This is a genomic window from Erysipelatoclostridium sp. MSK.7.34, from assembly GCF_019041935.1.
Taxonomy (GTDB): Bacteria; Bacillota_I; Bacilli_A; order Erysipelotrichales; family Coprobacillaceae; genus Thomasclavelia; species Thomasclavelia ramosa.
In genome coordinates this window covers 115,343-173,013 of the sequence record NZ_JAHPYJ010000002.1, presented here as the reverse complement: position 1 = coordinate 173,013, position 57,671 = coordinate 115,343, and the positions used below count along the sequence as shown (strand labels likewise).

Annotated in this window: 48 protein-coding genes (1 of these 48 cut by a window edge); 41 read left to right on the top strand and 7 right to left on the bottom strand. The window is 30.4% G+C overall.

The genetic code is table 11. The features are described 5' to 3' along the window. The first annotated feature begins 432 nt into the window (after positions 1-432). The 4 genes from pepD (at position 433) to KTF99_RS02280 (ending at position 5,648) form a co-directional block, all read left to right on the top strand. Positions 433-1,872: a beta-Ala-His dipeptidase gene (gene pepD / locus KTF99_RS02295; RefSeq protein WP_009008735.1), complete on the top strand. Its 1,440-nt coding sequence runs from the start codon at positions 433-435 to the stop codon at positions 1,870-1,872. 108 nt (positions 1,873-1,980) lie between these two features. Next, complete coding sequence (locus tag KTF99_RS02290) at positions 1,981-3,351, top strand: MATE family efflux transporter (RefSeq protein WP_003538700.1); 1,371 nt, start codon at positions 1,981-1,983, stop codon at positions 3,349-3,351. 1,319 nt (positions 3,352-4,670) lie between these two features. Further along, positions 4,671-4,958: a hypothetical protein gene (locus KTF99_RS02285; RefSeq protein ID WP_008792158.1), complete on the top strand. Its 288-nt coding sequence runs from the start codon at positions 4,671-4,673 to the stop codon at positions 4,956-4,958. A 537-nt stretch (positions 4,959-5,495) separates the two neighbouring features. Further along, on the top strand, positions 5,496-5,648 hold the full coding sequence (locus tag KTF99_RS02280) for a hypothetical protein (protein ID WP_003538698.1): 153 nt from the start codon (positions 5,496-5,498) through the stop codon (positions 5,646-5,648). Between the two features lie 224 nt (positions 5,649-5,872). Here KTF99_RS02280 and KTF99_RS02275 read toward each other — a convergent pair whose 3' ends face one another. The 3 genes from KTF99_RS02275 to KTF99_RS02265 all read right to left on the bottom strand — a co-directional run bounded on the left by KTF99_RS02275 (position 5,873) and on the right by KTF99_RS02265 (position 8,827). Continuing rightward, entirely contained in the window at positions 5,873-6,493 is a 621-nt protein-coding gene (locus KTF99_RS02275; protein ID WP_009008737.1) for a hypothetical protein, read from the bottom strand. Then, a complete protein-coding gene (locus tag KTF99_RS02270) occupies positions 6,481-6,993 on the bottom strand; it encodes an NAD(P)H-dependent oxidoreductase (protein ID WP_008792155.1) in 513 nt (170 codons plus the stop codon). The genes KTF99_RS02275 and KTF99_RS02270 overlap by 13 nt, the downstream gene beginning before the upstream one ends. Before the next feature lie 838 nt (positions 6,994-7,831). Further along, on the bottom strand, positions 7,832-8,827 hold the full coding sequence (locus KTF99_RS02265; protein ID WP_029481695.1) for an NADH:flavin oxidoreductase: 996 nt from the start codon (positions 8,825-8,827) through the stop codon (positions 7,832-7,834). A gap of 237 nt (positions 8,828-9,064) precedes the next feature. On the opposite strand from KTF99_RS02265, the gene KTF99_RS17500 reads away from it, so the two are divergent. From KTF99_RS17500 to KTF99_RS02235, 6 genes are all read left to right on the top strand, one after another. Further along, complete coding sequence (locus tag KTF99_RS17500) at positions 9,065-9,178, top strand: winged helix-turn-helix transcriptional regulator (RefSeq protein ID WP_224209066.1); 114 nt, start codon at positions 9,065-9,067, stop codon at positions 9,176-9,178. Between the two features lie 526 nt (positions 9,179-9,704). Beyond that, positions 9,705-10,238, top strand: coding sequence for a GNAT family N-acetyltransferase (locus tag KTF99_RS02255; RefSeq protein ID WP_003538694.1), 534 nt, complete (start codon positions 9,705-9,707; stop codon positions 10,236-10,238). 141 nt (positions 10,239-10,379) lie between these two features. Further along, a complete protein-coding gene (locus KTF99_RS02250; protein WP_003538693.1) occupies positions 10,380-10,991 on the top strand; it encodes a TetR/AcrR family transcriptional regulator in 612 nt (203 codons plus the stop codon). Next, entirely contained in the window at positions 10,988-11,881 is an 894-nt protein-coding gene (locus KTF99_RS02245) for an ABC transporter ATP-binding protein (RefSeq protein WP_003538691.1), read from the top strand. Before KTF99_RS02250 ends, KTF99_RS02245 begins: the two co-directional genes overlap by 4 nt. Further along, positions 11,871-12,671 carry an ABC transporter permease subunit gene (locus KTF99_RS02240; protein ID WP_009008741.1) on the top strand — a complete coding sequence of 267 codons (801 nt, stop codon included), beginning with the start codon at positions 11,871-11,873 and terminating at the stop codon, positions 12,669-12,671. The genes KTF99_RS02245 and KTF99_RS02240 overlap by 11 nt, the downstream gene beginning before the upstream one ends. 101 nt (positions 12,672-12,772) lie before the next feature. Beyond that, positions 12,773-13,582, top strand: a complete 810-nt coding sequence (locus tag KTF99_RS02235; RefSeq protein WP_003538688.1) for a MurR/RpiR family transcriptional regulator — start codon at positions 12,773-12,775, stop codon at positions 13,580-13,582. A gap of 53 nt (positions 13,583-13,635) precedes the next feature. Here the strand turns inward: KTF99_RS02235 and KTF99_RS02230 are convergent, their stop codons facing one another. Beyond that, positions 13,636-15,087 (bottom strand): alpha/beta hydrolase, encoded by a 1,452-nt coding sequence (locus KTF99_RS02230; protein WP_029481691.1) that lies wholly within the window; start codon positions 15,085-15,087, stop codon positions 13,636-13,638. A 211-nt stretch (positions 15,088-15,298) separates the two neighbouring features. Between KTF99_RS02230 and KTF99_RS02225 the strand changes: the two genes are divergently transcribed. The 18 genes from KTF99_RS02225 to KTF99_RS02140 all read left to right on the top strand — a co-directional run bounded on the left by KTF99_RS02225 (position 15,299) and on the right by KTF99_RS02140 (position 35,006). After that, positions 15,299-17,137 (top strand): putative bifunctional diguanylate cyclase/phosphodiesterase, encoded by a 1,839-nt coding sequence (locus KTF99_RS02225; protein WP_009299556.1) that lies wholly within the window; start codon positions 15,299-15,301, stop codon positions 17,135-17,137. A 190-nt stretch (positions 17,138-17,327) separates the two neighbouring features. After that, the gene (locus KTF99_RS02220) at positions 17,328-18,662 is read left to right on the top strand and encodes an FtsX-like permease family protein (RefSeq protein ID WP_003538681.1); all 1,335 of its coding nucleotides are present in this window, start codon (positions 17,328-17,330) and stop codon (positions 18,660-18,662) included. Next, positions 18,634-20,016 (top strand): ABC transporter ATP-binding protein, encoded by a 1,383-nt coding sequence (locus KTF99_RS02215; protein WP_009299557.1) that lies wholly within the window; start codon positions 18,634-18,636, stop codon positions 20,014-20,016. The genes KTF99_RS02220 and KTF99_RS02215 overlap by 29 nt, the downstream gene beginning before the upstream one ends. A 175-nt stretch (positions 20,017-20,191) precedes the next feature. Continuing rightward, entirely contained in the window at positions 20,192-20,572 is a 381-nt protein-coding gene (locus KTF99_RS02210; protein WP_009008744.1) for a hypothetical protein, read from the top strand. A 131-nt stretch (positions 20,573-20,703) separates the two neighbouring features. Beyond that, positions 20,704-22,122, top strand: coding sequence for an amidophosphoribosyltransferase (locus tag KTF99_RS02205; RefSeq protein WP_003538675.1), 1,419 nt, complete (start codon positions 20,704-20,706; stop codon positions 22,120-22,122). A gap of 25 nt (positions 22,123-22,147) precedes the next feature. Next, a complete protein-coding gene (locus tag KTF99_RS02200) occupies positions 22,148-22,930 on the top strand; it encodes an AraC family transcriptional regulator (protein WP_029481688.1) in 783 nt (260 codons plus the stop codon). 77 nt (positions 22,931-23,007) lie between these two features. Beyond that, on the top strand, positions 23,008-24,651 hold the full coding sequence (locus KTF99_RS02195) for a glycoside hydrolase family 13 protein (RefSeq protein WP_009008745.1): 1,644 nt from the start codon (positions 23,008-23,010) through the stop codon (positions 24,649-24,651). 67 nt (positions 24,652-24,718) lie between these two features. Beyond that, positions 24,719-25,087 (top strand): fluoride efflux transporter CrcB, encoded by a 369-nt coding sequence (gene crcB, locus KTF99_RS02190; RefSeq protein WP_003538669.1) that lies wholly within the window; start codon positions 24,719-24,721, stop codon positions 25,085-25,087. Between the two features lie 27 nt (positions 25,088-25,114). Next, the gene (locus tag KTF99_RS02185; protein ID WP_003538667.1) at positions 25,115-25,969 is read left to right on the top strand and encodes a MurR/RpiR family transcriptional regulator; all 855 of its coding nucleotides are present in this window, start codon (positions 25,115-25,117) and stop codon (positions 25,967-25,969) included. 149 nt (positions 25,970-26,118) lie between these two features. Then, positions 26,119-26,901 carry a MurR/RpiR family transcriptional regulator gene (locus KTF99_RS02180; RefSeq protein ID WP_003538664.1) on the top strand — a complete coding sequence of 261 codons (783 nt, stop codon included), beginning with the start codon at positions 26,119-26,121 and terminating at the stop codon, positions 26,899-26,901. Between the two features lie 331 nt (positions 26,902-27,232). Next, positions 27,233-28,306: a tryptophan--tRNA ligase gene (trpS, locus tag KTF99_RS02175; protein ID WP_003538662.1), complete on the top strand. Its 1,074-nt coding sequence runs from the start codon at positions 27,233-27,235 to the stop codon at positions 28,304-28,306. Positions 28,307-28,379: 73 nt separating this feature from the next. Next, positions 28,380-29,465 (top strand): ethanolamine utilization protein EutH, encoded by a 1,086-nt coding sequence (eutH, locus tag KTF99_RS02170; RefSeq protein WP_029481687.1) that lies wholly within the window; start codon positions 28,380-28,382, stop codon positions 29,463-29,465. Further along, positions 29,449-30,075, top strand: a complete 627-nt coding sequence (locus KTF99_RS02165) for an HD domain-containing protein (RefSeq protein WP_029481686.1) — start codon at positions 29,449-29,451, stop codon at positions 30,073-30,075. Before eutH ends, KTF99_RS02165 begins: the two co-directional genes overlap by 17 nt. Beyond that, a complete protein-coding gene (locus KTF99_RS02160; protein WP_226825658.1) occupies positions 30,076-30,783 on the top strand; it encodes an HD-GYP domain-containing protein in 708 nt (235 codons plus the stop codon). It begins immediately after the preceding gene. Positions 30,784-30,883: 100 nt separating this feature from the next. Continuing rightward, positions 30,884-31,519, top strand: a complete 636-nt coding sequence (locus KTF99_RS02155) for a YczE/YyaS/YitT family protein (RefSeq protein ID WP_029481685.1) — start codon at positions 30,884-30,886, stop codon at positions 31,517-31,519. 98 nt (positions 31,520-31,617) lie between these two features. Next, positions 31,618-33,159, top strand: a complete 1,542-nt coding sequence (locus tag KTF99_RS02150) for a plasmid pRiA4b ORF-3 family protein (RefSeq protein WP_029481684.1) — start codon at positions 31,618-31,620, stop codon at positions 33,157-33,159. 103 nt (positions 33,160-33,262) lie between these two features. Beyond that, complete coding sequence (locus KTF99_RS02145) at positions 33,263-34,459, top strand: FprA family A-type flavoprotein (protein WP_029481683.1); 1,197 nt, start codon at positions 33,263-33,265, stop codon at positions 34,457-34,459. Between the two features lie 88 nt (positions 34,460-34,547). Next, positions 34,548-35,006 (top strand): hypothetical protein, encoded by a 459-nt coding sequence (locus KTF99_RS02140; protein WP_009008750.1) that lies wholly within the window; start codon positions 34,548-34,550, stop codon positions 35,004-35,006. A 66-nt stretch (positions 35,007-35,072) separates the two neighbouring features. Here the strand turns inward: KTF99_RS02140 and KTF99_RS02135 are convergent, their stop codons facing one another. Then, the gene (locus KTF99_RS02135) at positions 35,073-38,756 is read right to left on the bottom strand and encodes an EAL domain-containing protein (RefSeq protein WP_008792139.1); all 3,684 of its coding nucleotides are present in this window, start codon (positions 38,754-38,756) and stop codon (positions 35,073-35,075) included. A gap of 170 nt (positions 38,757-38,926) precedes the next feature. Here KTF99_RS02135 and KTF99_RS02130 point away from each other — a divergent pair, with 170 nt between their 5' ends. From KTF99_RS02130 to KTF99_RS02110, 5 genes are all read left to right on the top strand, one after another. Next, positions 38,927-39,817 carry a MurR/RpiR family transcriptional regulator gene (locus KTF99_RS02130; RefSeq protein WP_009008752.1) on the top strand — a complete coding sequence of 297 codons (891 nt, stop codon included), beginning with the start codon at positions 38,927-38,929 and terminating at the stop codon, positions 39,815-39,817. 122 nt (positions 39,818-39,939) lie between these two features. Continuing rightward, on the top strand, positions 39,940-41,373 hold the full coding sequence (locus KTF99_RS02125) for a family 1 glycosylhydrolase (protein WP_009299564.1): 1,434 nt from the start codon (positions 39,940-39,942) through the stop codon (positions 41,371-41,373). After that, positions 41,360-41,890 carry an RDD family protein gene (locus tag KTF99_RS02120; protein WP_008792136.1) on the top strand — a complete coding sequence of 177 codons (531 nt, stop codon included), beginning with the start codon at positions 41,360-41,362 and terminating at the stop codon, positions 41,888-41,890. Before KTF99_RS02125 ends, KTF99_RS02120 begins: the two co-directional genes overlap by 14 nt. Positions 41,891-41,899: 9 nt before the next feature. Further along, entirely contained in the window at positions 41,900-43,195 is a 1,296-nt protein-coding gene (locus KTF99_RS02115) for a PTS sugar transporter subunit IIC (protein WP_009008754.1), read from the top strand. Between the two features lie 14 nt (positions 43,196-43,209). Then, positions 43,210-44,124, top strand: a complete 915-nt coding sequence (locus tag KTF99_RS02110; protein WP_009008755.1) for an AEC family transporter — start codon at positions 43,210-43,212, stop codon at positions 44,122-44,124. Positions 44,125-44,128: 4 nt separating this feature from the next. Here the strand turns inward: KTF99_RS02110 and KTF99_RS02105 are convergent, their stop codons facing one another. Beyond that, positions 44,129-45,115 carry an AraC family transcriptional regulator gene (locus KTF99_RS02105; RefSeq protein ID WP_217215423.1) on the bottom strand — a complete coding sequence of 329 codons (987 nt, stop codon included), beginning with the start codon at positions 45,113-45,115 and terminating at the stop codon, positions 44,129-44,131. A 172-nt stretch (positions 45,116-45,287) separates the two neighbouring features. On the opposite strand from KTF99_RS02105, the gene KTF99_RS02100 reads away from it, so the two are divergent. After that, positions 45,288-46,586: a PTS sugar transporter subunit IIC gene (locus tag KTF99_RS02100; RefSeq protein WP_224209069.1), complete on the top strand. Its 1,299-nt coding sequence runs from the start codon at positions 45,288-45,290 to the stop codon at positions 46,584-46,586. Positions 46,587-46,611: 25 nt separating this feature from the next. Beyond that, on the top strand, positions 46,612-48,879 hold the full coding sequence (locus tag KTF99_RS02095; protein ID WP_009299569.1) for a family 78 glycoside hydrolase catalytic domain: 2,268 nt from the start codon (positions 46,612-46,614) through the stop codon (positions 48,877-48,879). Between the two features lie 109 nt (positions 48,880-48,988). Here the strand turns inward: KTF99_RS02095 and KTF99_RS02090 are convergent, their stop codons facing one another. After that, on the bottom strand, positions 48,989-49,969 hold the full coding sequence (locus KTF99_RS02090; protein WP_217215421.1) for an AraC family transcriptional regulator: 981 nt from the start codon (positions 49,967-49,969) through the stop codon (positions 48,989-48,991). A gap of 144 nt (positions 49,970-50,113) precedes the next feature. On the opposite strand from KTF99_RS02090, the gene KTF99_RS02085 reads away from it, so the two are divergent. The 6 genes from KTF99_RS02085 to KTF99_RS02060 all read left to right on the top strand — a co-directional run. Beyond that, positions 50,114-51,082, top strand: a complete 969-nt coding sequence (locus KTF99_RS02085) for an AraC family transcriptional regulator (protein WP_008792129.1) — start codon at positions 50,114-50,116, stop codon at positions 51,080-51,082. Positions 51,083-51,198: 116 nt separating this feature from the next. Continuing rightward, positions 51,199-52,569 carry a PTS transporter subunit EIIC gene (locus KTF99_RS02080; RefSeq protein ID WP_008792128.1) on the top strand — a complete coding sequence of 457 codons (1,371 nt, stop codon included), beginning with the start codon at positions 51,199-51,201 and terminating at the stop codon, positions 52,567-52,569. Between the two features lie 48 nt (positions 52,570-52,617). Further along, the gene (locus tag KTF99_RS02075) at positions 52,618-53,100 is read left to right on the top strand and encodes a PTS sugar transporter subunit IIA (protein ID WP_008792127.1); all 483 of its coding nucleotides are present in this window, start codon (positions 52,618-52,620) and stop codon (positions 53,098-53,100) included. Positions 53,101-53,110: 10 nt separating this feature from the next. Continuing rightward, positions 53,111-55,684 carry a hypothetical protein gene (locus tag KTF99_RS02070; RefSeq protein ID WP_118232375.1) on the top strand — a complete coding sequence of 858 codons (2,574 nt, stop codon included), beginning with the start codon at positions 53,111-53,113 and terminating at the stop codon, positions 55,682-55,684. Positions 55,685-55,851: 167 nt separating this feature from the next. Continuing rightward, on the top strand, positions 55,852-57,258 hold the full coding sequence (gene rhaB, locus KTF99_RS02065; RefSeq protein ID WP_008792125.1) for a rhamnulokinase: 1,407 nt from the start codon (positions 55,852-55,854) through the stop codon (positions 57,256-57,258). Between the two features lie 2 nt (positions 57,259-57,260). Beyond that, positions 57,261-57,671, top strand: the beginning of a protein-coding gene (locus tag KTF99_RS02060) for an L-rhamnose isomerase (RefSeq protein WP_029481679.1). 843 nt of this gene lie beyond the right edge of the window; only the first 411 of its 1,254 coding nucleotides appear in the window; its start codon is at positions 57,261-57,263; its stop codon lies beyond the right edge, outside the window.

Genomic DNA, 57,671 nt, shown 5'->3' with positions numbered 1-57,671 from the left:
CAAGAAATATAATTAAATAAATGTAAGAGAGGCAGGTTATTAAAAATGGTTTGCTAATAGCAATGTTTTTTAACAAACTGAATTTTTTTAGTATTAGCAAGACAATATATAATCCATAGCTAGATATTGACCATAAAACTGTTCTAAAGATCAAATCAAAAAGAATTGTTTCTATTTTGAAAAAAGGATAGCACCAAATATAACCTAGACACATTATAATCAAATAAATACTGCTTAGTATTAATGCCTGTCTTTTCATTGGCTAGTCCTCCTAAAAGCTATACATGATTGTGATATTTAATGACAGGTTAATCTAAATTAAAATAATTATTAAAGTCCTTTAATAATATTATTATACATCATTTAATTTGATTTGTTAATTAGTTAAACATTTTGTTATAATAAAAATAGTGAAAATGGAGGTTAGGTATAATGGCTGTTTTAGACACAGAGATTTTAGTTAATTATTATTTTGAGGAAATTTGTAAAATTCCCCATGGCTCTTATAATGAAGAAAAGATTGCTGACTTTGTTGAAGCATTCGCGAAAGAAAAAGGTTTTAGATATCATCGGGATCACTTAAATAATATTGTTATTTACAAAGAAGCTAGTCAAGGATATGAAAATCATGAAACACTGATGTTGGAAGCACATATGGATATGGTCAATGAAAAGAATAAAGATAGTAATCATGATTTTGAACATGATCCATTAGATTTGTATCTTGAAGATGGCTATGTTAGTGCTAATGGGACGACATTAGGAGCAGATGATGGCTATGGAGTTGCTTATATGTTGGCAATCTTAAGTGATCCTAATGTTAAAAATCCACCTTTAGAGTGTGTTTTTACAGTTGCCGAAGAAGTTGGTCTTGATGGAGCGTTAGGTTTTGATGCAAGTTTATTAAAGGCGACAAGAATGATTGGGCTAGATAGTGAAAATGAAGGAGAAATTTGCACAACTTCATCAGGAGGCTGTGATGTAATGATTACTAAGGAATTATATTTTACTAGTAATGAAAATCCAACTTATACATTATTAATAAAAGGATTGTCAGGAGGACATTCTGGAGGTGAGATTCATCGCGGTAAAGGAAATGCCAATAAATTGGCTGCTCGAGTTATGTATGGTATGATCAAGGCAAATTTAGATATCCAGCTAGTGGATCTAAATGGTGGATTAAAAAATAATGCGATTCCCCGTGAATGTGCAATTGTTTTTGCTAGTACAAGTGATTTTAAGTTACTTCAGGAAGTGGCAGATGAGTATCAAGATTATTTTAGTGAAGAATTTGAAATTAGTGATCCTGGTGTTAAAGTTGAGTTATCATTAAATAATGATATTGCACAGCAAACGTTGAGTATAAAAGAATCAAAAGATATTATAAAATTAATGATGGCAGCTAAGAGTGGTTTTGTCGAACGTTCATTAGTGATTGAAGATTTGACAACGGTTTCATTAAATATGGGTGTAGTATCAATTAAAGATAAACAATTAAAAATAGATTATTTACTACGTTCACCAATGAAAAGCGCTGTGATGAACATGGTTGATGAATTAGATATTATTGCAGATGCCTTTGGTGGCACAATTACTCCAGCAAATTATTATCCTGGTTGGAATTACGACCAACATTCAAAATTACGTGATTTATTTAAAGCATTTTATTTTAAACGTACTGGAGCAGAAGTAAAAGAAGTAGCTACTCATGGTGGACTAGAAACGGGAATCTTTAAAGGGAAGATGCCAGCGCTAGATATTATTACGATGGGTCCTAATATGGCAGACATCCACACTCCAGATGAACGTATGGAAGTTGCATCATTTGTAAATTGTTACGAAATATTAAAAGATTTTATTGCGACATTATAAACCAAGTGTTAACTTGGTTTTTTCATTCTTTGAAAAGGGATATTGTTGAAAAGTGGCGATAATAGGAATACAATAATATGAGTTATAATATATAAAAGAGGGAAAATTATGTTTAAAATGAAAGTTGATTTAACCAAAGATCCAATTTTAAAATCATTGTTGATCTTTGCGTTTCCATTATTTGTGGCTAATGTTTTTCAACAACTTTACAATACTATGGATACGATGATCGTAGGAAACTTTTTAGGGGATACATCATTGGCGGCAATTGGAGCATGTGGTGCTATTTATGAATTATTAGTTGGTTTTGCTTTAGGGGTAGGAAATGGATTAAGTATTGTTACAGCACGAAGTTTTGGTGCTAAAGATGAGAACTTGTTAAAAAAATCAGTTGCGGGATCAATCGTAATAGGAATCTTGTTAACTATTATTTTAATGCTTTTTTCACAGTTTTGTTTATATCCGCTATTAGAATTATTAAATACACCAGCAAATATAATTAATGAGGCATATGATTATATTTTTATGATTACTATTTTTGTTGGGGTAATGTTTGCTTATAATTTGTGTGCTGGATTATTGCGAGCAATTGGCAATAGTGTAATGCCGCTTGTTTTTTTACTTATTTCTTCAGTCTTGAATGTAGGATTAGATTTATTATTTATTACTCAATTTAATATGGGAATTCAAGGTGCTGCTATTGCAACTGTTATTGCTCAAGGAGTTTCGGCAATTCTTTGTTTTTATTATATTTATAAAAAATGTCCTATTTTGCTTCCTCACAAAGAGCATTTTAAAATTAGCAGGGAACTATATCAAGAATTGGCAGGGCAAGGTTTTTCGATGGGATTAATGATGTCGATTGTTTCTACAGGAACTGTTATTTTGCAAACCGCCATCAACAAATTTGGTTATTTAATTATTGCTGGACATGTTACTGCTCGTAAATTAAATAGTTTTTGTATGATGCCTGCAGCAACATTGGGTCTAGCCCTATCTACTTTTGTTTCACAAAATAAAGGGGCAAATCAAGGATTGCGAATTCGACAAGGGGTCCGTTATGCTAATTTAATTGCAGTAGGGTGGAGTGTTATTGCAACAGTTGTATTATTCTTTATTGCCCCAACTCTAGTTCAATTATTGTCAGGGTCAAGTAGTGCAGTAGTAATTGATAATGGTTCATTATATTTAATGCTAAATGCTCCATTTTATTGTATGTTAGGAATCTTATTGAATCTTAGAAATTCTTTACAGGGATTGGGGCGTAAGATTATTCCTTTAGTTTCAAGCATAATTGAATTTATTGGGAAAATAGTATTTGTTTGGCTGTTTATTCCATTGTTAGGATATTTTGGGGTGATTATTTGTGAACCGGTAATTTGGTGTTGTATGTGTTTACAGTTAGCTTATTCTTTTTATCGGGATCCATACATTAAAGAATATAGAAATATTAAGAAAGAGGCTGTAACGGGTAAATAATTATGTTGTGGTTTTGTCTTGTGCAAAAAGCACTCTATGATGAACGCTTTTTTCAGACTTTTGACAAAGTGATACTCCAAAACGAGTATCGCTTTTTTTATATTGACTAACTTATAGAAAAATAGCGTTTTTGGATTACATACAGTGTTGTTCCCCTATCTTGCTATTATTTTTAGAATGTGATACGCAAAAATCATTAGTCCTTGATGCTGATTCTCCTTAAGCCCTTTTTACTCTTGTATATCTCAAATTGTGATGTTTTTTGCAATTCTATGGATTTAATTTGTATTTCCTATATCCTAACTTATTTGTAGCGCTGTATTCTAAAATCTTTATGTTGGGACATACATATTCATATTTTTTAATGTAGCTTTTTTTGTGATTGATCTTTTATATGGTGCATACATCTTTTGTTTGTTTTCTAATATCGTCTTACAAATTGTCAGTGTGATATATTCTGGATTTAAACATATATTTTTTGTCCTATCTTTATATTCTTCATTTAGTAACGCATACGTTGGAAAAACGATACACTGTTATGCACGTTGCCTGTGACGCAATAGTTTAATCCAACCAATCTGTTTTTATCACAAAATGTTTGATGGGAATATACTATTCATATAGATATGCCGGGAAACCGTAACAGCTGTTTCAAAATAGATCCTGATGTAACATTTATGCATATAAAATACGATTACTATAAGCATACAAATGTATTTAAATCTGAATATAATATCCAATTTGGGATAAGTGATGGAATTATAAGAATTATATATATCAGCGTAACGGTAATGATTTAAAAACATATATACCATCGATGAAAAATATGAAGCAATCTATGGAAAGCTTCCTAAAAGAACACCAGCAGGTGTAAAATTAGAGATATAAATTTTTTCAAAAATAAGGTAATTCTTTTAAAATGCGTCAAAAAACAGTAAATTAATGAGGAAAAGACAGAGTAAAAAGGCTAAAATTTTATCATTTATTTTAATTTACAAAAAAAAGAACTGTAATACTCTAAAATAGCTAAAAAACTACACAATCATTACAGGCGCTTTTTATCATATGTTTTTTTATAAAAAATAACAATTCAATGCAATTAATTTTAGATAATTCCTTTGAATTAAAATGTTGTCATCTTAATTTGATGGTATTGGTAAAATTATTTTCTTTATATATTTCTTAATTCTATTTTGATAATTTTGTTTTGAATATCAAACAAAATCTTATTATATAAATTTACAACTTATTGAATATTAGTATAATTAAAGTATAAAGACATTTTCGTTGCACTGCTATTGCAAGGAGGTATGATGTTTATGAATGATACCATAAAAACAATTAATCACAAGATACAAGAAATGTCTTTTGAAGATTTAAGATTGATTTGCACAAAACATAGTATTGATATTTCAGATGGAAATCTCAATGCAATTTTGTCACTCATAAAAAATAATCCATCAACTATTATGTTTGCTGACTATCATCCAATTATCTATATTCAGATTTTGAATAAATTAGATGATAATATTTTAAATATATTCAAGCCTCTAATAGAGAAGGATTATTTAATGCATGATATCAAAAAGTTGTGTAAAATCAATTAAGGATTTATCATTTTGACGAAGAATGTCTTTAGGTATGATAATAAATGATATATAATTTAATGCATATGACAATTTTAAAAATGTTGCAGTTTGACATTGTTTGAAATCATCAGATTCAGACTAATTTGACTATCATCGATATGGAATACTAAGATAGAACTGAATAGTATAAAATAGTAGTTATCATTCCATATATTATATTAATCTAGCTTACAGATAAAGAAAAAATATTATGATTGTTATATCTGCTGCAAAAGCATCTTTAAAATTTGCTAACATTTTTATAATATAAAATTTCTCTTTAGATAAACAAAACTAAAGAGATTTTTTGTTTTAATATTCTAAAAGCAGTAAATAAATACATATTTTGATAGAATACAGTTGGCGGTAATATAATGTATGCAGCTGATTATTTATTAAAAAAGGATTGTAGCAATATGAGTTTTGTAGGCATACATAATACAAAAAAACAATATAGAGGATTGTATAGGATTAATACTTACTGCAAATATAAGCTATATTGAGTTCTTTTCTTTAATGCATAAAGCTATTAAAAAGAATATTACTGAGTATAATGATGGAATATATAATTTTATTGTTGATTTAATAGATGAAAATAATGATTATTTTGTACAAAAAGTTCAAATAGATGCTAAGGATGATGCTCCGAGATTTTCAAATAAAGATTAGCTAATAGAAAATGGGACTAAAATTCTAAAACAGAAGATATTGAAATTAGTTGGGCTGTTTGGACTTGATGTAAAATATAATCTAGTTGGGCTCTCGATAAACACTCTAAACTTCTATCCAAAAACACAATATATGAATAATTGCTAGTATAAAAGAACATGGAGCGCAGCTTCATCAAAACTAACTACATTTAAAATCATAAGAGCTCCTTTTTGATATAGCTGTTAAACTAAGGTATTGTCATCCTCTATACTCATTGTATCCATTTGTTCTTTTGTGATACCATTTCTGTTTCCATATTCAATCCAATATTTTGTTGATGCTTTAATAAATAATTTTGGGGTGAGCGGCATTGTTATATGGAGTGTTTTATAGTTTTTTGATAGGATTGAATTTGCTAATTTCTTTACTTTTCTTGTTACAAATATTTTGAAAGGGGTTTTTAGGATTGCTTCTCCACTACCAATTTTTAAAACAGATCCAAACTCACAATTTGTTTTCTTACAAAACAGCTCTATCATTTTAACTGCTAAATCATTTTGTGTATATTCTAAAAATCCACAATTTATTATTACTGAAATTACTGGTTTTTTATCTGGTAAGTTGTTTTCAAGACTTTTAAGAAAATTTAAAAGTGTAGCAGGAATCCCGTCAGCATATAATGGAAAAACCAGTAACATATCGGAGAAATCATTCATTTTAGAACATAATTTATCATGATTTTGCTTTGTTATATTGTAATATTCAATGTCTTTATTATATTTTTTTGAAAAAATGTCTGCATAACATTTAGAATTTGATTTAGGTGCTCGCGGACTTCCGTTTAATATCACTATTCGCTCCATTTTATCATCTCCGTTTTCACAGTTTTTTCTAGGTTTTGTTCATTTGTAAATAATATTTTATAGTGTTTAAAATTCATGTTTTTAGCATTTCTTTCAACCAGAGCTTTAAATATCTCTTTTTCTTCAGTGCCTATTTCTCCATAGGCAATAATTGTAGCATTTTTCAATTCTACACTTCTTTGAACATGATGTGTTTCTCCGTTTAGTATTCTAATAAATGCCTTTTGAATCGGAATTGCACGTTCAAGCATTGTCTTCATAGGGGTATCATAACCACCATATAATATTTTACTGATATAAATTAAATTATCACTCTTGGCAATGTACGGATATACTTTTGTTGCATCGTCACGTATAACACATTTCCCCGGTGTCTTAGTCCAACAGCCAAAGCATCCAGTGCAGTTAGCTATATTTAATGATGATAGATCTATAAATTTTGTATTAGAATGATCTGATACGTCAAGATTTAGATATTTATCACTTAATATTAATTTCATTTTTACCTCCTTTTAAAAAATACTATAGCAATTGATAAAAATATATCCCATTATATTATTATGTCCCAAATATACTGAATAATTTTCCAAAATTAAAATAGTAAACTTACATTACAATTTAAACTTTTTCAGTACTTATTATAGCATGGTATTTATTTCTTGTCTTTTTTGATTATTTAGAAATTATATAGTGAAAATAATATCAAAAAATCGTAATTATAGCGATAGTGGTAACATTACTCTTTGAGATAATTATAGAAAAAATAACTACCTTACTCACAAAAGAAAAAGATAGTTATTATATTAATCCCAAAATCCAAGAAATAATTGTTTATCAGCTGTATCGCTATTCATATACACTGTAATCTATATTTTAAATAAGATTAAATATCAAAATATATACTTAAAAATACATTATTTTTATTATCTTATAAATCTTATGGCATGTGATTTCAAACAAGTAATCAATTCCCCGTTATATTCAAAGCCCCATATAAAAGGTATGTATTTTCTCCTTTATAATTTTTCTAATATATTAATGAATAATGTTTTTCTTAGGTACATACAAATTTATCTGTTTTTAATTGTAATAAATTTTATAATTTCAAAATATATTTTAAATTAATAATAAATATGATATGGTAAAGAAGAATTACCATCTTAAAAATGGTTTTAAATATAAGTTTTAGGCAATTTTTCCTAACTTCTTGGAAACTTTTCTTACTTTCTTTTTAAATTTTTTAGAGGTCATTGCCGCATTTCCGGAGATAGTATTCATCTCCGGATTTATTGTATCGTAATTCAACAAATACTTGTATTATAGATACCAGTATTTGCATTATTTTTGTTCCATTGCATTTTTTGCCCAACTATCATCTTTTAGAATAGCTCTACCAACACCAATTAAATCTGCTTTGTTTAATTGCAGTAGTTTTTCAGCATCCATGGCATTAGTTATTCCACCTGTCAAAATAACTGGAATAGAAACTTTTTCCATAATATGCTCTGTCATATCTGAAAAATATCCTGGCTCTTTATTCCATGGAATCATATAGCGATTTATTCCACCAGTTATATCAAGGATATCTACACCATAACTTTCAAGCATTTGAGAGGCTTTAATGGAATCTTTAATTGTTGAGCCGCCAGCCATATAATCACACCCACCTAAGCGTAAAGCAATTGGGAAGTCTTCTCCAACTTCACTTCGAACTGCTTCAATAACTTCCTTATGAATTCTCAATCGACCTTCAAGTGTTGTACCTGTATATTCATCTGTTCTATGATTGGTTATTGGCGAATAGAATTGATTTAAAAGATATGCATGTGCAGAATGAATTTCTACCCCATCAAAACCTGCTAACTTTACGCGTCTGGCTGCATCAGCAAATCTTTTTACTATATATTGAATCTGTTCTTTACTCAATTCTTCTGGTATTTCGATATTGGATTCTTTCATTGTTATTGGTATTGTATTACTTGCACTAACAGTAGGTAATCCTGTTCCTCTTGCCATTGAACCGGCATGATTTATTTGAGCAAACGCCTTGCTTCCATTGTTATGAATTATATTTACCAATTGCTTTAATCCTTTTATATCGCTATCCTTTGCTACTGACATTTGTTTAGGATTGGCCATTCCTTGAATATCAATGTAACTGTGTTCAGTAATGACTAATCCAATATATCCACCTTTTGTTTTCTTATCATAATAATCAAGAATTCTTTGACTTACTTCACCATCATCAGCACTTGATGTTGCCATTGGGGGCATTACTAATCTGTTTTTTAACGTCAATCCGTTGATTGAAATTGATTTATCTAAATTTCTCATCATCATTACTCCTTTTTTCTTTTTATTAAGTGTAATATAGCACTACCTTAACAAAAATAACAGTATGCACTTTTAGGTAAGATACTATCTAAAAGGAGAGTTTAAAATGGAAGAAAAAATAAGTATAGATGTAAACAAATGGAGCAGTTAATTCAAAACCATCTTGAATATACAATGTCAATTATAGGTGGCAAATAGAAGATGAATATTTTATTTTAGCTTTGGAAAACTGAATTAATGCGATATAGTGAATTAAAACGTCCATTAGGGACTATATCACACAAAATGTTAAGTACACAATTAAAAGAACTCGAGGCTGATTATTTCATTATAAGAAAAGAATATCCTTAAATTTCTCCAAAAGTAGAATACTATCTTTCAAAGCGGGGGAGTCTTTAATGCCTGTTTTGCAGGAAATATGATATTGGGGTGATATGTATATAAATGATTTAATAAATAAGTATTTTAAATAGCTAAAAACTGGACTCTTTGTTAGAATACTTTTGAGGTAAATCTATATGATAGCTAGCAGTTCTATTAAGAAAGGAAAGTGATATGAGCTTTGTAGGCATGAAGGGCTGATTGCTTTTTTTCATTTAACTGGTACAGTTTTTATTCTAGTATCACATTTCTTGAAAACCAACATAGAAAGTATCGAAAAGAGAAATAATTATTTATAATAGTTAAAAATAAAGATATTTACATTACATTTATGAATATCCAAAAACAGTTGAAATAAAAAAGAGGTATAACCCCTCTAGAATAAATTTATTCTATTTAGTTACAGCCTATTTTTATATTATTAATAATATAAAAATAAGAATTAAGCAGCTTAAAGTAAAATAGATGGTATTATATAAGTAAAAGGGGTGAAAATATGGAAATAATTAAGTTAACATCTAATTTAACCTATTATCGTCAGCAGGCAGCTACATTATTGATTGAAGCATTTCCATATGCATATAAAGATTGTGCCGAGCTAGAAATAACAAAATGTTTATCAACAAATAGAATAATGCTGGGGGCAGTTGAAAATGATATATTGATGGGGTTGGTTGGGGCTATTCCCCAGTATGGAATCACTGCTTGGGAATTGCATCCTTTGGCGGTTTCTAAAAAGTGGCAAGGTCAAGGTATTGGTACAAAGCTTTGTACAGCATTAGAAAATGAGCTTAAGAATTGTGGCTGCTGTACCATTTATTTAGGCAGTGATGATGAATTTGATAAAACAACATTGGCTAATACTAATTTATTTGATGATCTATATTCAAAGATAAAAAATATTAGGAATCTTGAACGACATCCCTATGAGTTTTATCAAAAGATAGGATATCAAATAGTTGGGGTGATTCCTGATGCCAATGGTTTAGGAAAACCAGATATTTGGTTAGCTAAGAGTTTAGTAAGATAGGATGATGAAAAGATCAAAATATTTCATTTTGGTCTTTATTTTTTGGACTATTAAGATTGCATAAAGATTGATACGAGGGGTTGTTGAAACGAGTCAATTTGCTATAATTTAATTAATCAAGTCAGTCAAAGGGGTGATAAAATGAACCAAAAATTCTTTGAATTAAACGAAGAAAAAAGACTGGCCATTATTAATGCAGGGTTAGAAGTATTTAGTAAAAATGATTATAAACATGCATTAACCGATGATATTGCAGCCAAAGCGGGAATATCAAAGGGACTATTGTTTTATTATTTTCACAATAAACTAGAGTTGTATCAGTACTTAGCACAATATAGCGCTAGACTAGTGATGAAGTTATTTGAAAAAATGAATATTATAGATGGTAAAGATTTTTTTGATGCAATTAAATTAGCAGTGTTAGGCAAAATGGAAATGATGTCTAAATATCCATATATTTATGGCTTTTCACTGCGCTATTACCAAAATCGTAAGGAAATAGTAGGAAATAGTTATGAACAATTATATGCAGAGGTAATAGCATCATATAATTTAATTAAACGTGCTGATATTAGTAAGTTTAAAGCAGGAGTTGATCCTGAAGAAGTTTGGAACATAATTTATTGGATGTCGCAAGGATATATGGATAGATATCAGGATTTAGAAAATGTTAATATGAAAGAGATTCAAGATGAGTATTTTAGATATTTGGATATTATAAAAGAGAATTTCTATCGGGAGGAATTTATATGAGTGTTGTTGAGATTAATGGTTTAACAAAAGATTATGGTAATGATAAAGGAATATTTGATGTCTCTTTTAAAATCGAAAAAGGTGAAGTTTTTGGCTTTTTAGGACCTAATGGTGCTGGAAAAACTACAACAATTAGACATTTGTTAGGGTTTATTATTCCTAAAGAAGGAACCTGTTTAATTGAAGGGATGGATTGTAGTAAGAAAATTGCAGAGATTCAAAAGAAGATTGGTTATATTCCAGGAGAAATTAATTTAATGGAGGAGGTTACTGGAATTCAGTTTATTAAATTTATGGCTGAGTATCGGGGAATGAAGGATTTGGGGCGTGCTGAAGAAATAATTGAACGCTTTGATCTTGATCCTCATGTAAAAATCAAAAAGATGTCAAAAGGGATGAAACAAAAGATAGGTTTGGTAGTAGCTTTTATGCATGATCCAGCTGTTTTTATTTTAGATGAACCAACTAGTGGACTTGATCCTTTAATGCAAAGTGAGTTTATTAATTTAATTATTGAAGAAAAGAAGCGTGGTAAGACTATTTTGATGTCCTCACATATGTTTGAAGAAGTAGAGAAAACATGTGATCGGGTAGGAATTATTCGTCAAGGACGAATGGTGAGTATTGAGGATATTGACACATTAAAGAAATCGAAACAAAAGATATATATAATAACATTTAAAAATCATCAAGATGCTTACAAATTTCAAAAAGAATCTTTTACAATTAGAAATGCTGATGATAATGTTGTTGAGGTTGTAATAAAGCATGAAATTAATGAATTGATCAGTTGTTTAAATAACTACGAATTAATGAATTTTGATATTGCACACCAAAGTTTAGAAGAAATTTTTATGCAATTTTATGGAGGAAATCAACATGTTCAATAAAGCGTTATTTAAATTAGAATGGAAATCTAATTATAAGATACTAGTTATTTTTTGTTTGATTTTGACAATGTATACAACGATCATGTTAGCAATGTATGATCCTAAGCTAGGAACAGCGCTAGAAACATTTGCTAAAAGTATGCCTGAAATAATGGCAATGGTAGGAATGAGTGGTACCCCGACAACACTGATTGATTTTCTCTCTACTTATTTATATGGTTTAATCATGATTGTTTTTCCTTTGATTTTTGGAATTTTACTAGCATTACGTTTAGTTGTTCGAAAAGTTGATAATGGTGTGATGAGTTATTTATTATGTAGTGGCGTTGAACGTAGATCTGTGTGGTTTACACAAATGCTGGTTATCATAACAAACTTATTTGTTTTAATTGCTTTTTGTACAGGTTTAGGGCTTGGATGTAGTGCTTTGATGTTTCCTGGTGATTTGGATATTGGAGCTTATTTGGTTTTAAATTTAGGAGTTTTCATTTTACAGTTAACATTAACAGGAATTTGTTATATGTGTTCTTGTATTTTTAATGAGTACCGCTTAGCATCGTTATTTGGAGCGGGAATCCCGATAGTTTTTATTATGATTCAAATGCTTTCGAATATGCAAGGAAGTATGGAAGGACTTAAATTTGCAACATTATTAACTTTATTTGATCCTCAAAAATTGATTAACGGTAATAATGAAGGTTATTTAATGTTAGGAGGATTACTTGTAGTAATGATTGTTTGTTATGGGGTAGGTGGAATAATTTTTGACCGTAAAAGTATGTCTTTATAAAAATAACCGGTCCCGGTTATTTTTATGTGTCTAGACATTTAAAGAGAATTCCTTTTAATTAAGATATTTAATTGATATAATATAAAAAATGGAGGGAATTTATGAAGAGACACGAGCAGTTGGGATTTAATTTTTTTAGATATTGTAATGAAAATCTTTCTAATACTAATGAATACAATATTGCTAGAATTATCATTGAACATATTGGTGATATTAAAACCGTTTCATTAGAGCAGATTGCTCAAGAAGCAAATATTTCTATTGCATCGGTTAGTCGCTTTGTTCAAAAGATAGGATACAGTTCTTTCCAGGATTTTAAAGATGGTTTAGACTATTTTATTCGTAATTTAAATATGGTAAGAACGGTATCTAATATGCAGCAGTTTATGCGTACATCATTGGATAATTTAGCTGATTCTTTATATGTTGAAGCTATCAGCAATCTTCGTCAGACAAAACTTAATTTGGACATGGAAAAACTTGTTGCTATAACCAAATTATTGCTTAATAGCCGTAGTGTTACATTTATTGGTGATACTCATGAAATGATTGACTTTTATACTGTGCAGTTAGATTTGGTGGCGAATGAAGTTCCTGCATATTTATTTGATTTACAGGAATTTCAAGATATTCATAGTGATTTTTTTAAAGATGGAGATACTTTGGTTTTGTTAAATGTGTCCAATGATTTTTATAGTGAAATTCAAAAACGAGTAGTAGAGAAAGCTAGTCAGAAGAATTTAAAACTTGTTGTTTTTGCTCAAGATGATTTAGCTGAGCAGAAAATATTTGATTATATTTATCAATATGGCATTCCTAAATCAATTAATGATGGCTATTATTCGTTATTTTATTTAAGTCAAATTATTTCTGAATTAATTTATAAAGTACGAGTAATAAAAAAATCGTAAGTTTGATATCTTCTTTGTTAAGAGATATCATGAACTTACGATTTTTATTGTATTTAGTAATGTTTTTTTATAACTACACCAGTTGTCACTGAGATGATGATAAATAATCCAGCAACAGCAAGATTTAAATCGTCACCTGTTTTAGGTGCAGTAGTAGTATTTGTTGATGAAGCAGGTGTTTCTGGTTTAATAACAGGAGTTTCACTAGGCGTTTCTATCTTAACATCTTTAGTCCACAAGTGATCTTTTACAAAGTTAGTGAACGATTCACGCCAAACGTACCAGTCATGAGCACCATTTAAAATTTCTAATTTGTAATTGGTTAGATTTAATGTATTTAGCTTATCTACGAATCCAGTTGTAGTACGATCGCTCGCAGTATTATAACTATCATTCATTAAGGCCATATCGATGCAGCCAGCAGTAATATATAAGTTTGGTTGATCAAGATGTGCAACTTTACTTACATCAACTGGAACATTAGCTCCTGAAAAGCAGCCAAAATATCCAAATTGATCAGGATGGGTCTGGTATAAAGTCGTAGTTGTCATAGATCCCATTGATAATCCACAAAATGCCCGATCGTTTACTTCTTTTGATACATTGTAATGTGTTTCGATATAAGGCAAAATATTATTAAATAGGTTATTAATAATACGATCATAGTCCCAATTGAAGTATGTATTATCCATTGTAACAACAATTGCTTCTTTAGTTAAACTATCAGCAATTAAATTATCCATGATATTTGGAACTGCACCAATAGTCATCCATTCTACCTCGTTACCCCCGCCACCGTGAGAAACATAGATTGTTTTATATGTTTTATTAGCATCATAACCATTCGGTAGATAGATTCCTAAAGGTTGAGTAGTTCCATCTTCAGCTAAATAATTGACAAATGAGTAAGTACCTGTTTTACCATCGGTACGAGGGTTGATATATTCTTGTCCTTTAGTCTCACCATTACCTACATAAAATAGGCTACATCCAGCATCTGAACCATCATTAGCAAGTGCGGGATTAGCAGGATCTTTGACATTAGTTTCACTACTGCCATCTGAATATTCAATATTGAAAGCATAAAAGTATTCATTTGCAGGTAAAGGGATCGTTACCTCAAAGATTTCATCTTCAATTTCAGTCATTGAATAATTTGCGGCATCACCATTAAGATTGTACCCTCCAGCGAACATTCCATCTTGATATTGATAAGCATTATAACATGGGATATTAGCCCCGTCACCAGTATTTGCAAATGACTGTACTTCTTCGGGTTTATAAAATTGGAAACCACCGCTTACGCTAACATTTGTTGCATCACGCGCATCTTTATCTTTGTAAATGAAGGTTGCTGTATAGTCTGCTTCCCATTCTGGATTAGTATTTTTCTCTACCGTCACACCGGGTGTGTATGTTTGTTGTGCTGATAAAGGGGTGGCAACTATTCCTAGCATCATTGTAAGTGCTAATGATGATGTTGCGATTAAGTTTCTTGTTTTCATGATATTCTCCATTCAATCATATTTTGCAACTAGTTGTTTTAAACATATATGTTAATTGTATTATAAAAGTAAAAATTTGATATTTAAATCTTTTCTTGTGTAAATCACTTGATAAAAATGTAAGCGTTTTACAAAAAATGTAAAAATGAGGGCATTTGCTTGTTTTATCCTAATGATTAGCATATCATTAAGGTGATAGGGTGTGATAGAGATGAGACTAAAGAGATTGGGGTTACCCGCTTTTTTATTAACATTAATACTATTATGCTCAATATCAGTTCACACTTTATATAAAATTCGTGATTATGGGACATTGATTAATTATGTTGGGATTGTTCGTGGTGCGAGCCAGCGTTTGGTCAAATTAGAATTAACTGATCAGCCAAATGACGAATTAAAAGATTATATTGATGAGATTCTTACAGAGTTAGATACGGGAGTTGGTAAATATAGTCTAATTAATCTTGATGATGAAGATTACCGGACAGATTTAAATAAATTAAAAAATATTTGGGAAGCAATCCAAATGGATATAGTTCTAGTACGCGAAGGAAATGGTCATGAGAAACTGCTTAGTGATAGTGAAGATTTATTTGAGATAGCAAACGATACTGTCTTTGCAGTTGACTATTATACTACGACACAAAGTAATTATCTATTAATGATGTTGATGATTTTATCAGGAATTTCATTAGTGACATGGTCTATAATAATTATTTTTTATTTACGAAGCATGATAACATTGCAACGCAAAAATAATACTTTGAGTATCGTAGCTTACCGTGATAACTTGACCGGGGTAAATAATCGACTTAAATTTGTTTTAGAGGCAAGAAATATTATTAAGAAAACAAAAGGTCAATTTGCTTTTTTGTATATTGATATAGAGCATTTTAAGTATATTAATGATGTCTTTGGATATCAATTTGGTGATAAAATATTAAAAAAGTATGCAGCTGTATTAGCAAATAGTATTGATAAAAATGAAACTTTTGCTCGAAATAATGCTGATAGTTTTATTATATTGCGTCATTATGAGAGTAAAGAAATGTTAAAACAAAAACAAATAGAAATTGATCAAATTTTGATTGATTATGTAAAGAAAGCAAAGAATGGTTATCAAATCAGGCTTTGTTGTGGTATTTGCTGTTATGAAGATGTTATTGAAAAACTTACTATCGATGAGTACATTGATCGTGCTATTTTTGCTCAAGATACTATAAAAAGAACTTCTGAAGAACACTATGCTTTTTATACTGAAGCAATTAGAAATAAATTGCATATGGATAAAATGATTGAAAATAGGATGCAAACAGCTTTAGACAATCAAGAATTTCTTGTATATTTGCAACCTAAAGTCAATATTAAAACTGGTAAAATCGCATGTGCAGAAGCATTAGTTCGCTGGAAGAGTGAAGATAGATTGATTTATCCCGATCTGTTCATCCCTATTTTTGAAAAAAATATGCATATTAAGGAGATAGATAAATATGTATATCGTGAAGTTTGTAGCTGGATTAGAAAACGAATTGATGAAGAGTTACCATGTTATCCTGTTTCGGTTAATGTATCTAAAGTGCAGTTTTACAATTCTAAATTTGTGAATGAGTATTACCAAATAAAACAAGAATTTGGTATTCCCGATCGAATGATTGAGATAGAATTCACTGAAAGTGTTGCTTTTGAAAGAACAGATTTACTAATTAAAATTATTAATGATTTAAGAAATTATGGTTTTATTTGTTCTATGGATGATTTTGGAAAAGCGTATTCTTCATTAAATTTATTGAAAGATCTACCAATAGATGTTTTAAAGTTGGATAGTGCTTTTTTTGAAGATTCAGATAATCCGGATAAAGTTAAATTAATTATTAAAGATATTATTAAGATGGTCAATAATTTAGGAATTAAAACGGTTGCTGAAGGTGTAGAACAAGTTTCGCAGGTAGAATTTTTGCGTGAAGTAGGATGTGATTTGGTTCAGGGATATGTGTACTATAAACCAATGCCTATAAATGAATATGAAAAATTGATTGATAAAAATAGTTAGCCCATATGAATGATATGTATCATTTGTAGGGGCTGTTTTATTAAAAGATGAATTTAATTACTTTTTTTACATATGATTAATATAAATAATAGTTATTCACTTAAAAATAATTATAATAATATTTGTAATTTAAAAAATGTAAGCGTATACTTAAAGTAGATAAAGAATTTAGTGAAGGGAGGATTTGGAAATGATTACATTTATTAAAAAAATTATTTCCGGGCAGAAAAAACTGTATTTAGGGATATTAGCAGTTTTATCACTGTTATCATCATTCGAATTCATTTCGGTTGTGATGTATTCAACTAGTAATATTGAAGTGGATTTTGCAAATGGCTATATTCTGCAGTTAGTCACGGGAATTGTAATCATGATTGCATTTGCATTGACCTTGTTTGTGAATAATTACATTATTAATAATAAAAACGAGGAGTTTTCATTATTACTGCTTTGTGGTCGAAATATGAAGCAGATAATTCGCTATATTTTAATTCAATTTGGATTGCTATTTCTAATTTCCTATGCGCTTGGATTTTTAATTGGCTGGGGTTGGGTTTATATGTATAGTGCTATTTATGATGCTGTGATTACAGTTGACCTAACGAATATTTTAATTATTTATGGCGCTTTATTCTTAACAAAAATGATCTATGTGGTCGTTATTGATATGGGAAAATTTATGAGGATCAAAACTGATATTGCTGGCTATATGAATCATGTGCCACGAAAAACAACTAATTTTAATCCATTTAAATTAATGTCAAGTGGTTTAGCTTTAAAGGGGGAAAAGCCAAAAACTATTGATATGCTTCCAAAAGGAAAAATATTATCAACAATACTAGGAATATTACTAATATATATAGGTTTTACGCCAATGTTAAGATCAATTGAAAATAATAATTTACCTACTTATTTTGCTTTTTCATTATTAGGTGAGGTCCTCATCATTGATAATACATTTCCTTTATTATTTGACTTATTGCATAATAAAGTCTTACTAAAATCAAAGAACTGGATCATATCACTTAGTAATCTAAAAGATCTTACTGACGTAATGACAGCAATGATCAATATTTCAGCTGTTGTTGTACCAATAATTATTAGTTTCTTATTCTTGCAGTCAGTTTCGATTGACGTGCAAAATGCAATGATGATGAGTTTTTTTGCATTAATGGCGTCAATGTTCCTTTGTTTTATTATTCGCTTTATGATCTATTTGCCAACCCGAGCTTCAGTAATTGCAACAATGCGGGCTTTAGGTTACAACAAAAAAAGTATTTTTAAGATTCATTACCAAGAGATGATGCTGTTTATTATTTTAATTGTGATATTCCCAATTGTTATGTATGGATCCTTATTATATCAAAGTTATTTAGTTAATATGATTACTTACAATACTTTTATCACAATGATTGCAATTTATATTATTTTATATACATTTATGTCAATATATATGATCGTCAGTTATCGTAAATTAATCAAGGAGGTGTACGATGATGTCAGATATCTTAATCACGGCGAATAATATTAGTAAAATATATGATCAGGATATTTTATTAAAACGTGGCGCTAATTTTTATGCATTGCGAAATGTCGATTTCATCTTAGAGGAAGGGGATTTTATTAGTGTTATGGGGCCAAGTGGTTCCGGAAAATCAACATTATTAAATTGTTTATCAACATTAGATGAAGTAAGTAGTGGAGCAGTTAAAATATTTAATCGTTTTGTCGGTGAGATGAATGATGCTGAACTAAGTGACTATCGTAATCGATATTTGGGATTCATTTTTCAAAATCACAATTTAGTTCCATCATTATCTGTTTTTGACAATATTGCTACACCTTTGATTTTAAATGAAGTTTCTCCACAAGAAATTAAGGAACGCGTTAATGAGATTGGTGAACGCTTAAATATTAGCCATACTCTATATAAAAAGCCAAATGAATGTTCTGGTGGAGAACGGCAGCGTGTTGCTATTGCTAGAGCAATAGTAACGAAGCCAAAAATTGTTGTTTGTGATGAACCAACAGGGAATCTGGATTCTAAAAATTCACATGAAGTACTAGAAATCTTAAGAGAACTGAATCAACAAGGAACCTCAATTATCTTAGTAACTCATGATAATATGATTGCCAGTTATGCAAAGAAATTTCTTTATTTACGTGATGGACAAATTATTAATCGGATTGATTGTCAAAATGGCAGTCAAGTTGATTTTTTTAATGAGATTGTTAAGATAACAACACAGGATAGTTTATTAAAATTGTTTAATCCTCAAAATAATCTTAAAAAGGAATCTAAAAAAGAATTTCAAGAGAGGGAAATAAAAAATTCTGTTGGTGAAAAAACAGAAGATAGGAAGAATGAAAATACTACCAGTCAAGTAAAAGTTGAGACGTTTGAGCCCAAAAAATCTACTACTGCACGATTGATTGTTTATGCAATTTTTGATGGATTGGAATATGATGAAGCGTCTGCATTACGTAATCGTGTTTTAAATTTCGATAAGGATGCTGTCAGGTTCAATAATACTAATTATGAGGAGATTGAAATTCCTTACGGTGAAATTAAGAGTACAAAAATCTCAATGTGTTCAAGATCAATAATTTCATGGCCGATGCCAGAATTTAGATTTTATCTTGATCTAGATATAATTACTAAAGATAATAATATATGTCGCTTTGAAGTGTTAAATCAAAGAAATGCATTAAGTTTATTTGATACATTGGAGAATCATCAAATTGTAATGGAGGATCCTTATGGAATTGTAACATTGTATCGTAGTAAGCCGGATGATTTAGTACGTCATCGCTACCTTTTATATAATTTCAAAAAAATTGCTAAAGAATATAATCTTGATAACCCAAGAAATTTATAAAGGCAGTCAGCAGCTAATAAAATAAGATTAAAAAAATATTGAATTGATAGGATAGAAATATATTTGATACTAGGTATACTCTTATACCTAGTTTTTTTATGATTATTATCTAACTAATGGGGTATAATAAGATATAATTTTCATATAATTTAGTATTAGTGAAGGAGGAATTTAGTTGCCAGAACATAAGCTAATTTCTTTGTGCTTAGAAACCTCAGATAGAATAGTCGTGAATGTAACGTTGTTGAAAGAAGCATCTCATTATAAAATGAGGACAGAGTATTTAAAAGAAGATGATAAAATCAAAGAAACTAATGATGAAGTAGCAAGAAATCTTGTTTATCAGCTTTTTGGTAATCTAGAAATAGCTGATTTTGAAGGGTTAAATGATCTAGAAACTAATTCTATTGGTAGTTTAAAAGTCTATTATGGTAGTCATGATTATTTGGAAAGACATTTTGACCAAGAAACTTTAAAGAAGTCAAATGAGTTAAAAGAAGTAATTATTTCTTTATTAGAATTTGTAGATAATAGTATTGATAAGCAAATGTTTTGATATTTTACCTGTTATTATAACAGGTTTTTCTTTATTTCCTGGGCAATATTTTAGCGAAAATAAGATTAAATATAGGAAATTTGTTACAAATAAGATACAATGGGTGTATAAAGTTTGGAGGATAGATATAAATGAGTGGATTTTTTGGTGTTGCATCAAAAGAAAGTTGCGTTTTAGATTTGTTTTTTGGGATTGATTATCATTCCCATTTAGGAACAAGACGAGGAGGAATGGCAGTTCATGGAAATAATGGTTTTCAAAGATCGATTCATAACATTCAAAACTCGCCGTTTCGAACTAAATTTGAAAAAGATATAGAAGAATTTGAAGGAAACTTAGGAATTGGTTGTATTTCTGATAATGAAGCACAACCGTTGTTGGTTAGATCCCACGTAGGATCTTTTGCCATTACAACAGTAGGTAGAATTAATAACTTGGAAGAGTTAAAAGATGATTGTTTTGCTAAAGGGGCAACTCATTTCTTGGAAATGAGTTCGGGTGAAGTCAATCCTACAGAATTAGTAGCGGCATTGATTAGTCAAAAGGATAGTATCGTAGAAGGAATTAAATATGTTCAAGACGTTGTTAAAGGCTCAATGAGTATTATGATATTAACATCTGAAGGAATTTATGCTTCACGTGATAAATTAGGAAGAACACCAGTGATTATTGGGGAAAAACCAGAAGGATATTGTGCGACATTTGAAAGTAGTGCATTTTTAAATTTAGGATATCATCATTATCGTGATCTTGGACCAGGGGAAATTGTTTTCATGACACCAAGTAAAATTGAAGTTAAACAAGGTCCTGGAGATAAAATGAAAATTTGTTCATTCTTATGGGTTTATTATGGATATCCAACATCAACTTATGAAGGAATCAATGTTGAGTGTATGCGTAATCGTTGTGGTAATTTATTAGCAAAACGTGATGATGTACAGCCAGATAGCGTTGCTGGGGTACCGGATTCAGGAATTGCCCATGCAGTAGGTTATTCAAATGTTTCAGGTATTCCCTTTGCTCGTCCATTTATCAAATATACACCGACTTGGCCACGGTCATTTATGCCATCTAGTCAAAGTCAAAGAAATATGATTGCTAAGATGAAATTAATTCCGGTTAAAGAATTAATTAAAAATAAAAGTTTATTATTGATTGATGATTCAATTGTTCGGGGAACACAATTAGGTGAAACAACAGAATTTTTATATGAAAGTGGGGCTAAAGAAGTTCATGTTCGTCCTGCCTGTCCCCCAATCATGTTCGGGTGTAAATATTTAAATTTTTCACGCTCTAGTTCAGAATTAGATTTAGTGACTCGTCGTGTTATCCAAAAACTAGAAGGTGATAATGTTAGTGATGAGATTTTAAAAGAATACGCTGACCCAGATAGTGAAAGATATAAAAATATGTGTGAGGAAATTCGTCGCCGCTCTAAATTTACATCATTGCGTTATCATCGTTTAGATGACATGATCGAATCAATCGGTTTAGATAAATGTAAATTATGTACATATTGTTGGGATGGGAAAGAAGATGAGGATTGCTAAGCAATCCTTTTTGTGAGGCATGATAATGCAGCATTTATATGAAGTTGTTGAAACTAGCTTTAAATATCCTATTAAGATTTGGAATCATCAGTTTAATCGCAGTAAAGTAATGAAACCGCATTGGCATGACGAAATAGAGTTAATTTATTGTAATCAAGGTTCTTTTGAACTATCAGTGAATGGGGAAAAGAAGTTTGTTAATACTAAGCAGTTAGTATTGATTAATAGTAATAGTATTCATAGATTAAGATTTTTAGAGGATCAAACGAAAATAATAACATTACTTTTATCAACTGAGTTATTTGATGAATTTAAACTGGTACAATGTGAATTTGATTTATCTTTAATAAAGGATCAAGAGCAATTAGAACAGCTAATTATTTATTTAGGTGATCATCTTGATCAAGAAACTTTAGTTATACATAATCGAATGATGCAAATATATGAGCTGCTGGAAGAATGTAGTGTTTATAAGTTGGCAATCACAAAAAAGAAACTACCGATAATTAAACAAATCGTCACTTATATTGAACAGCATTATGATGATGAATTGAATTTGACGATTTTAGCTAATCATTTTCATTTTAGTGAGGTTTATTTATCAAGAATGTTTAAGGAAAAGACGGGGATTACATTATTATCTTATATTAATAAAATTCGTTTAAATCATGCTTATAATGATTTGATGAATACTAGTCTCACAATTAATGAAATTGCATTAAATCATGGGTTTAAAAATGTGAAAGCATTTAATAAAATATTTAAAGAATATTATCACGATATTCCTTCAAAATATCGAAAAGGTTAAAATTTTGCCTATTATAGTATAAAAGGGCCAAGATTTTGACTTTTTGTTATGTTTAAATATAAAAGAGGTGAAGGATAATGCAAAAAAGTTGGTGGCAGGAGGCTGCTGTTTATCAGATTTATCCGCGGAGTTTTCAAGATAGTAATAACGATGGGATTGGAGACTTGCAGGGAATTATCAGTCGTTTAGATTATATTAAAAATTTAGGGGTTGATGTTATTTGGTTATGTCCAGTATATCAATCACCAAATTATGATAATGGTTATGATATTAGTGATTATCAGGATATTATGGCTGATTTTGGAACAATGGCTGATTTTGAAGAATTATTGAAACAAGCACATCAAAAAGGTTTAAAAATTATTATGGATCTAGTTGTAAATCATACTTCATTTAAGCATCGCTGGTTTGTTGAAAGCCGTAAATCTAAAGATAATGAGTATCGTGATTATTATATTTGGCGTGAGGGGAAAAATGATCAACCGCCTAATCTTCAGCAATCGGTTTTTGAGGGATCGGCCTGGCAATATGATGAAGATACAGAAATGTATTATTTACATTTATATACAAAGGAACAACCTGATTTGAATTGGGAAAATGAAAAAGTTAGAAATGAAGTATATAAAATGATGGAGTGGTGGCTAGATAAAGGTATCGATGGTTTTAGGATGGATGTTATTAACCAAATATCTAAAGATTTTGAAAAAATGGATAAAGCCATTATTAATGATCCGCATATGTATGAAATTATTTCTAATGGACCACGAGTACATGAATTTCTTCAAGAGATGCATGATCGTGTTTTAGCTAAATATGATACGATGACAGTGGGAGAAACAGCTGATGTCAGTGTAGAAGATGCTCTATTATATGCAGGGTTTGATCGTCGTGAATTGAAGATGATTTTTCAGTTTGAACATATGTCGTTAGATAAAGGACCAAATTTAACTTATCAGCGTCCTAAATTAGCAGATTTAAAAGTAGTTTTTGAACGGTGGCAAACAGGTTTGAATGGTAAAGCATGGAATGCTTTATATTGGGATAATCATGACCGCCCACGTGCAGTTTCTAAATATGGTGATGATTCAACCCCTTTTTATCTTGAAAAATCTGCGAAAATGCTAGCATTATTCATGTTTTGGATGCAAGGAACACCATATATTTATCAAGGTGAAGAGATTGGAATGACAAATGCATATTATCAATCAATGACACAGTATCGCGATGTTGATGCATTAAATAAGTATGAAGTTTTTAAACAGAATTATGATGAAGAAACGATCATTGCTTATTTTGGTAAACGTTCCCGTGATAATGCTCGGATGCCAATACCGTGGGATAACAGTAGGTTTGGAGGTTTTAGTATTGTTCAGCCGTGGCTCGCTCCAAGTCAAAAATATACAAATATTACAGTTGAAAACGCTTTAAAAGACCCTAACTCGGTATATTATTTTTATCGTGATCTACTGCGATTAAGAAAAGAATATGAGGTATTGATCTATGGTGACTATCAGCAGCTTTTAAAAGAACATCTCCAAGTTTATGCTTATCGAAGAACATTAAACGAACAACAGGTTATAGTTATTTGTAATTATAGTAAAGATGAAGTGGAAATAGATTTAGAATTTATTCAAGGAACTTTGCTGATTAGTAATTATGAAGATGATTTAAAACAAATATTAAGAAGCTATGAAGCAAAAGCTTATTTGGCAGGGAAGTAAACTTCCCTTTTTTACTTGCTTAAATTTTTGAATAATCATAAAATAAGATTATATAGAGGAGATAATTATGTTGGAATGTTTAGCAGTTGGAATTGGTGGCTTTATTGGTGCTGTATCAAGATATTTAATGGGATTAATTATAATTAAAGATACTACTTTTCCTTTTATGACTATGATGATCAATATCATTGGGGCATTTGTAATTGGATTAGTTGTAGCGTTAGCAAGTAAGTATAATCTTGAATCACGCTGGATTTTATTTTTGAAAACTGGGGTATGTGGCGGCTTTACAACATTTTCAACTTTTTCACTAGAAAGTATGAATCTGCTTAGTGATGGTAAGTTTTTGATGGCGGGAGGATATATTTTACTGAGTGTTAGCTTATGTTTATTATTTGTTTATTTAGGAAATTTATGTGTCAAAGTGTTATTATAATGATACGAGGATAAGGGGGCTGAGAAAATGAATATATTTAGTCGATTGGATAATTTAACAGATTTAACTACCAATGAACAGACTTTAGTTGATTATATGAAAAATAATCCAGAACGCTTTATTAATATGAGTGCTGATGAAATTAGTGCTGCTTGCTTTATTTCAATACCAACGATTTATCGTCTGTGTAAAAAACTAGAGCTTAATGGTTTAGCACAGCTTAAAGTAATGGTATCAACATCAATAAGAGATTATTTGAAAGAAAAGAAAACAATTGATTATAACTATCCATTTTCACAAAATGAGACGCAGTATCAGATTACAATGAAAATGAAAGAATTATACGAGCAGACTTTGATTGCCTCGAATAATCTAATTGACTTGGATCAATTACGACTGATTGCTTCAGCTCTAAAAAATGCTCAGTTCATCGATATGTACACTTCAGCTGGTAATCTTTACTTTGTTGAAAACTTTAAGTTTCAAATGTCAGAAATCGGTCGTTTTGTTAATGTTCCGGTTGAAGAATATCAACAGCTTTTAGCAGCTGCCTCAAGTGACAAGGAACATATTGCAATTGTTGTTAGCTTTGAAGGACGGGGAATGATTGTTGACAAAATTGTTAAATTGTTGAAAAAGAACAATACTCCAATCATATTAATTTCTTCAACGACGCTAAAGTCATTAGTTAGTCTTTGTGATTATAATCTTTACTTAAGTCCATATGAAAATCATTATAATAAGATTTCTTCATTTTCAACAAGGTTATCATTACTTTATTTGTTAGATTGCATTTATACATGTTATTTTAAATTAGACTATGATAAAAATGTTAAATATAAAACAGAAACATATTTGAAAATGACAAACCATGACGAATGAATGTAACGATTATAACAGGATTGTTTTAAATTAAAAAGAAACATTGAAAAAATATTTTCAATGTTTCTTTTTTAATATCGCCTGACAACAAAGATTGTTATAGTATAAGTGTAGAAAAGTAAATATTTGCTTGAAGGGAGAATTGTGTTATGGGTGATGTATTGTTATCAAGAATTATTAAGTATTTAAATGGCACTTTATTTTATGACGGTTACTATCAATTTTGTACTTTTGTAATTGCAAATTATCATCGAATGATTGAATATACATTTGCACAAGTTTGTAAAGAAAGTGATCTTGATCCACGAACGATCCTAGGATTTTTAAATTATCTTGGTTTTGATAACTATGAGGACTTTCATCGTAAGCTGGTAGCTGATGATATTTTACGTAATGACCAAATTCGAGCAAGATTATTAAGTATGAGCTATCGTGATTTATTCAGATTGATTGAAGTAAATGATTATGATATTTTTATGGATAATATTGTTTCTATATGCCATGATATATATGATGCTGATCGAGTAATTATTGTTGGAGGACTGTTTCCAACTAGTATTGCTGTTGAATTTCAGACTGATTTAATTACATTAGGTAAAAATGTGGTTCAATATCATGCTTATGATCCAAATATTAAATTTGATGAAAATGATTTTGTAGTATTCTTTTCATCTACTGGGCGTTCATTAAGAGATTTCTTAGCGAAAAAATCTTTAGGGCACTTAAGCAAGAGTAAGACATTATTGATTACCCAAAATCAACTACTTGAGAATGAAAACTTAAGTTGTATTAAGTATTTCTTTAGTTTACCGGGTAAGTTTGATGGAATTAGTTTTAATTATCAAATTATGGCAATCTTAGATTTAATTAGAATTATTTATTATCAAGAGTATTTTGTTGAATATACAGAAGAGGCATTGGAATCAAGATAGATTGTAGAAAAAAATAAAAATAATTGAAGATTATTAATAAACTATTGACATCATTTTATATCCGTTTTATGATTTTAAGTATAGTAAATTCGATAATCTAGGAAGAGTAAACAGCTAATCTTTATTTAAGAGACTTGGTGGCTGGTGAGAGCCAAGATAAAGATACTGATGAATGGGCCTGGTTAGAAGCAAAATGAAACTTAACTGGAGTAGTGGCGCCGTGCTTTTCGCGTTAAGAAAAACAGACATGATGGTGTCTTACAAGGTGGCATAATGGTTTTTATCCTTGAGGATAAAAGCCTTTTTTATTTAATCAAAGAAGGAGATTTATATGAAAAATATTATTTTAACAGGCGATCGTCCAACAGGAAGATTACATTTAGGACATTATGTTGGTTCCCTAAGACGACGAGTGGAATTACAAAACTCAGGAGAATTTGATGAAATTTTTATTATGATTGCTGATTCTCAGGCTTTAACAGATAATGCTGATAACCCTGAAAAAGTCCGACGAAATATTTTAGAGGTTGCTTTAGATTATTTATCAGTTGGTTTAGATCCTGAAAAAACCACAATGTTTATTCAATCTCAAGTACCAGCATTATTTGAGTTTACGGCTTATTATATGAATTTAGTTACAGTTTCAAGATTACAACGTAATCCAACGATCAAGGAGGAAATAAAACAGCGTGGATTCGAAACAAGTATTCCAGTTGGTTTTTTAAATTATCCGGTTTCTCAAGCTGCCGATATCACAGCTTTTGATGCCACTTGTGTTCCTGTTGGTGAAGATCAAATGCCGTTAATTGAGCAGACTAAAGAAATTGTTCACAGTTTTAATCGGATTTATGGTGATGTTTTGGTAGATCCAAAAATTATGTTGGCTGAAAATGAAGTTTGTCAAAGATTGCCGGGAACAGATGGCAAAGCAAAAATGTCAAAGTCAATTGGAAATTGTATTTATCTTGCGGATACTAGTGAAGATGTTCGGAAAAAGGTAATGAGTATGTATACAGATCCAAATCATTTAAAAGTTGAAGATCCGGGAACCGTTGAGGGAAATACAGTGTTTACTTATTTGGATTGTTTTTGCAAAGATGAATATTTTGAAAAATATTTACCTGATTATAAAAATCTTGATGAATTAAAAGAGCATTATCGTCGTGGTGGTTTAGGTGATGTTAAAATAAAAAAATTTTTATTTAATGTTTTAGAAGAAACATTAAATCCAATTAGAGAAAGAAGAGCTGTTTTACAAGCTGATATTGCTGCTGTTATGAAAGTGTTAGAAGATGGTTGTGTTAAAGCTAATGAAAAAGCGAATGCAACACTTAAACGTGCTAAAGATGCAATGAAGATCAATTATTTTGATGATAAGGATAATATTACTGAATATTTTAAATAAAAGCCGAATAGGCTTTTTTGTTTGAGGTTTGTTTGGTAAAATATTGGAAGAATATGGAAATTGAGGTACGATAATGAATTTTTTTATATTAATAATGCTTATTTTGTGCTTGATTGGCTTGATTGACAAGATCTTGAATAATAAGTTGGGACTAGTAGCTGCTTTTGATAAAGGGATGGATTCGATGGGTGGAATTGCCATGAGTATGATTGGGTTTTATTGTATCGCAATTACATTGATTCAAAATAATGTAGATGTGATTACTAAAATAAGTGCCGATTCATCATTAGATCCATCAATTGTTGTTGGGAGTATTCTTGCACCTGATATGGGTGGGTTTTCAATTGTTTCGGGACTTGGTAATAGTACTTTTTTGATTTTTTCAGGGGTTATTTTGACTGCAACATTAGGACAAACAATTAGTTTTCAATTACCAATTTTTTTAGCATCTTTAAAAAAGGAAGATTTAAATCCATTTATTAGTGGATTAGTTTATGGGATTTTAAGTTTACCAATAATTCTAGTGGCAGTTGCCTGGTATTTACAAATTCCTAATTTATTAATTAACTTATTACCAATAATTATACTTTGTGTTATCTTGGTAATTGCTCTATATGTTTCTTATGATAAAACCATTTTTGTTTTAACATTATTTGGTTATTTGATTAGAATTATTAGTATCTTGTTGTTTGGAATGGTTGTTTTACAGCTGTTTTTTGATACATTGCCTTTTACTACAATTGCTTTAATTAGTGATGCAATGGTAATTGTTTTACGGATGTGCATTGTTGTGTGCGGATCAATGATTTTAAGCGATTTGATTATTAAACGTTTTTCACGAATGATTTTCATGATTGGTCAAAAGTTGGGTGTCAATAGTGCTAGTGTGATGGGACTACTATTAAGCCTTGGGACAAGCATTGCAATGATTCCATTGTTTTCACAAATGGATCGTAAAGGGAAGATGATGAATGCCGCTTTTAGTGTAAGTGGAGCTTATGTTTTAGGGGGACAGCTAGGATTCATTTCTAGTGTAGTCGATGGTAATGGCGTCATAATCTATATGATTAGTAAGATAATCGCAGGTTTACTGGCAATTGTTTTTGTATTGATATTTTATCGAGAGGAAAAAGTGTCAGTGGATGCGATGGAAAAATAAGTTGAATAATATTGCAGGAGTAAATAATGAAGGTTTTATTGAAATTATAAGTAATTGTTTGAATTATGTTGATTCGCGATTGATTGATCATGGTTTACGAGTAGCTAATATGACATATCGTATGCTTGAGGCTCAAAATAGTCATGAACAAAAGTACTTGCAAGATGTTTTTATGTTAGCAATGTTACATAATATTGGAGCATATAAGACAGAAAAAATTGATCAAATGTTTATTTTTGAAACAAAAAATATATGGCAACATGCTATTTATGGTTATTTGTTCATAAAGAACTTTTCACCACTAGATAAATTGGCACCTGCTATTCTTTATCATCATCTTGATTATCAAAAAATGATTTATATTGATGACGAAATTAAAAATATCTCTCAGATTATTAATTTGTGTGATCGAATTGATGTATTTTTACAAACTTCAAATGATTATAGCATGCTTAAAGATTACTTAGATAAGGAGTCAGGAACTAGATTTGTAGAAAATTTGGTTACTACTCTTTATTGGCAGGTTGATCAAGTCTATCAATTTACAACTAATCCATTTTCAAAATGGCAAAAAGTAACTAGTTTAAATATTTCGCTTTCATTAGAATAGTTGGATAGTTATTTAAATATGTTAGTTTCTCTAATTGATTTTCGTAGTTATTTTACAGTTACACATACTATTACCACATGCACGATATCTTTGGAGTTAGCAAGATTATTAAGCTTAAGTTCTGAACAGACAAAAAAGATCTATTATGGTGCAATGATGCACGATCTTGGTAAAATTGGAATTCCAATTGAAATATTAGAATATCCGGGTCAACTGACTCAAGAGCAAATGATAATAATGCGTAGTCATGTTCTTAAAACAAGAGAATTATTAGAAGAAAAAATAGATCAAGAAATTTTAGAAATTGCGTGTCGGCATCATGAAAAACTGAATGGTTCAGGTTATCCGCATAGTTTATGGGAAAACCAGTTGACTCAAGAGCAGCGGATTGTAGCAATAAGTGATATTGTAAGTGCACTATGTGGAAAGCGCAGTTATAAAACTTCTTTTAGTAAAGAAAAGACTTGTGAAATTTTAAATCAAATGGCACAAGCAGGAGAAATAGACTCAATGATCGTTGCTCAAGTAATTGATAACTACGATTTAATCGAGGGAAAAGTCTGGAAAGAGGCTGCGGCAGTTTTAGAAAAGTATAATACTATTATTAGTGATCTATTGAACAGAAAACAAGAGTTGATTAAAGCAAAATGGCTATATTTAGTTTTTCGATATTCAAAAACTGGAATTGTCAATTTAAAAATTGATTGATGAAGTATTCTTCTTTTGGAAGGATATTTTTTCTTTTGTTGAAAAAGAACTGATAATATCAAGTAATATTGTAAAATAAAGAAAAATAAGGAGGGTGTTTATGGCAAAAAGGTTAGGATTATATTTTTTAGGAATATTGATTTTAGGATTTGGAATTGTTTTAAATACAAAAACTGGTTTAGGGGTTGCGGCAATTAATTCAGTTCCATTTGGAATTAGTGAAATGACCAATTTATCATTAGGGATGGCAACAACTATTTTATATATTATTTTTGTTGGAGTGCAATTATTGATTTATCAGAAATTAGATTTTAAAGTTTTATTACAAATTCCATTTTCTTATTTTATGGGATATGTTTTAGATTTTTATAATAACTTATTAAATTTTACAGTTACTTCATTACCTGTTGCATTAGTTCTATTAGCGATTGCTATTTTAGCTACTGCTTTAGGAGCATATGTTGGTGTAACGTTAGATTTAATTCCTAATCCTGCTGATGGTATGGTCAAAGCATTAAGCCAGGTGATTGACAAAGAGTTTGGTAAGACAAAATTATTATTTGATTGTGGAATGATGCTTGTCACAATTATTACTACATACTGTTTGGCGGGGAAAATTATTGGAATTGGGATAGGAACAATATTATCTGCTGGATTTATTGGCCAAATTATTGTGATTTATAATCGTTATTTCACAAAACATTTAACATTGATTGTTGAAAATAGTCGAGCGTGATAATTATTTATAAATCCCTTTTATCTTCTCAATATAAAGGCGTTACTTCAATAATATAATTTGTTATAATAGTTTATATAGAACTGAGGAGATAAAAGATGAATGGATATCAATTGAGGATAGGTGTGGAGGGGTGTGCGGATCCTATATGGCGGCGTATTAAAATACCTGCAATAATTAGTTTTGAAGATCTGCATCAGTTAATCCAAACTTTATTTGGTTTTGAAGATTATCATCTATATGAATTTAGGATCAAGGAATTAGGGATCTGGATTCCTGGTGGTGAAACAGATATTGAAAATCAGATAAATGATGACGTTGAGATAGTTGATAATCTTGAACGGATTGCGGATTATTTAAAAAAAGAAATGGTAATTTACTACCATTATGACTTTGGTGATGATTGGCAACTTTTAATTACGGTTGAACAAGAGTTAGAGGGCGTTGAGCACTATCCTGTTGTAGTTGAATTTTGTGGTAATAATTTGATAGAGGATTGTGGGGGAATTGAACGTTATCAAGAAATTATATTAAGTCGAGATGATCTGGATATTAATTTTGATCTAGAAGATATTAATAGTTGTTTATCATTGTTAGGGGTTGATGAAATATTAAATAATAGCCCGTTAAAAAATGAGTTTATTGAAATTTTAGAGCAGTTAAAAGAATTAGTGAAGAAACGTGAGTTTACTGATAATCAAGTGATTAAACTAGTATCTAACCAAACTACATATTGGGTTATTTTAAAAACATTAGAAGGTTATGTGATTGAATTATTTGAAACTTATAATGATCTTTTAGAGGGTTTTTATAATCTTGCTAATGAAGGAATAAATAATGCATTTTGCAACTGCTGGACTATTTTATTATCTGAACAGGAACTTGATTTTGATGTGGCATTAGATGAGGATAACTATTTGGCTGCTTTTCGTAATGAAGCGGGATATATTCCATGCTTATTAGAAGTTGAGGAAGCAAGGGTAATTTTAGAATTATTAAAAGAATTTGCAAATGGGATTAAAGAAGATCAAAATCGTAGTGAGTCTGATGAAATTATTGAAATATATGTTGAAGATGGTAAATTTAAGGAGAGTGCTATTTTTGTTCATGAACCACAAATTGACTTAAATCGCTATGATTTTGGCTATTTAGGTGAACATGAGCTTGAAACTAAGCGTGAAAATACAGAACGTTTATGTGTTGATGTTGTCTGTTTACCAATGACTAATACAGATAAAACCAATGAGTTAAATGTTTATGCCGTAATTGCCGGAGAAAGCGATTATTTAATTAAAAAAGTTGATTTTCCTAGTTTACAAATTATTGGTGAAGCTTTAATTGATGGATTGCTTGAATATGCTAATCGTTATGGTAAACCACAACGAATCGTAGTAAATAATTTAAATGTTCTTTTCTTAGTCTTGAATTTTATTAGTCAATATGATATTGATTATTTTGAAGATGAGATAACGCTAGAAATTGAAGGGGCGATAATGGATGCTTTTGGCCTTGAAACTGCTGATGAGGCATTTAATGATCCTTTTATTCAAGAATTGTTGGAGCAGTTAGATGGTAAAAGTGAAGAAGAAATTGAAGAAAAAATAAATGAGATATTAGCTAATATGGAGCTGCTAAACTAATCTTTGAGGGATAATAGTTTAGGGTTTGGAAATAATATAAGCATCATATTAGTAAAATTAGAATATTAGGTTTATACTAAAAGTGATTTAGGAGGCTGTGATGATGAATTGTATTAGAGAAGTAAATGAGAATGTTTATTGGATTGGCGGGAATGATCGTCGCTTAAGTTTATTTGAAAATATTTTTCCAATTCCAAGGGGAATTTCATATAATGCTTATGTTGTGTTAGATGAAAAGACCATTTTATTAGATACGGTTGATTGGTCGATTGGACACTTATTTTTTGATAATCTTGAAACAGCATTGCAAGGAAGAACATTGGATTATATTGTTATTAATCATATGGAGCCTGATCATTGTGCATGTTTAAAAGAAGTGATAAATCGTTATCCTGAAGTCGTGATTGTAGGAAATGCTAAAACATTTACAATGATTGATCAATTTTTTGGGATTGAGATCAATAAGTTAGTAGTTAAAGAGAATGATACTTTAACTACAGGAAAACACACTTTTACTTTTGTGATGGCACCACTCGTACATTGGCCAGAAGTAATGGTGACATACGATAGTTATGATAAAACATTATATAGTGCTGATGCTTTTGGAACATTTGGAGCATTAGACGGAGCTTTATTTAATGATGAAGTTGATTTTGAACATGAATGGCTTGATGATGCTAGGAGATATTATGCTAATATCGTTGGAAAATATGGACCACAAGTTCAAATGTTATTAAAAAAAGCTAGTAGTTTAGAAATTGCCACAATTTGTCCGCTTCATGGACCTGTATGGCGTAATAATATTGATTACATAGTTAGCAAATATGATTGTTGGTCTAAATATGAACCAGAAGAAAAAGGTGTTGTTTTAGCTTATGGTTCGATCTATGGTAATACTGAAAATGTAATGGAAATAATTGCTTCAAAATTGAAGCAAGCCGGGGTAAAAAATGTTAGAATGTATGACGTATCTAAAGTGCATGTTTCTAATTTAATTAGTGAAGTGTTCCATTATAGTCATTTGATTTTAGCAGCGCCAACATATAATAGTGGAATTTTTCCACCAATGGAAAACTTCCTTAGTGATATGATTGCTTTATCATTAAAGAAAAGAAGTGTAGCGTTATTAGAAAATGGAACATGGGGAGCATTATGCGCAAAACACATGCGTACTAAATTAGAGACGATGAAGGATATGGAAATCATCAACGAACCAATCACAATTAAATCAACTTTGAAAACTGAGCAAGTGGATGATATTGATAATTTAGTTACTACAATAGTTGCTTCAATTGGATAATAGAAAGCCGGTGATCATTATGATCAGGCTTTTTTATTTTCTAATAAGTTATATAATAAATATATAACTTATTAGAAGGAGAACAATTATGGATATAGATGGTCTAAGAAATATGATGTTTGTTTTTAAAACAAAATCAAAGAGGAATATAATTCAGTTATTTAATTTTCGAAGCTCAAAAGCAAATAATATTGATGAAACTCAAATTAAAGAAGTAAATGATTATTTATATATTCCGATAGATTTAAAGAATTGGCTTGATATTGATACAAACAAATGTTTGGAGAGAGTTTTAACAACGTTGTTGCATTTAACAGATCCTAAAAGTGGTAGACCTGGCGCATCAATAGCGACGATTGTGGCAGGATATGATGAAAATCATCAGTCAAATTTTATTTTTACAACTGATTATATTGATGGAAAGCATACTGTTATAGGTTATTACGAAAATGGTGATGAGGTTATTTATCGTGACAGTATTGTTTTAAGAGGAAAGAATTGTTTAGATAAGTATAATGATTTAAGTAGCAAATGGCAAATTAAATAAAAAGTAGACGTTGAAATAAATCTATATGGTTTATTTTAATGTCTACTTTATTTTATTAATAATTAGCTAATGATACTCTTTTTCTTTAAATGCGGTAATATCGCTAGAGATATAAAGGTATTGGATTTCTTCTGCATCAGCTTTAACAAACTCAAAACTAGTTTTAAACCAAACTGTTTTTGAATTAATATTAATTGATAGAATTTCGTAATAGTCTGTTTGTTGTTTGAAGGCTTTAATAATATTTTGTTCAAATATCTTAAAGGCATCACGATTAAAGTTATATTCAAATTCTTTATTATCAAGATATCGCTGATATTGTTCTTTATTATAACCATATTTAGAAATTAGACCATTAGTAATGATTGTATGTTTTACATTATTTTTTCTACAAGTTATTAAAACAATATCAACAGGAGAGTATTTCTCTAATAGCTGCATTTGATTACGTAATTCAATATTTTTAGTAACGTTAGTAACAACCCCTTGAAAAAATCTTGTGCCATTATATTCTAATACAGATGTCTGGTCAATTACCCAAATATATCCATCTTTAGCAAGCATCCGATATTCTAAGTCGAACGATTCATCTTGCTGAGATAAATTTTCAGTTGTACGAACTGCTTTAGCACGATCATCAGGATGAATCATATTTATAAATTTATCATTAAAAAGTTCTTTTATCTCTTGCCGGGTATAGTTGAAAAATTCTAAGAAGCGATTACTAATATGAATAAAATCATAATCAGGTGTATCGGCACAACGATGATAACCGCCAGGTAATTTATTATTCAAATAATAAAGCTCCTGATTTACTTTTTGTAGTGTTTCATTGTGTTTAGCTAGTTTTTGTTGAGCAGCAATGGTTTCTGAAATATCAATACAGGCACTGACAATCGCTAATCGTCCATCTTCTGTTTCAATAACTTTCCCTTTATCAAGCGTCCAGAACCAAGTACCATCTTTTTTAGGCATTCGATAAGTTGTAGTGTATTCTAATCCAGAATAGTAATTGGAACCAATATCTTTAGCTACTTGTTCACGATCATCAGGATGAATTGTATTAATAACCTGCTCCTTGATAGCTATTGCGAATTCTTCATAAGTTTCATAACCGAGTAATTTGACTAAGGCATCATTAGCGAAGAAAAGTGGAAAGCCATCTTCACAATAACCGCCAATCATGCCTCCGGGTGACATTTGAGAAAAAATGGAGGAAGCTAAGGCTTTATTTTCTTCAGCTAAATTCATAAAAGAATCATCGTTTTCTGAAATATGAACGGCAGCAGCTAGAGCTTTTTGAGAAGATTCTAACTGTTTTTCTTTTTTCTTTTGTTCAGTAATATCAGAAACCTGCGCATAATACAAATTCGAGTGATCTAGTTTTTTTAACAAAAATAAATAAATATTTAACCACTTATAAGTGCCCTTAGCAGTTAAGTAACGGATTTGTCCCTTCGTACCATTGATTAGGTGGACTGTAGCTTGTTCAAATAGGTCGAGAAAAATAGTTTGATCAGGCTCATAAATATTTTCTAATATTTTTAGTCGCTTTTCTTCAACATCAACGCCACTTTCATCAACAATTTTACAATAATTTTGATTAACGTTTAAAAGTTCTATATTATGACCATCAAATTCAAAAAATGCAATACCACCTAAAATATTATTTAACATGGCATCGCTCAATACATGATGATCAACTAAGGTCTTAATACTAATATAATTGATTTGCTTTGCCTGGATACCACGATAGTCAACCTTATCGTCATTTTTAATAATTGCTTCAAATTGTTTGCTAGTCATTGGTTTGTAAAAGTAATAGCCTTGAGCATATAGGCAGCCCAAATCTAAAAGAAGTTCAACTTGCTGGCTAGACTCGATTCCTTCAGCAATGACTCTAAGCCCCATTAATTTAGCCATATTGATGATTGCTTCTAAAATACCAATTCCTTTATCACTACTTTGCTCATTCATGTTTAAAAAATTCATATCAATTTTTAAAACATCGACATTAATATCTTTGAGCATATTGAGGGATGAATAACCACTGCCAAAATCGTCCATTGAAACTAAAAAACCTTCTTGTCGTAATTCTTTTATTATTGTTTTGACTTTATCATATTCTTCAACATAGGCGCTTTCAGTAATCTCAATTTCAATTAGATTATGATTAATTTGATATTTGTTTACTAAATCTTTGAAACATTTAACTACATCGAGAGTAAACATATCAATTCGTGAAACATTAACGGAAATAGGAATTGCCTTATGTCCATTATCGATCCATTTTCGAAGATGTTTATACACACAATCCCAAATATAATAATCCATTTTGCCAATTAGGCCATTTTTTTCAAGAATTGGAATAAACTCATTAGGAGGAATAATTCCTTTTTTAGGATGTTGCCAGCGAACCAGAGCTTCAGCCCCAACAATTTTTCCAGTTTGAATATTACATTTTGGCTGAGCATAAAAAGTAAATTCGTTGTTTTCAATAGCATTTTGAAAATCAAGGAGCAGTTTATGTTCTTCCTCCATTTGTAATTGCATTTTATCTTGATAGTAGGCAATTCGTTTAGCATAATTTCCTTTTATTGATGTAAGGGCGATGACTGCTCGGTCATAAATAGTTTGGGAAGGCATATTTCTATCATCAACGAGGCAAACTCCCAAGGCTGGATAAAACCCAATTTTATCTTGAAATTCTTCAATGTAGTGCATTAATTTGTCAAGAATCATTTTTGTATGATTATTATGATAAGGAATTAAAAGTGCAAAATCATCACCTAATAAATACCCGGCAATACCCCTTAATTGTTGACTGATTGTTTTAAGTTCTTTAGCAATTGCACGTAAGAATAGATCACCTGCTGCAATTCCATACCATTCATTAAATAGTTTGAAATGTTCAATATCGATAGCGACCATACAATATTGATGGGAAGTATCAGTTTTCAATAAATTATCAGCAATTTGAAAAAATGAATTTGTCTGATAAAGTCCAGTTAGTTCATTGAACTGTTTTTTATCAGGAAGCTGCTGAAAAGTTGGGGGTTCATTTATTTCTTGGATAAAACACATGATGATTTCATCATTCATTTGGGAATTTTCAATAGCTACAACGGTTTGTAAGACCCAACAGTATTTACCATCTGTTTTCTTTTTTCTGAAATAGCCTTTTAGAATTTGATGCTGATTAGAGCTAAACGTTTCATGAAGTTTTGGAAGATCCCAAAAGTTTAAAAAATTATCATGATCATCGGGGTGAATCATTTCTTCATCGATTATTTGATTGATCATTGTATTAATTTTTCCTTCAGTCGGAGGAATAATATATTTATTAGGAACATGATAAAGAATTTTATATAAGTTACGAGTGATATTTAGTTCAAATAATTCATCGTAAGCGTTAAGGTTAGTAAAATTGTAAAACAAGTTTTTATCTTCTTCTTGAATATCTCTTATCATGATCAGATTAACATCTTTATAATTTAACCAATCAATAATAGCACTATTGATTTCCTGCCATTGATTTATTTTGCGATTATAAAAAATAGGTCTTGTACTATTACTATTTAGCTGTAATGGACAATCATGACAAGGCTTTTTTTCGTCTCTAACTGCATGATAGCATAATTCACCAACTTTAACACATGGGAATTTTTGTAGAGCATTATCATTACAATACAAAATTTTATAATTTTTATCAATTATGTAAATATAGGTATCACCATCACCTTTTAACATGAAATCACCCCTTTTACCCTTAGTCTTATAATATTATTATAGGTGATTTGTTTTATCATAGCAATAAACGCAATAATTTAAATTTTAGACATCAGATTTTATGATTATTATAAATTTAACTAAAATATATGGTTTAAATATGATAGGATTAGAAAAAGGTGATGATTGAAATGTTAATAATTGAAAAATTAAACTTAAAAGAAAAGATGTCTGATGGTGAAGAAAGTATTGCAGCTTTTATCTTGACCTTAGGTAAGGAACTTCATAAATATTCAACTCGAAATATTGCCGAAGCAACTTTAACCTCACCAGCTACTGTAATTCGTTTGTGTAAGAAACTTGATTTTAAAGGTTTTGATGATTTTAAGGAACAATTTTTAAAAGAAATAAATTATCTTGATCAACAATATGGAAAGGTTGATGCTAATTTTCCTTTTAATCGTAATGATACGATGATGAAGACTGCTCATAAGATATCACATTTATATGAAGATACAGTAACAGATACTATGACATTGTTGCATCATGATGATCTTCAAAAAGCTTTACGGTTATTAAAAAATAGTAATTCTATTCATATTTTTTCTACAGGAACAGCTTTAAATTTAGCTGAGTCTTTTAAAGAAAAGATGTTGAAAATTGGTAAGAATGTAGTAATTTCAAATAATTTAAATTATCAATTGTATGAGGTTAGCTGTATTCCAAAAGGAGATATCGCCATTATTATTTCCTACTCGGGTGAAACGATCAATACAATTAAAATTGCTCAAACTTGTAAAAATAATAAGATTCCGATTATTGCAATCACTTCATTTGGTGAAAATACTCTTGCTAAGTTAGCATCATGTAAATTGACCATTTCAACAAAAGAAAGCTTATATCATAATCTTGGGGATTTTAGTACCCATCTTGCGACACATTTGATGTTGGATATTTTGTATTCAGTTTTCTTTCTTGAAGACTATGATCAAAATTATGATAATAAAATTAAGATTACAAAAGATTTAGAAGCGTTGCGTAGTTCGACTAATCCCATCATTAATGATGGGATTGAAAAATGAAACACTGTTTCATGAATTTTAATATTGAGATGATCTAAATTTAAACAGTGTTAAAATCTCTTTAATTTCTATATAGTAATGACCTCCTTATTGGTATATTAAGCTAGTAAGGAGGTTTTTTAATGAAAATAAAGGATAATTTTTTATGGGGTGGTGCTACTGCCGCAAATCAATATGAGGGAGCTTACCGTGAGGATGGTAAGGGACTAAGTATAGCTGATGTCGAAATGGGATCGAGTCACGGAGTTCCCCGTGAAATTCATGATAGGGTTCAATCAGGCTGTTATTATCCTAGTCATGAAGGAATTGATTTTTATCATCATTATCAAGAGGATATTGCCTTGTTTGCTAAAATGGGATTTAAGTGTTTTCGAATGTCGATCAATTGGCCCCGGATTTTTCCTAATGGGGATGAGTACGAACCTAATCAGGCTGGTTTAGAATTTTATGATCGTGTTTTTGCTGAACTAGCTAAATATCAAATTGAGCCAATCGTTACATTATCACATTATGAAACACCTCTCTATCTTGTTCAAAAATATGGATCATGGCGTAATCGAAAGTTAATTGATTTTTTTGAACGCTTTTGTGAAGTTATATTTACCAGATATCGAGAGCAAGTAAGATACTGGATGACATTCAATGAAATTAATGAGGTAATGAATCAAGAGATGCCTTATCATCAAGCAGGAATCATTTATCAGCCGGGAGAAAATCATGGTGATGTAAAGTTACAGGTTTCTCATCATTTGATGATTGCAAGTGCGAAAGCAGTAATTTTAGGACATCGAATTAATCCGGAATTTAAAATTGGATGTATGTTGCAGTATCCAATGACTTATGGAGCAACGTGTAGACCGCAAGACGAATTAGCAAAACGTCTTTCGATGCTGCCTAATTTTTATTATAGTGACGTAATGGTTAGGGGGCATTATACTAATACTTGCCGAGCTCAAGCAAAGAGATTAAATGGTAATTTTATAACGATAAAAGGGGATGAAGAAATTTTACAGGCTGGTAAAGTGGATTATATTGCAATTAGTTATTATTTTTCATCAATTGCTTCGTATTCAAAAGATTCAGAAATCAAAGTCACAAGGGATAATCCCTATTTATCAGTAAATGATTGGAACTGGCCAATTGATCCACTTGGCTTAAGATTATCGTTAAATGAATTATATGATCGCTATCAAGTACCACTTTTTGTTGTTGAAAATGGTTTAGGCGCAATCGATGAAATAGAAGAAGATGGAACAATCAATGATGATTATCGAATTGCTTATTTAGCTAGCCATATTGATGCATTGCGTGATGCTATCGAAATAGATGAAGTTGATGTCATTGGCTATACTTGTTGGGGTCCAATCGATATTATTTCAGTAGGTACTGGAGAGATGAAAAAACGCTACGGTTTTATATATGTGGATAAAGATGATCAGGGTATGGGAACATTAAAACGTAGTAAGAAGAAAAGTTTTGACTGGTATAAGCAAGTTATTGCTTCAAATGGTTATGACACTTCTTATAAGGGGATGAAAAATAATGAAACAAAATAGTTTACTATTAAAAAGGGGAATTGCTTTTCTAGTCGATTTGTATATTGGAGCATTATTGGGGTCACTGCCAATTTCAATAATATCATTAATAACGATAAAGCAGATGACACAAAATATCTTTTTATTAAATCATCAAATTGCCATCATAGCAGCATTGCTCAGTCTTTTATTACTCGGATTTTATTATTTATATATACCTTGCTGGATTTATTCGGGTCAGACTCTCGGAAAAAGACTAATGGATCTTAAGATTAATAATAAGGGAAAAAAATTTTTAGTTAAACGTCAATTATTTGTGCTCCTTATTTTAACTTCAGGAGGAAGGTTAGTTGCACAACTATTAAGTTTGCTTAGTGGTTATAGTTTAATTGAAATTAGTAATGATATCACAATGTATCTTTCGCTTATTTCAATAGGAATGCTGCTACTAAAAAAAGAAACTTTACAAGATCGTTTGTTTAAGACTACAGTCAAAGATATTTCAAATAAAAATATATTAATTAAAAACCATATTTAGGAGGATATTATGGATCGTTTTATGGATAAGATTGGTGATGCGATTGCACCAATTGCACAAAAAATGACAGCAAATCGATATTTAAGTGCAATTAAGGAAGGTTTTTTTGGATCAACTCCAATTTTAATTGCAGGGTCTATTTTCTTATTATTCACTAGTTTACCTTTCAATGGATATACTGAGTTTATGGAAAGCACCTTTGGTGCTGGGTGGATGGATTTTTTCTATTTGCCGTATCAAGTAAGTTTTAAATTAATGGCTATTTTCGTAGTTATTGGTATGGCTAAATCATTAGCTAATTATTATAAAGTAGATAGTAAATTAGCTATTGCATTATCTTTTGTTGGAATTTTATTATTGACACCAGTGATTGTTACTGTTGAAAATGTAAAGGGATTGCCGTTAGACAATTTTAGTGCGCAAGGTTTATTTGTTTGTATGATAGCAGCAGCTCTTGCAGTAGAGATTTATCGTTGGTGCGTACAAAAAGGATTTACTATTAAAATGCCAGATTCTGTGCCTCAAAATGTATCAAGTGCTTTTGCAGCAGTTATTCCTGCCTTTTTAATAATTTTATTATTTAATATTTTAAGAATGGGATTTGCAATGACTGATTTTGGTTCTGCCCAAACATTTGTTTTTACAATTTTGCAACAGCCATTGCAATCTTTGGGAGGAACTTTACCAGCCACGATCTTAGTCCTTTTAGTTGAAGCGGTGATCTGGTGTTTTGGATTACATGGTTCAAGTATTGTTTCATCTGTCATGAATCCAATTTGGTTTGCTCAATCAGCAGAAAATCTTGCTGCTTTCGAAGCTGGTCTAGCAATGCCGCATATTGTTAATTATCAATTTATTTCTTTTTTCGTTAAATTAGGTGGAGTAGGGGCAACTTTGAGTTTAACGTTATTATGCTTATTTAAAGCGAAATCTGATCAATATAGAGCTTTGGGAAAATTAGGAATAGGTGCATCTTTATTTAATATCAATGAACCAATTATTTTTGGGTTTCCAATCGTCTTAAATCCGATGATGATGATTCCCTTTATTTTAGCGAATGTATCAGTGGGGATAGTAACTTATTTAGCAATTTATTTAGGATTAGTGCCAATGATCAATGGAATCAATCTGCCATATACTATTCCAGCTGTAATTTCAGGGTTTATGATCAGTGGCTGGCAAGGGGCTTTATTACAAGTTGTTTTATTGCTTCTGACAGGGTTGATCTATTATCCATTTTTTAAAGCTCAGGATAAGCAGGCATTTATAGAAGAACAAGCTAAAAAAGAAGCATTACTTGACTAATGAGGTAATAAATAATGGATATTACTGTAGTTATCATTCAACTGATACAGTTATTTATTTTAATTGGGATTGGCTATCTTCTTGGCAAGACGTCACTATTTAGAGGGATGTTTGTACAACAATTAACTAATCTGGTCTTAAATCTCACAATGCCATGTATGATTTTATCATCAGTGATGAATTCAATAGATGCTCCAGCTTTACCTTTAAAAGATATTATTATTGCTATGTTCATTTTAGTTATTATTTTACCAGTAGCAGCATTTTTAATGATTAGACGAATTAAAACTAATCAAGGTTTATATTTGTTTATGATCATGTACCCTAATGTAGGCTTTATTGGTTTCCCATTAATGCAATCAATTTTTGGAAGTGAAGCAATTTTAGCTACAGCGATAATTAATATGGGTTTTAATTTATCATTATTTACATTAGGAATCGTTGCAATTAATTATGGTGAAAATAAGTTGACTTCATTTGACTTAAAAAAGATATTTTCACCAGGGGTAATATCGTCTATATTAGCTGTATTAATTTATACATTTAAGCTTACTTTCCCTTATGTTATAGTTGAACCCATTAATTCTATTGGTATGATGACTACTCCCTTAGCAATGTTAGTTATTGGGGCAACATTATCAGTATATCATTTAAAAGATATATTTAGTGATTATACAGTGTACTTATTTACATTATTAATTGATTTAATTATCCCGATATTGTTTTATCCAGTTATTTTATTGTTTATCAAAGATTCGATGATACGTGGAATTACATTGATTATTTTAGCAATGCCAGTAGCTAACGGAGCAGTATTATTTGCTCGAAGCAATGGTCAAGATGAATTTTTAGCTGCTAAGACAGTTTTTATATCAACGATGTTAGCAATATTCACAATACCTAGTCTAGTTTATATGTTTTTATTATAAGAGATTAGTCGTAACGATCCCGATATTGTTGAGGAGTACACTGGTAATATGCTTGAAATCTACGACAAAAAGAAGTCAAGTTATTGATCCCGATTTGGTGGGCTATTTCATAAATGGGCAGTTCATGATTTTGAAGTAAAATAGCGGCTTTTTTCATCCGTTCTTCATTAACGAGCTGTTTAAAAGTTTTTCCTGAAAATTGTTTGATTAATTTACTTGTATATGAGGGATCGTAACCAAAATCATGGCACATTTTATTAAGGCTCCCCTCATTATAATGGCTGTGGATATAATTTAAAATATCATCCATCAGTTGTTCATTTTTAAACATACTGACAGTTAGATTCGTATTATATTGAAATTTACGAACTAAATGAGTAATCAAAACCATAATAAAGTTATCAATCAGATCATCAGAACAAACAGCAGGTTCAAAGTGTTCACAAAGAATATTTTGGATACAGTTTGTAATTAGATGATCTTTTTTGGTATAGAAAAGTAAATAGTGATTATGATTAGTTTGGCTGTTCATTAATTCAATCATAAATTTAGAAATCAATTGGTCATTAGGAAGATGATTTATAAATTTTTTAGAAAAATAATTTTCATTTAAAACAATATTGACTCCAAGATCGTTTGCACTGGTTGGAGCAACACTATGGGGGACATGCTTATCAAAAATAATAACATCTCCAGCATTTAAGGTAACAGTATCATTTTCTACTGTTATAATCATTGTCCCTGAGTAAACATAGGTAATAACGATATAATGAAAAATATGCATTGGTACTCGTCCACTATTTCGTTGATGTAGAGAAATAATATGATTTTTGTTTTCAAATTCACGTTCATGATGAAAAATAAACAAAAAATCATTATTATAGGGAACCATTTTAAACTTTTCTTGAAAATGTTCGATTAATTTTTTGTCACTTGTATTAGTATAGGTAAGGGGTCCTTGTAATACTTTTTCTAATTCTTGATAGTTCATAATTTCAACTCCTTTTAATTAAGTATACTGTGTTTAGTCGAATTTTGATAGTCTATAAAGCGAAATATGACATTGTCGAAGCGCTTTCAACTACTTATAATGATAGTGTAATTAGTGATATGGCCAATCAATTACGAAAGTGGATATAAATATGAAAGGGGAACTCACTTTTATGGATAAATTACAAGAAATACTTGGTAAAGTATCAATTAAGTTAAGTGGTAACTTATATATTAATGCAATCAAAGATGGAATGTTGGCATATATGCCGTTTGCATTTATTGCCTCAATCTTTTTAATTATTGCTTTTTTTCCAATTCCAGCATTTACAGATTTTGTTTCTTCAATAACGGGATTAGAGGCTGCAGTATGGCAAGGTAAGTTAGCATTAGTTAATGATGCAAGTTTAGGAATTGGCGGTTTATTAGTTTTATTGTCGATTTCTCGTTCATTAGCAGATAAATTAGGAATTAATGGAATTCAAGTAACAATGACTTCTGTGGTGGCATTTATGTTACTTGTACCATTTGGTGCTAATGATACTGGTAATTTTATTAGTGTTACTTATTTAGGGGCACAAACAATTTTTTTATCTATTGTTATTTCAATCATTTCAGCTAAAGTTTATAAATTTATTAATGATAAAGGAATTAAAATTAAAATGCCTGCAGCGGTGCCACCGGCAGTAGCAGCACCATTTGAATCAATTATACCATCATTTGTAGTAATCTTTATTTTTTGGTTATTACGTTTGACTATTGATGCATTTGATGGTGGTAGTGCCTTAGCTGTTTTTAATTTTATTTTAGGTGTACCATTACAAAAAGTTGGTGGTTCGTTGATTGGAGTCGTTATTGTTAAAATGTTTTCACAATTGTTATGGTTTTTTGGAATTCATGGTGATTCGATTGTTAATGGTGTAATGACACCAATTTTCCAAGTACTACAAGATGCAAATAAAACTGTTTCAATGGCTGGAGGGACACCTGTTAATATTATTAACCAAAGTTTTTGGGATAGTTTTGCTGGAATTGGAATAGTAGGGGCTATTATTGCTATTGTGATAATTGCAAAAAGTAAACGTTATAAAGAAATGAAAAAAATTGCTGGTGTACCATATATATTTAATGTGGGAGAACCGACGTTATTTGGGATTCCTTTAATGATGAATGTAATTTATTTTATTCCATTTATTATTAGTAATGTAGTGTCTATTTTAATTTCATATGTTGCTTTTGCGACTGGCTTAGTGCCAGTTTGTACAGGATTGGCTCAAGTTCCATGGACAACACCATTAGTTATTAGTGGATATTTAGCAACGGGAAGTATTGCAGGATCAATTTTACAAATTGTTTGTCTGATTGTAGTGGTACTGATCTGGCTGCCGTTTGTGCGAATCGCTGATAATCAATTGATTAAAGAGGAAGCTGCTTTAGAAAATAAAGGAGGATCTGTACAAGAAACTATTTAGTTTTCTCGTACAGATAGAACTTTATATGGAAAAGTCAAATTATCAATTTCACGGCTATTGGATCAAAGGAACAGAGATTGATTATGGGCAAGAAGATAACGAATATTATTTAAAGCAGCCAAATCCGCTGATGAAAAAAGAGTTTGTTGTAAATGAAATCAACAGCAGTTATATCTATATAGGTATTTTAGGATATGCAATCGTGTATTTAAATGGACGTCGAATTAGTCAGGATGAGCTTAATTGTGATTGGACAAATTTTAAAAAGTGTGTCTATTATGATGTTTATGATGTAAGTCAATTTTTAAAGATTGGTACTAATATTCTTGAAGTAGAACTTGGTAACGGGATGTATAATCCAGCACCATTAAAATTATTTGGTAAGTACAATTTACGAAATAATTTAGCTGAAGTGGGGCAGCCACGATTTATCTTGGATTTAGTTAACGATGATAAAGTGATTTTAACTAGTGATTCAAGCTGGATTTTAGGAAATGGTAAACGCCTTTTTAATAATCTTTATCTTGGCGAAACGGTCGATAATAATTTAGAAGCAAATTATTATGCCCAAGTTCAAATAGATGATTGTAAACGTAATTTAGTTTTAAGCGAAATTCCTAAAATCAAGCGATGTGGTGATATATTACCACAATCATTCATTAATCAAAGTGATGGGATAATCGTTGATTTTGGTAAAATGATTTCAGGTTTTATTAATTTTGCTTGTACAGCCCATAAAAACCAAGAAATAGTATTGCAGTATAGTGAAGCCATGGTAGACAATCATTTAGTCTATTCTACTTGTTTAGCTGGGAGTGTAGGGGAGCGAATTGGTGAACATGTAATTGCCGGAGGGACCGGGGCTCCGGCAATAGCGATTCAAACAGATCGTCTTATTTGTAAGGAGGGGTATAATCAGTTTACAAATAAGTTTACGTATCATTCTTTTCGCTTTGTTCGGATTACTGGAATTGAATTGACCCAGTTGCAACAGATCTATGCAACGTATGTGCATACGGATTTAAAAAAAATTGCCAAAATTACAGTTGATAATCAAGAGTTACAACAATTATATGATGCTGCCACAAGAACTAAATTAAATAATGTTCATGGAACATTTGAGGATTGTGCTCGTGAGCGTTTAGGCTATGGGGGGGATATGGTAGCCCTTGCTACTTCAAATCTATATACTTTTGAGTTAGATAAATTATATAAAAAGATTATTAAAGATTTTCGATTTGAACAAACTGCCATGGGTGGAATTCCTGAAACTGCTCCATATATGGGAATTCAATCTAATGGTACAGCAAAAGGAGAGGGACCGATTTTATGGCAATTAGTTTATCCATATCTTGTCTATAAACATTATCAGTATTATGGTGATTTGAGTTTACTCAAGCAAGAATACCCATACTTAAAAAAACAATTGGATTATTTGCTAGATTATAATTTGAATAAACTAGTTGAGTGTTGTTTAGGGGATCATGGGAGTATTTTAATTGCTGGTCAATTTCGCAAACCAACACCGGATAAACTTCTATTAGGTTACTGCACGGTACTATTATTTTTACGCTATAATATTTTAATTTATCAAGCGATTAAAAAAGATACTGTTTTTTATCAACAGCGATATCAAGAACTCAAGATACTTACGATAAATAAGTTTAAAAATTCTGATGGTAGTTTTGGTGAAGGAAGTCAAAGTGGTTATGCTTTTGCAATTGAATTAGGGCTGGATGATCCTAAAAAATTATGTGCTTTATTTGTAGAGAAAGTAAAAAAGGATGATTATGTCTTTAATAGTGGTATTTTTGCGATGGCTCTAAGTTATGAAATTTTATCTAAATACGGATATGATGAGGTAATCGAAAACTGGTTATTGCGTAAAGAGGCACCAAGTTATCAACAAATGCTTAAAAGTGGTAATCAGGTTTTAGCAGAATTATTTGTTGGTGAACATTTATCATTGAATCATGCAATGTTTGCAAGCTATCAACAATGGTATTATCAAGGATTGGCAGGTATAAAGATTACTGATCAGGCAGTTGGATTTGATCATATAGTATTTAATCCCTATTTTTCCAAAAAAGTAAATGATTTTACTTGTCAACTTGATACTAAACAAGGACAGATTACTTCTTCTTGGCATCGATGTGGTCATGAAATTAATTGGGAATTAGTAGTTCCGGTAAAAAAAGTAAACTATCAAATTAAAATTAATAATAGATATCAAGAGATAAAAAGGATTAGTAAAAATAACCAGATTATCATTAAGTTAATTGACAGCGTATAAATTAAAAGTAATCAGAGATGTTTTTTAAAGAACAAATCTTTAGATGAAATCAAAAGTTTGTTAATAAAATTAAAAAGATAGAAATTTTGAAATTAACCTCACTATTTTTCTATCTTTTTTTGTTTCTGTTACGATATTCTTTTGGTAAACAATAATAGGTTTCTTTAAATTTTTTATAGAAGAAACTTAGATTTTGATAACCACACTCATGAGCTATTTGGTCAATTGAATAACTACTATTGAGCAGCAGTTTTGATGCGTATTGCATTTTTAATTTAATAATTAATTCTTTGTAAGAATAATTGAAATTCTTTTTCAATAATGTTGTTAGATAACAAGGATTGATGTTTAAATACTTAGCTGTTGAATCGAGGCTGCAAGTAAGGAAATTTTTTTCTAAATATTGTAATGCTAAAATGATGATTGTACTGGATTTAGTAATGGATTCTAAGTTGATAGAGGTATCTAGAGTATTGATCATTTCTAAGATAATTAAGACAAAAAGACTTTTTTTTATTTCGGTTGAATTTAAGGTTGGATAAAAGTATTCATAGATAAATTCAAGAATAAACATTTGCAATCGTTGATTATTTTCTGTATTAAAGATCAAGTAATTTAAATCTGTGTTATCTTGATTAATTGCATTAATGAAAAATGATGTAATTAAGTTATTATCAGTTAATTTAGAAAAGAAACTATTATTTAGATAATCTTTTTTGATAATGAAATTAATCAAAATATCATTTTCATCAGTATAGCCAATTGCATGTGGCGTTCTGGTATCAATTAAAGTCATTTGTCCTTTTTTTAAAATAACTTCATGCCCATCGATAATTTGGCTGCAGCTTCCAGAGTACATATAATTTATTTCAATATGATCGTGGTCGTGAGTTGGAACATCATCAAAGCGTTGATTTTTATAGACTATAATAGTATCGGAGTCTGGCACATTATCGGTATTAAATTGATAGATATTATTGATTAAACGATATTTACCTTTAGTTGCATATTGAGTTGCAAATCCATTTTTATGTTTGATTTCTGTTCGACTATATGTTCTTAAAAAATGATCTAATTTAAAACTATCCATCGTTTTCCTCCTTATCTTTTTTATTATATCACTAAAACTAAAGTTTCGTCAGTAAATTACTAAATAGACGTTATAGTATCTTATTTTTATATTGTTAGAATATAAAGTATAGATATGATAGCGTTTACTAATAGAGGTGATGAAATGATCAGAGAAGATATTATGGAACGATTAGTTTGTTTTAGTGATGAAGAAATTAATAATTTAAATGGTTTTGTAGGAATTGATAAAAGTATTTTTATAAGTGAACAGTCAAATGTAGTTGATGCTGATAAATTATTAAAAGCTAATCAGCAGTTTGCTGTTCGCAAACATGCACGTTTTTGTGAATATCCAAAGCATCGTCATAATTATTTAGAGTTTATGTATGTTTATGGTGGTGAAATGGTTACTATAATTGATGATCAAGAGATTGTGATTAAACAAGGAGAATTATTATTACTAAATCAAAATATTGAACATGCAATTAAATACACTAATGAAAATGACATTATTTTTAATTTTATTATTAAACCAGAGTTTCTTGAATTTTTATCAGGTATGGCAGAAGAACAAAACGAGGTTTTTAGCTTTATTTTTGATGCTTTGTATTCATATGATAATAAGGGTGAATATTTAATTTTTAAGGTTAGTAATAATGAAATTGTCCGTAATCATATTGAGGCAATCATAACTAATATATACCAGCAACAATTAAATCATAGTTTTACATTAAAATTATTAGTGGGATTATTGTTGACAGAATTGATGAATAATCCACACTTGATTGAGACATACGAGAGTAATAATTATAATAAACTAGTTGTTATCTCTATTTTAAAATATATTACACTTAATTACCAAGAAGGATCGTTATCAGTGTTAGCTAAACAGATTCATCAGCCAGATTATAAGATTTGTAAGTTGATCAAAGAACATACGGGCTCTACTTTTAAACAGTTGATTCAAGAAGAACGTTTAAAAGCAGCGGCCAATCTTTTAAAGACTACCAGTTTGCCAATTGTTGAAATAATGCAGGAAGTTGGCTATGAAAATATTACGTACTTCTATAAAATTTTTAAGGAAAAATTTAAAATAACACCTAGTATTTATCGTAATCACAATCTTCGCTAAGCAAAATAGGATAATATCATTGCCAAGATTAGATATTATTTGTAACCGTTTAACTTGCTATTATGAATATGTCGAAAATAAGACAAGTAAAAATATTTTAAAGAGGAGATGTAGTTATGGCTAAAAAAGTAGATTACACGCAGTTAGCTAAAGAGGTAATCAGAGCAGTTGGGGGAAAAGAAAATATTAATGGTGTTACTAATTGTATGACCCGTTTAAGATTTGTATTAAAAGATGATAGTATACCAAATAGTGAAGAAGTCAAGCTAATTAAGGATGTAAAAGGAGTTATGAATAAGGGAGGTCAATATCAGGTGATTATTGGTACCCATGTTAATGAGGTAATTAAATTTGTTAATCAAGAACTAGGCTTTAAGGGTGATGAAAAAGCAACTGAGGATAAAGTTGAAGAAAAAGGCAATTTGTTTAATCGTTTTTTCAAAGTAATCAGTGGATGTATTATGCCAATGATAGGGCCAATGGTTGCAGGGGGGATTATCAAAGGAATATTGACGATTTGTGTAACCCTTGGCTGGATGACAAAAACTGATGGAAATTATTTGACCTTATATGCGGCAGCGGATGCATTATTATATTTTATGCCAATCATTGTTGGTTTTTCGGCTGGTAAGGTATTTAAATGTAATCCTTATGTAACAGCGACAATTGGTGCAGCACTGTTATATCCGGATTTAGTAAATGCTTTAGCAGGGGATACAGCACATCATTTTATGGGCTTAACAATTACAAATATGTCTTATAGTCAAACCTTATTACCAATTATTTTAGCTTCGTTTATTGCTGCAAAAATAGAATATTTTGCTAAAAAAATTATTCCGACAATGTTGCAATTAATGATTGTGCCTGTAATAGTTTTAATGATCACAGTACCGCTTAGCTGGCTAGCTATTGGTCCAGTCATGAATACAGTTTCTAGCTGGTTATCAACTGCGGTAGTATCGATATTTGGATTTAGTCCAATATTAGGAGGAATTTTGTTTGGTGCTTTTTGGCAGTTAATGGTTTTATTAGGATTACACAGTGCTTTTATTCCAGTATTATTAAATAATTTATTTACAATGGGCTATGATCCAATCAATGCAATCTTAGGATTGACAGTTTGGGCTTTAGCTGGCGTTTCTTTAGGATATGCAATTAAGATGAAAGATCCTGAGAAACGCTCATTAGGATTTGGAAATATGGCATCATGTTTATGTGGAGTGACAGAACCAACAATCTACTCTATCGCTTTACCACAAATCAAATGTTTTGTAGCAGCATGGATTGGTGGGGGAATTGCCGGTGGAATCTTAGGAGCTTTAGGTGGAAAAATGTATTCACTTGGTGGTGATGGTTTATTTAGAATTCCAGCGATGATCAATCCTAACGGAATTGATGTTAGTTTTTATGGTTTTATTATTACGGCTTTGATTGCATTGGTAGTATCAGCAATAATTACTTATTTTGCTGCTGATCCTGAAAAATAAATAATTAATCTTCTGTTTCCTAGAAGATTAGTTCTATGAGGAGAAAAAATGTTTAGATTTAAAAAAAAGAAACAACAAATTGAAATAAAAGCTCCGGTGGTTGGAAAAAGTGTCTCAATTGAATCAGTTCCTGATGATACTTTTGCAACTAAATTAATGGGAGAAGGCGTTGCATTTAAATTTAGTGGTAGTGATATTTGTGCACCGGTTACAGGTGAGTTGATTCTAGTTGCAGATACTTTACATGCATTTGGCATTCGTGACACACATGGTGTTGAAATCTTGGTACATATTGGTCTAGAAACGGTTACTCTAAATGGTGCTGGTTTTATTAAAATAAAAGAGATTGGGCAAAAAGTATTTGAAGGTGAGCCGATTATTAAAGTTGACCAGACGTATATGTTAAAAAGTGGACTTAATATGATTACAATGATGGTAGTTACAAATTCTAGTGACTATCAAATCAGCTTAGATAATCTTGAAAGTAATGTTGATTTAGATAGTGTTATGATTAGATGTATAGCTAATTAAGGAGGAATTTATGAGAGTAGTAGAAAAAAATTTAAATAGTTCCAGCTATCATAATTTATTTCCTTTTTTTTGGCAACATGGGGAATCTAATAATAAAATTGACGAATATATTACCAAAATGAAAGAGCAGGGAATTAATGACTTTTGTATTGAATCAAGACCTCATCCAGCATTTTTAGAAAAAGGCTGGTGGCAATCTTTAGATTTTATTATTGAAAAGGCTAAAGAGAATGATATGAAGATATGGATCTTAGACGATGCTAGATTTCCAACAGGTTATGCCAATGGTAAAGTACCAGAAGCATTGAGGAAAAGATACTTAAATTATCGTCGTTATGATATAGCGGGGAATCAAAAGTTTGCGCAGCTTAATTTGAAACCGATTGTTGATATGCGTACTTTTATGAATAATAAAAGGCACCAGCAGGATCAAATTTTTAGAGTTGTTTTAGCAAAAAATGATATTTCTGTAAAAGATGGTTTTAATGAAACTGATTTGATTGATATAACAAATCAGGTTAAGGATAATGTGTTGACTGTATCATTAGAAAATAATGTTAATTATAGTATTTTTGTTTTATATGTAACAATGGTAGGAGATGAAGCGGTTACGGAAGAATACTTAGATCCGATGAAAAAAGAGGCCACTCAAGTATTGATTGATGAAGTATATCAAAAGCATTATGATCATTATTATCATGAGTTTGGTAAAACTATCGTTGGTTTTTTTTCTGATGAACCCCGTTTTGGTAATACTAAAGGACCTAACGCTTCAATTGGTCGTTATAATATGCCTTTGCCATGGAATGAAAATGTTTTAATGAAGTTAAAGGAGATAGATTTTGATTTAAATAACCTTGTTTTATTATTTCAAGGGATGAGCAGTACAGCTAATATGGTACGCTATGCTTATATGAATATCATTTCTAATTTGTATAGTGAAAATTTTAGTCAGGTTATAGGAAACTGGTGTAAAGAAAAAGAAATTGACTATGTTGGACATGTAATTGAAGATAATAATGCTCATAGCCGTTTAGGTTATGGGGCAGGTCACTATTTCCGGAGCATTGCTGGTCAAACAATGGCGGGGATCGATATTATCGGAGGACAGATTGTTCCTGGAATGGATTATCATCACACAGCTTTTTCGACTGGTGGCAGTGATGGAGAATTTTATCATTATGCACTGTGTAAATTAGGTGCTTCTGCAGCAAAATTAGATAAAAATAAAAATGGTCGTTTGATGTGCGAGGCATTTGGAGCTTATGGCTGGGTTGAAGGATTGAAAATGATGAAGTGGATAACTGATCATATGATTAGTCATGGAGTTAATTTAATTGTGCCACATGCATTTGACCCTAAGGAATTTCCTGATTGGGATTGTCCACCGCATTTTTATGCACATGGAAATAATCCACAATATCCATATTTTCATTATTTTGCTAACTATGCTAACCGATTATGTAATTTAATGAGTGATGGACATCAAATCTGTAAAGTTGGAGTTTTATATCATGCTTTTGCAGAATGGTCTGGGGACTATATGTTAATTCAAAAAGTATTAAAAGTTTTACAACAAAATCAAATTGATTGCAATGTTATTAGTGAAGATTATTTGATGGAAGCGATGATTAAAGAAGATGTTTATCAAATCAATGGCTATGATTTTGAAGTCTTAGTAGTTCCGTATGCTAAAAGATTACCAGATTGTTTATTACAGACAATCAAGCGCTTAAAAAGTAAAGTTATTTTTATTGATGCTTTTCCTGAAGATGAGGAAGTTGAAGGTGCACTAGTGCTGTCACTTCAAGAATTACCTAGAGAACTAAATGATTACTCAGAAATTTTAATTGATCATATGGAAGAGAAACTAGTTTTTTATCATTATCAACATGATGATGGTGATATATATATGTTTAATAATGAAAGTATTTATTCTGATATTAATAGTCAGATAATGCTTAAAACAGACCAATCATTAATGATATATGATGCCTTTAGTAATCAAACTTATAAATTTGCTAGTAAAATTGAAGGGCAGCAACAGATTTTTAATCTGCATTTAGCACCATATCAATCGCTTATTTTAGTAAGTGGTAAGAGTAATGATTTGATACCAGCGAAAAAAAGTGAGTTAGGAAATGTAAATGATGTTGAGATTTCTTTAAGAGCATTTAACGAAACTAAATATCGAGTAAATTTTAAAGCTGATTTAAACACTAATTTAATGAATCGTTATCCGTGTTTTTCGGGTGCTGTCAAGTATCATTTTAGATATTCATTTATAACTAAAGATGTTTTATTAGAAATTAGTGAAGCATATGAAATTGTTGAAGTAATCGTTAATGGAAAGTTAGCGGGAGTCAAAATAGCTCCAGAATATTTATTTGATATAAGTGAATATCTTGAAATTGGTGAAAACTCGTTTGAAATAATTGTTATCAACACATTAGCTCGTAATCAGCATGATGCAATGTCACAGTTTTTGGCACTTGAACCAATGGGAATCACGGGAACACTCAAGTTCTATACGAAAAATGTTGACGATGAGGTTATTGTAAATAGAGATAAAAACTTAATTTAATTTCAAATTACATTCATTAATGTTAACAACAGTAATTTTTATAGAAAGGTAATTTGGCCTTTCTATTTTATTTTGCAAATAAAGACACTTTTTTAGACAAGTATCGTCCTTAAAATGAGGACAGGTTAAATTTATAATATGGGTGTAATAGAGGAGGAAAGTATAAGATGGAATACTATTTGGCAGTAGATATTGGTGCTTCGAGCGGAAGACATATTTTAGGAAGTTATCAAAATGGTAAACTTGTTTTGGAAGAAATACATCGTTTTGAAAATAATATTAGAGTGATTGATGAGCATTTATCTTGGGATGTTGATTATTTGTTTCATGAAATCATTGCGGGAATGAAAAAATGCAAAGAATTAGATAAAATACCACTTAGTATGGCAATTGATACTTGGGCAGTTGATTATATCTTTTTAGATAGGCATGGTAAACGAATTGGCAATGCTATTTCTTATCGTGATCACCGTACTGACAATATTGATCAAGAAGTCTATAAAATAGTTTCGGCGGAAGAACTGTATGAGCGAACAGGAATTCAAAAACAGTTATTTAATACACTTTATCAATTAATGGCTGTAAAAAAGTATACGCCTGAAATTTTAACCCAAGTTTCTTCGATGCTGATGATTCCTGATTACTTTAGTTACTTGTTAACAGGTAGGCAGGTTTGTGAATATACTAATGCCTCGACTACTCAATTAGTGAGTTCAAATACTAGAAATTGGGATCGTGAATTAATCGAACAGCTAGGATATCCACAAACTATGTTTAAAGAAATCATTGAACCAGGCACCATAATAGGTAATTTAACAGATATTGTTCAAGAAAGTGTAGGTTTTGATACAAAAGTTATTGCCACAGCCAGTCACGATACTGCTTCAGCAGTAGTAAGCGTTCCAGCTCTTCGAGAAGATTTTATTTATATTTCCTCAGGAACATGGTCGTTAATGGGAATGGAACGAAATATTGCAGATTGTTCATTGGAGAGTATGCAAGCTAATTTTACAAACGAAGGTGGTTATAATCATCGTTTTAGATATTTAAAAAACATTATGGGACTTTGGATGATTCAATCATTGCGTCGTGAGCTAGAAGAAACGTTAAGTTTTAATGAGCTTTGCCAGATGGCAAAAGCCAATCAAAATTTTCCTTCACGTGTAGATGTAAATGATTGCTGTTTTTTATCACCAGATTCAATGATTAAAGCAATCCAAGATTATTGTCAAAATTCTAATCAGCCGATACCTAAAACTGCTGGAGAACTGGCAAATGTGATTTATCAGAGTCTTGCAATAAGTTATGCAGCTACAATTGAAGAAATTGAAATGCTAACAAGAAAAAAATATGAAGCAATCTATATTGTTGGTGGTGGCGGGAATGCTGAGTATTTAAATGAATTAACAGCAAAAGCTACTGGTAAAGTAATTTATACGGGACCGGTAGAAGCAACTGCAACTGGTAATATAGTTGTTCAAATGCTTAATAATCAAGTTTTTGCTTCACTTGTTGAAGCACGTAAATGTATTAAAAATTCGTTTGAAATTAAAAAGTATAAGGAGGAAAAATAAAAATGAATGTAGTTGAAAGATATAAAAGTGCTAGAGAAATTTATAAAAAAGTTGGTGTTGATACCGATTTAGCAATAAGAAAATTACTTAATTTTCCCATTTCTATGCATTGTTGGCAAGGTGATGATGTAGTTGGATTTGATGGAGCGGGGACGTTGTCGGGAGGCATTCAAACAACCGGTAATTATCCAGGAAAGGCTAGAACGCCCGAAGAACTAATGGCTGATATTGATAAAGTATTATCATTAGTCCCAGGTAAACATAGAATTAATCTTCATGCGAGTTATGCCATTTTTGAAAATGGTGAAGTGGTAGATCGTGATCAAATCGAACCTAAGCATTTTATTAAATGGGTAGAGTTTGCCAAAGAAAGAGGATTGGGGCTAGATTTTAATCCAACGATTTTTTCTCAT

Bases quoted from the DNA above. Each gene is read 5' to 3' on its own strand.
- pepD (WP_009008735.1), top strand. From the start codon at position 433: ATGGCTGTTTTAGACACAGAGATTTTAGTTAATTATTATTTTGAGGAA.
- KTF99_RS02290 (WP_003538700.1), top strand. From the start codon at position 1,981: ATGTTTAAAATGAAAGTTGATTTAACCAAAGATCCAATTTTAAAATCA.
- KTF99_RS02285 (WP_008792158.1), top strand. From the start codon at position 4,671: ATGAATGATACCATAAAAACAATTAATCACAAGATACAAGAAATGTCT.
- KTF99_RS02280 (WP_003538698.1), top strand. From the start codon at position 5,496: ATGCATAAAGCTATTAAAAAGAATATTACTGAGTATAATGATGGAATA.
- KTF99_RS02275 (WP_009008737.1), bottom strand. From the start codon at position 6,493: ATGGAGCGAATAGTGATATTAAACGGAAGTCCGCGAGCACCTAAATCA.
- KTF99_RS02270 (WP_008792155.1), bottom strand. From the start codon at position 6,993: ATGAAATTAATATTAAGTGATAAATATCTAAATCTTGACGTATCAGAT.
- KTF99_RS02265 (WP_029481695.1), bottom strand. From the start codon at position 8,827: ATGAGAAATTTAGATAAATCAATTTCAATCAACGGATTGACGTTAAAA.
- KTF99_RS17500 (WP_224209066.1), top strand. From the start codon at position 9,065: ATGCGATATAGTGAATTAAAACGTCCATTAGGGACTATATCACACAAA.
- KTF99_RS02255 (WP_003538694.1), top strand. From the start codon at position 9,705: ATGGAAATAATTAAGTTAACATCTAATTTAACCTATTATCGTCAGCAG.
- KTF99_RS02250 (WP_003538693.1), top strand. From the start codon at position 10,380: ATGAACCAAAAATTCTTTGAATTAAACGAAGAAAAAAGACTGGCCATT.
- KTF99_RS02245 (WP_003538691.1), top strand. From the start codon at position 10,988: ATGAGTGTTGTTGAGATTAATGGTTTAACAAAAGATTATGGTAATGAT.
- KTF99_RS02240 (WP_009008741.1), top strand. From the start codon at position 11,871: ATGTTCAATAAAGCGTTATTTAAATTAGAATGGAAATCTAATTATAAG.
- KTF99_RS02235 (WP_003538688.1), top strand. From the start codon at position 12,773: ATGAAGAGACACGAGCAGTTGGGATTTAATTTTTTTAGATATTGTAAT.
- KTF99_RS02230 (WP_029481691.1), bottom strand. From the start codon at position 15,087: ATGAAAACAAGAAACTTAATCGCAACATCATCATTAGCACTTACAATG.
- KTF99_RS02225 (WP_009299556.1), top strand. From the start codon at position 15,299: ATGAGACTAAAGAGATTGGGGTTACCCGCTTTTTTATTAACATTAATA.
- KTF99_RS02220 (WP_003538681.1), top strand. From the start codon at position 17,328: ATGATTACATTTATTAAAAAAATTATTTCCGGGCAGAAAAAACTGTAT.
- KTF99_RS02215 (WP_009299557.1), top strand. From the start codon at position 18,634: ATGTCAGATATCTTAATCACGGCGAATAATATTAGTAAAATATATGAT.
- KTF99_RS02205 (WP_003538675.1), top strand. From the start codon at position 20,704: ATGAGTGGATTTTTTGGTGTTGCATCAAAAGAAAGTTGCGTTTTAGAT.
- KTF99_RS02200 (WP_029481688.1), top strand. From the start codon at position 22,148: ATGCAGCATTTATATGAAGTTGTTGAAACTAGCTTTAAATATCCTATT.
- KTF99_RS02195 (WP_009008745.1), top strand. From the start codon at position 23,008: ATGCAAAAAAGTTGGTGGCAGGAGGCTGCTGTTTATCAGATTTATCCG.
- crcB (WP_003538669.1), top strand. From the start codon at position 24,719: ATGTTGGAATGTTTAGCAGTTGGAATTGGTGGCTTTATTGGTGCTGTA.
- KTF99_RS02185 (WP_003538667.1), top strand. From the start codon at position 25,115: ATGAATATATTTAGTCGATTGGATAATTTAACAGATTTAACTACCAAT.
- KTF99_RS02180 (WP_003538664.1), top strand. From the start codon at position 26,119: ATGGGTGATGTATTGTTATCAAGAATTATTAAGTATTTAAATGGCACT.
- trpS (WP_003538662.1), top strand. From the start codon at position 27,233: ATGAAAAATATTATTTTAACAGGCGATCGTCCAACAGGAAGATTACAT.
- eutH (WP_029481687.1), top strand. From the start codon at position 28,380: ATGAATTTTTTTATATTAATAATGCTTATTTTGTGCTTGATTGGCTTG.
- KTF99_RS02165 (WP_029481686.1), top strand. From the start codon at position 29,449: ATGCGATGGAAAAATAAGTTGAATAATATTGCAGGAGTAAATAATGAA.
- KTF99_RS02155 (WP_029481685.1), top strand. From the start codon at position 30,884: ATGGCAAAAAGGTTAGGATTATATTTTTTAGGAATATTGATTTTAGGA.
- KTF99_RS02150 (WP_029481684.1), top strand. From the start codon at position 31,618: ATGAATGGATATCAATTGAGGATAGGTGTGGAGGGGTGTGCGGATCCT.
- KTF99_RS02145 (WP_029481683.1), top strand. From the start codon at position 33,263: ATGAATTGTATTAGAGAAGTAAATGAGAATGTTTATTGGATTGGCGGG.
- KTF99_RS02140 (WP_009008750.1), top strand. From the start codon at position 34,548: ATGGATATAGATGGTCTAAGAAATATGATGTTTGTTTTTAAAACAAAA.
- KTF99_RS02135 (WP_008792139.1), bottom strand. From the start codon at position 38,756: ATGTTAAAAGGTGATGGTGATACCTATATTTACATAATTGATAAAAAT.
- KTF99_RS02130 (WP_009008752.1), top strand. From the start codon at position 38,927: ATGTTAATAATTGAAAAATTAAACTTAAAAGAAAAGATGTCTGATGGT.
- KTF99_RS02125 (WP_009299564.1), top strand. From the start codon at position 39,940: ATGAAAATAAAGGATAATTTTTTATGGGGTGGTGCTACTGCCGCAAAT.
- KTF99_RS02120 (WP_008792136.1), top strand. From the start codon at position 41,360: ATGAAACAAAATAGTTTACTATTAAAAAGGGGAATTGCTTTTCTAGTC.
- KTF99_RS02115 (WP_009008754.1), top strand. From the start codon at position 41,900: ATGGATCGTTTTATGGATAAGATTGGTGATGCGATTGCACCAATTGCA.
- KTF99_RS02110 (WP_009008755.1), top strand. From the start codon at position 43,210: ATGGATATTACTGTAGTTATCATTCAACTGATACAGTTATTTATTTTA.
- KTF99_RS02105 (WP_217215423.1), bottom strand. From the start codon at position 45,115: ATGAACTATCAAGAATTAGAAAAAGTATTACAAGGACCCCTTACCTAT.
- KTF99_RS02100 (WP_224209069.1), top strand. From the start codon at position 45,288: ATGGATAAATTACAAGAAATACTTGGTAAAGTATCAATTAAGTTAAGT.
- KTF99_RS02095 (WP_009299569.1), top strand. From the start codon at position 46,612: ATGGAAAAGTCAAATTATCAATTTCACGGCTATTGGATCAAAGGAACA.
- KTF99_RS02090 (WP_217215421.1), bottom strand. From the start codon at position 49,969: ATGGATAGTTTTAAATTAGATCATTTTTTAAGAACATATAGTCGAACA.
- KTF99_RS02085 (WP_008792129.1), top strand. From the start codon at position 50,114: ATGATCAGAGAAGATATTATGGAACGATTAGTTTGTTTTAGTGATGAA.
- KTF99_RS02080 (WP_008792128.1), top strand. From the start codon at position 51,199: ATGGCTAAAAAAGTAGATTACACGCAGTTAGCTAAAGAGGTAATCAGA.
- KTF99_RS02075 (WP_008792127.1), top strand. From the start codon at position 52,618: ATGTTTAGATTTAAAAAAAAGAAACAACAAATTGAAATAAAAGCTCCG.
- KTF99_RS02070 (WP_118232375.1), top strand. From the start codon at position 53,111: ATGAGAGTAGTAGAAAAAAATTTAAATAGTTCCAGCTATCATAATTTA.
- rhaB (WP_008792125.1), top strand. From the start codon at position 55,852: ATGGAATACTATTTGGCAGTAGATATTGGTGCTTCGAGCGGAAGACAT.